We start from the raw sequence: 57,671 nt of genomic DNA, 5'->3' as shown, positions 1-57,671 counted from the left end.
GCGAACTACGCCAAGCGGATTGGGGATGCGGCGGAGGAGCTGCGGAACCGTCCCACGGCACCGAGCGATGCCGTAGACGGCCCGAACGTGCCCGGCGAAGGCGACGACACCGGCACCGTCACGCTCTCCCCCGACGAAGTGTCCGCACAGCTCGACCCTGTCCGGCCCGAAGGGTCGAAGGCCCCGTCGGCGATGACCAACTCGGAGATCAGCGCCGAGATGGTGGCGCTAGTGGAGCGGGAGATGGTCAACGGCGGCCTGTCCGGAGTCGACCGCACCCGGCTGCAGGTCCTCGAGGCAGAAGAAGCCCGCCGCGCCGGACGCGCCCCGAAGAGGGACGAGGCCAAGCCGAAGCCCCAGCCGGACGAGGCGGGCGGCCTGTTCGACGTCGACGGCCCGGCCACCCCGCAGCGCCAGGCCGCCGACTTCGCCAACCCCTACGACCGGCCGGCCGACGCCTTCGGCACCCCCGACATGTTCGCGGACGCCGAGGGACGCGACACCACCAGCCTGCGCGAACCGCAGATGCGCACACCCATGGACCTGCAAGCCGGGGACCGGTTCGTCGACGCCTCCGGCCGCACCCACACCGTCGCGAAGGCACCGGTGCGCACCGGCCGCGGCCGCGTACTCGTCACGTCCGACGACGGGCGAGAGCACCTCCTCGCCCCGGACACCGCACTGCGCGTGCTGTACCCGGATGAGACCGCACCCGAGACGGACACGGCCAACACCCCGGATGCCGACGCACCGGCGCCGGAAGAGGGCATGCCGTCCCCCGATGTCCCGGATGCCGGTGCGCCGAACGGTGACGACCTGATCGACAGCGCAGCCCAGACGGAAGGAGAGCCGCAGCAGTCCAGTGGGGACACCGTCGACGAGGCTTCCATCGCTCTTGCGGTCTCCGAAAGCCTCCCTGAACTCCCGAAACTGCCGAACCTCACCGGTCAGTCCCGCCAGAACAAGGACGACATCCGTCGCATCCGCGGGGACTACGCCCGGATCCGGCAGTCCATCGAGGGCATCCTCGCGGGGAACCCTCCGACCGGAGACGGACGCGAGGACCTGCGACGCATCCGCGAACAGCTCGACTACGTTGCCGGCCGCCTGACTCAGGACCTTGTGCGCGACTCCTACACAAGGGAGTCGGTACGGGGTCGCTTGGTTGACCTGTCCCGGTTCATGGACCAGAGGCTTGCCGCACTGCCCGACCGTAGTCCGCAACCCCTCGGGGACGGTCCCAACGGCGGCACGTTGTTCCATCCGTGGGATCTGCGTGACGGCGACCTGGTCCGCTTCGACGCGGAGAACCAGGCCGACCGTGACCGGAGCCTCGCCCCGTACTACGGAACATTCCGGGGACGCTCTTCCTCAGCAGCCGGGGAGCAAGGCCGGACCCTGGTGTCGTACGAGGGCCTTACCTGGAATGACGACCGGCAGCAGTGGGAGAACCAGGGGATGCGGCACACCGTCACCATGCCGCCCCGCGGCCTGGTGGAGCGGTTTACCCCTGAGCAGTGGGACACCTGGCGCCGCCCAGAGCAGTCCGACGGCGACCAGGAGACGACTGACAACACCACGGCACCCGAAGCGCCGATCCGCGACGTGCGGCCGGTGGATATGACCGATGAAGACATCGAGGCCGAGCTCGAGGAACTGCAGGCCTGGCAGAACCGGCACGTCCGTAGTTCCGGTGAGGGCCCGCGTATTCAGGGCAACGTCATGATCGCGCTCTCTCCTGTCGCCAGTCGTCGGGGGCACCTCCACGACGAGCAGCGCAACCGGAGCAACGCCCGCCGGGAGAAGGAGCGTCTCGAGGAGCAGAAGCGAGTGCGGGCCGCGGCGCTCGCCCGGGCGGAGATCGGCAAGCGGAACGCCGATGGAAGCTACCCGGTGGCCATCGACGGTCAGTCCGATGCCGGCACGGTCAGGCAGCTGGGGCGGCAGTGGATGTACGCCCACGCCAGCGGGACCGAGTCCGGTCTTGAGCACGGCAGCCGGGCCGAGGCAGTGGCGGGTCTCGTCAGGATCCACGACATTCGTCGGCAGGACGCAGACGACGCCGCCCGCCGCGACCAGGCGAGTCGGGAGACCCCGGATGGGTGGGTGTTCGGTGACCGCGACGACGTCGCCGAGAACGACATCATCCGCGTGCCCCGCACCAAGAATCTGCGGGGCGAGCAGGTCTTCGTCGGCTGGGGTAACCCGGTCCGCGTCACCGACGTGGAGCACCGGGCCGACGGGGCGACAGCCGTCCGCTACCGCAACGTGGACGGGTCCTACACGTGGGGCGGCCCGCTGGTCCTGCGCGGCCCCGAGGACACGTTCGCGTGGGCCGAGGACCGCACACGGCCGGAGCCCACACCAGAGTGGCACCACGAGCTGCGTCTCCGGATGGCAGACATCGGCGACGACATCGCCACCCTGAACCGGCTGGAAGGCTTCGAGGAGCCGGAGCGCATCCAGCGCCTGGCCGAGCTGATCCGCCGCGTCGAAGAGCACAAGAGCGATGACCTACAAGCCGACCTCGAGCGGATCCTCGACGAGACGGCATGGCTCGAGGGGCAGTTCGGCAACCCAGACCTTCCGTACGAGACGAGGAGCTGCAAGTCCTGGGCCGTGGCCGCGCGAATGAAGGCGGAATGGGCGCTGGACGAGTTCAAGGACAAGGGGTACGGGCCCTCTGCGCCGCCTTCCTATGATGACCCGGCCCGCACCGACGGCGACGACCGCAGTGCGCGCATGGCGGGTCTGCTGGGTGAGGCATCCAACGCGATTGGCGGTGACTCCCTTCCGGAGATCGGGGAACTGCGTGATCGCGTGGACGGCGCGGGTGACACCGACGACCCCGACTCCGAACTCCGTGACGTCGCCGACCGCCTGGACGCTCTCGCAGACCAGTACGCACTGGCCGGGCCGCAGGGAGAGCACGCAGCCGACCGGTTCCGGAGCGCGGCCCGTATCGGGCGCGGTGAGCGGGACGACGAGAACGGCAGTGGGGACACCGAGACCGGCGACAGACCGAGCAACGACGACAGCAGCAGCCCGGCTCAGGGAGAAGGCACCCCGAACGACGACGGTGACCAGCAGGAAGACACCGATGAAGAATCCCGTCAGCCCCGCAGTGGCAACGCAGACGGCGGGGCAGCAGACCCGGGCAGCGGTCCCGACGGTGAAAGCGCCGGGACCGCTGAGACTCCCCGCAACGGCGGAGGCTCGAGCGGCGGGGCCAACAACTCCGATGTCGAGCAGAACGGGCCCGACGACGAAGATCGTGAGGAGCAGCGTGGACGCCGGCGGCGGAACCGTGGCCGTGGCGCCGGTGGTGCAGGTGGAAGCGGCCTGGGTGGGCTCGGTGGGGGCGGCCTGGGTGGTCCCCGCCTGCCGCACCTGAACCTGCCGGACCTCGACAACGACGACAACGACCGGACCCGCCGGCACGCCGACGCCGACTCCCTGCGGCGCGCCTGGCGAGCCGGAGAGGGACTCGACCCGGCCGAGGACACCCCCGAGCGGCGTGCCCTCCTGGCCCAGGCCGCCGACCGTGAAGGCCTCGTTCTGTCGCCCAACGGCGGCCTGGTGGCGTGGCCGGAGCCGCAGGACGACGGCAGTACCCTGTGGCGCTTCGCCCAGTCCCGCAACGGAACGAACCTGCCCCGCATCACTCTGACCGCCGACAGCCCTGAGATGGCTCAGGAGCTTGCCGGCCGGTTCGAGGGGATTACCGACGGCAACGGTGACCCCTTCGACTGGCACCAGGCATGGGGGCCGAGCCGTGTCGCCCAGTGGCGTGACGGGGAAGGCCGCAACCTTCCGCGTGCCCTCCGCGCGGTACAAGACGACTACGAGCAGGAGCGCATCGGCGCCTTCACTCTGCCCGAGGATCTCACCGGCCTGGACGACACCGAGCTCGAGGCCGCCTTCCGTCGAGGGCTCGGCCCGGAGGACGAGCTCCGCATGATGGCGGAGATGGACCGCCGTGATGGACTCGTCGACGAGCGGATCCGCGCGGCCGTGCCCGACACCCCGCCGGCCGACGCAGACGAAGCCGAGCGCCGCGGCCGCGCCATGGACGAGGCCTTGGGCTTCGGTGGAGCGGACGTCACGCGCCCCGCCCCGGCCACCCCCGGGAGCCTGCGTCGGGAGTTCGACGCCCTGGACGAGGAGCGCTTCCAGGCCGCCATGGCAGCCACTGGTGGCCGTCTCTTCAACCCGGAGTCGGAGGACTCCGGTGTTGATCCTCGCGACCTGTTCTCCGGGCGTAAGGTCACGGCCGCACGAGCCCAGGAGCTGGCATCGGATGAACTTCGGTCCTGGTTCAAGGCCAATGGCGGACGAGTCACGTACTCCACGTACTCCGCACGGGAACGTGACCGCGTTCTGCGCGCGGAGTTCACCGACATCGACGAAGCCCGCTACCTGGCGGCCGTGGCTGCGACGAACGGGTACTTCTTCCGGCGGCAGCACGAGGGCAGCTCGATCGACGAGCGGGAGCTGTTCTCTGGCGGGAGCATGTCCCAGTTCGACCGGTGGAAGGACGTCGCAAGCGAAGAGCTGCAGGAGTGGTTCGACGCGAACGGCGGCCGCCTCACCTTCAACCAGTTCAAGCAGTCGCGCCGCGATAACGAACGCACCGCCCGCGACCTTCACGAGGAGGAGCAGCGCCGCGCGGCCGAAGCCGGAGGTCCCGACGACACGGCCCCCTTCACGGGCGACGATGTCTCCGCACCGTCCAGGGACGGCTTCACGGGCGACGGTGTCCCCGCACCGTCCAGGGATGGCTTCACGGCCGGCGATGTCGCCCCCGCACCGTCCAGGGACGTTGAGAGCACGGAAGACGCCACCTCCCGGTTTGGCAGCCACGACAAGATGCGGGAGTTCGCCGACCGGGCTGATCTGCGCCCAGTCGGAGACGGCGAAACCGTGTGGCTCGACGGCCGGAGGATCGGCCACATCTCCAACGTCTACCGGTCGAATCCCAACAGGCAACCGGTATGGAACGCCACACCGTTCATCGGGCTGGACAACGACCGGATCAGCCGGTCCCAGAGCCGTGATACAGCCATCGCCAACCTCGTCGTCCGCGCCCTGCAGGAAGGCCCTGTGGACCCCACGAATCCGAGTGAGGACGTCTGGCGTACGGTGACTGCGCACCTTGCAAGCAGGACGTGGGAGCTGCCGGAGCCGCCTCGCAACGACCCCGAGGCACGCGCCCGACACGACCGGCTGACCGCCTTGATAGACGCCTTCCGTAGCCATCGGTCCCCGAGCGGGGACCTACGGGACGACCTGGTGCAGGCCCGCGACGACTTTGCATGGCTGGGTGGTCTCCTGCCCAACACCATGCAAACAGAGCGTGATCGCAGCAGATTCACCAACCGCTCCTATTGGGCCGGGAAACTCCTCGACGGCCTCGGGGATCCGGAGAGCGACCACCAGCGACCCCACGGCAACGATTCGGATAGTGACCGGCAGCGGCCCCGCGGCGACGACAAACCGCTGGGCGAAAGCAACGCTCCGTCCCCCGCATTTCCGACGCCGGACGAGCCGGTGAACACCCCGGAGGACACCGCCCGTCCGCCGGAGGACACTGCCCGCCCGCCTGCGGAACCCGGCCCGGAGACGGCCCCAGAGTCGATCGGTGGCCAGCCCGCGCACTGGGCCCGGGTCGAGGACCTGAGTCCTGGCGACATGGTCCGTGTGGACGGCACCAAGAAGAGCGGCCGGCCGACGCAGCGAGCCGGATACGTCTACACCGGACCGGTGCGGGTGGAGGTGACCCGTGGCGGCCGCACGATGGAGATGTGGCGCACCAGGGTCACCGAGAACCCGGACGGCACCGGCGCGGCGCTGAACGTCTACACGTCGATCAACGCCACCGCGGCGCGGGCCGAGGCCCCGGACGACATCGTGCCCGGGTCACCGGTCAGCGGCGCTCAGGCCTCGCTCCACACGGGCGACCTTCCCGACGTGATCCCTGCGGACCGCGGCGGCAGTGGCCTGTTCCCGGGCAGCACCGTCAGGGGGTCCGACGACCGTGAGGGCACCATCACCGGCGCCACCAGCAGCACCGTGTCGGTGCACTGGTCCGGCGGCCGGGACGAGGACAGCGTCTCGCCGACCTCACTCACGGTCACTGACGGCCAGCGGCCCGACGGTTGGACCGCAGACGGCCAGCGGGTTACGCCGCAGCACATCGTCAGCGACAACGACGGGGCCCTCCTGGGCCCGGTCGACGAGGTCGACGGCGACAACGTGTCCATCACCACCACCTCCGGCGGCACGATCACGCGCAGCGCTGGAGACCTTCACGTCACCCGCGAAGTCCGCGACGACGTTCCCGCCGCCACCACCGTGACCGGCATCGACGACACGGCGGCCGCGGACCTGAAGGAGGGCGACGTCGTGGTCCTGGACCTCGACGGGACCGCGAGCACCGTGGTCATCTCCGAGATGCCCAGCCGGGACGGAGACCGTGTCACCCTGACCTACGCCGACACCACATCGGGCGAGATGGGCGAGCTCGACGTCGACGCCAGCATGGTTCTGCCGCACCTCCACGGCCCGGACGGCAACGCACCCGAACTCGGCCCGGACGACGCCCCGGACACCAGCGACGACCTGATCTTGCATGAACCGCCGCGCCGTATCGATCCCGTCACCGGCCCGACCATCGACCCCAGCCTCACCATGGGCGACCTGGATGTCATCGACGACCACGCAGTCGGCCCGGACGACGACCCGGACGCCCATCAGGCCGCGGTCCGAATCACGGATGACCTGCCCGTCACCCCGACACAGGCCGCGGCCCTGGCTGCACAACTGCGCGAGGCCGCCGACCCGGCAACGCCCGAAGGACGCGCCGCGCTCCGTGCAGCGGACCACCTTGACGAGGCAGCTGGCCGTACGCCGCCGGCAGGCCTCGACCGGCCGCGCCCGGCGACCTTGGCTCAGCTTGCCGCGGGCGACCTGGTGGCGCTGCCGAGCGAGCGGTCCGGCGGCGGAGCGGCGCGGGTCTACCGAGTCGTGGACGCCGCCGACGCACCGGGTGGTGTGCGTAGCTTGCACCTGACGGACGAGAACGGCCGAGGAGACAGCCGCCTCGAGCATGGAGCCATGCCCGTGTGGCTGCTTCCCGAGCCCGAGCCCACGCCTATCACCCCGCCCGACATCGACGACACCCCGGAGGCGCCCCGCACCCCGAGCACCCCGAGCGCCCCGGACACGCAGAGCACTCCGACGCTGCCGGTGGCCCAGGTCCGCCCGGGAGACCTGCGGGTCGGCGACGTCATCGACGCACCGGTGAGCCGCTCCGGCTACCAGTTCAACGCGCACCAGCGGCTGACGATTATCAGCGCACCGCAGCGCAACGGCTGGTGGATGCAGCTCACCGGCGTGGATGACAACGGCAACGTCCACGACTTCGGCCTGCACTCCAGCCGCGCCGTGGACATCTACGACCGGAACCGGCCCACGCCGGCGCTTCCGCCCCTCGGAATGCCCCGAGACCCGAACCCCACCCCGCGGAACACGACCGACGCGCTGCTCCGCGACAACGTTCGCAGCCTGCGAGTCCGCATCCGAGGGGAGGCCATCGCCGGTACGGATCCCGCCGGCGACATCCACGCGCTGCGGGAAGGGATCGCCGCACGCGTCGCACCCGAAGCCCTGCAGGAGATCCGCCAGGCCGCCCGGCGTGACGGCCTTACCGCCCTTGACGCCTCCGGGCTCACCGGGCAGGACCTCGCCGACGCGCGCCAAGAGCTCCGCACCATGAGCGACGGCGCGCACGAGGAGGAAGTACGCGCCATCCTGCGCACCATCAACGACCTCGAGCCGCTCCCCGACGAGTCCAACGAAGAACTTGCCGCACGAGCGCGGGACCTGCTGCGCCTGATCCCTCAGCCCGTTGGTCCCCAAGGAGACGGCGATGGGGACGCCGGCGTGACCCGCACTGTCAACGGACACGTGGGAGCCGCCGTGAACACGCTCATGCAGCAGCTCCAGGCCGCCGGAGTGGACCCGGGCGACGCTGAACACCTCGCCCGGACCCTGCTCCGGCAGCTCGACGGATCCCGGCAGGCCACCGCCCGCCGGATTGCCCGCCGAGTCACGGCAGCGTCCCCGGCCGCCGGACGGCAGCCGGGCCTCCTCGCCCGGATCGTCGCCCTGCTCCTCAACCTGGCCAAGCGCTTCGCGGAGCTCGTCAGGGTGGGAGCACAGAAGATCGCGGAGAAGTACCGCAGCGCACGGGAGCGCATGCAGCGCCTGCGTGCCTTCCTGCGTCGGCTGGCTCGACGCGTCCGGCAGTGGCCCGAGTCCCGCCGCCTGGCGCGCCTGCACCGCGCGGTGAACCTGCCCGACGCCGACGGCGAGTCCCTTGCCGCACGGATCTCGCACTGGGCCGGGCTCATGCCTGAGGGAGGGCGCTTCGGCCAGTCCCAGCGGCGCGTCACCTGGTGGCGCCCGACGACCTGGGGACGGCTCGCATCCGGCCGGCTCCCCGACCGTACGGACCGTATCCAGTGGACACCGGACACATTGGCCGACGGAGGGCCTGGCCTGACCGCCCTGCGGCACATGGCAGCACTGCGAGCAGCGGGCAACGACGTCGACCAGGACGTGACCCGACGCCTGTCCGCGGCGCTCGGCGACGACTTCGGCGACGACCCGCACGCCGCGCTGCAGCACGCAGACGACCACGTGGCCGCCAGCGAGCGGCGCCTGGTCAACCTGCAGGGCGCCCGCAGCGGGGCGACGATCCCGGACGACCCCGACCTCGAGATCGAGCTCACCACGGCCCGCGCCGAGCTCTCGGCCGCCCGCAGGGAGTACGCTGACATGCGCGCCCGGTACGCCGCGGCGGTGCCCGACGCCGTGGCCGCAGCTCTGGCCGACATCCGCGACATGGGGCCCGAGGGCAACGCCGCCCTCGCCTTCGGCCCGGACACTGACCCGGACGCGGAACGCGCCCTGCGGGGCGTACAGCGCCTCATCCCGCGGTCGTGGCTCAGTACCCCTGCCGTACGCCGCCTGACAGCCGTGGACGGGGATCATGGCCGCTACGAGCCCGACGGGCAGCGGATCACCGTGGCTGACTTCGCGGACGAGGGGATGGGTACCGCCGGTCACGCACTGGCGCAGCACCTGGCACGGCACATCGGCGACCTGGACGTCGCGCAGCGGGTGTTCTGGTTCACCAGCACCCACACCGGCCGGCCTGGTGCCCGCCGGATGCGGCGCAGCCCGCTGAGCCGTCTTCTGTCGCGGCAGCAGACGCAACGTGGCACAGGTGACACTCTCGCCCGATCTCTGCAGGCGATGTTCAACGGCGACTGGTACCTGGATGACGACCTGCGGGCGTTCCTCCTGGGCCTGATGGCCACCAGATAAGGAGGCGGCAAGTGATCACCGTCAGCGGCGCGTTCCATGACGGTTCGACCTACACAGTGCAGATCACCGGGCGGGCCGACCGCCCGGTGATCGGGTCGTACCGTGCTGCGGCCCTGGTGCAGCTCCACCAGGGCGAGACCATCAGCTTGTCCCCGACCGGCCCCAGGCGGGCCGTGGCCGGCGACGACGAGGAGTCCGTGCTCGCCGTTCTGCGGGAGTACACCGATGTGATCGAGGAGAGCGGGGGCGTACCGCGGCGTGCCAGCGTGCCCGGGAGCTGATCGCGGGGACTTGCCCAATTGGGCAAGAATGATCTTGGTCGGGGTGGAAGGGCGGTGTGACAGCGACACAAGGCGCAGGGCGCGCCATCCTCCGCCCGTGACCACATACGGATTCGCCATCAAGGCACTCCCCAAGGGCGGCAAGCCCTTCGGGGAGGAAGACGACGACGAGAACGAGGAGACGGTGGGCGCCGGGGGCGCCTCGCTCGAGGGCGCCGATCTCGGCGCACCCGACAGTGACCCCGCCGCGGGCGATCTCGACGACCTGCCCGAGGCCTCCACTGCCGGCTCCGACCCTGCGGCGCTCGAGGGCGACCCCGAGGCACCTGCGGCCGAGGACGCGGCCCCTGAGGAGAAGGAGGGCAGCGAACCGCCGGCAGACCTGATGCCTGCGGACGACGACGCCCGCCCCTGGTCCGGCGACCTCTACAACGAGGGCGACGAGACCGAACCGGACACCGCGTACTGCGCGTACACCGGGATCGACGGTGAACAGGCTTGGCTCGACCGGAGCCCGGACGGCACACTGACCGGGTGGGTGCGTGACTCCACGGGCCAGGTGTGGCGCTTCACCGACCCGGATGCGTGGGCCGTCGACGTTGACGGTGCGCAGATGACCAGGACTCACGGCCCCGAAGAGGAAGCCGACCCAGCCGCTCCTGCGGCGCCAGGCGAACCGGCCCAGCCCGGTGACCGCGGCGTCCAGGACCAGATGTTCGCGAACCAGTAAGGGAGCCGAGAGTGGAGCTCGACCGCCAGGCCTGTCTGGACCGGCTCACCGAAGGAAAGGCCGCGTACGCGAAGGGAGACCCCTCGGACGCCTGCCCGTACGACCGGAACGGCGACGTGGAGCAGCAGTTCGGACACCGCTACTGGTCCCGCGGCTGGGTCACGGCCCGCTCCGAGGCCGAGTCACGGCCGAAGCAGACGGCCACGGCAGGACAGTAGGCCGAGGCGAGAGGCACGGTGCCCGGCGGCCCACTGTCCACCGCCGGAGGTTCCCCGCCGTGCCGAGCGCTTCACCCACCAGACCCGCACCCCCGCGCACCGCCCAGCGAGGCACGAGCCGGGCAATCTATGCCGTCACCGGTGTGACCGACGAGGTCGACGACTTCATCGTGCCCGGCGCGTTCACCGCCACCCTGGTTGCCCGCCCCGTGAAAACGGTGTGGCATCACGGCTGGAAGGAACCCATCGGCGTCGTCCTCGAAGTCGAGGAATGGATGCCCGGCGACCCCAGGTTCGCCGACGTTCCCGGAGCGTGGCCCGCTGAGGCTGGCGCCCTCGTCGCCACCGTCGCCTACAACCTGCGCACCCGCGGCGGCCGAGATGCCTACGAGCAGGTCAAGCAGTGGCACGAGCACCAGCAGGCCGCGTTCTCGATCGGCTACCGCGTGCCGACCGAAGGCGCGACCCTTCGCGGTGACGGGGTCCGCGTCATCCACCGCCTGGACCTCTTCGAGGTCTCCCCGGTGCTCCACGGGGCGCACCCGCTGACGCGCAGCCTCGAAGTGAAGTCCTCTGCCGCGACCGGCGGGCACGACGGGCTCGAGTACAAGACCACGCCCTCCCACGTCGAGATCGATGTCGTCGCAGCGCCGAAGGGCGACACCGTCAAGGTCGCCGGCCTGGCGGTGAAGGCCGCCGACACCGGCCGCGTGCTGATGCTCCAGCGGGCCCTCGACGACGACGACCCGGCCGCGGGCACGTGGGAGTTCCCCGGGGGCCACATCGAGGGAAGCGAGGATCCACTGGCCGCCGCCCTGCGCGAGTGGCAGGAGGAGACCGGCTCGATACTGCCCGGCACCACGAGCATCGTCGGTTCCTGGACGGCCCCGAACGGCATCTACCGCGGCTACGTCGCAGTCATCCCGGCCGAAGCCTCCATGCCCATCAACGTGCCGCACAAGGACCGCCAGGTGACCAACCCGGACGACCCGAAGGGTGACGCCCTGGAGGTCACTTCGTGGTGGCCGCTCCCGGCCCTGCCCGACATGCCACTCCTGCGGCCCGAGTGCCGCGAGACCCCGTGGGCACTCCTGGTCGGCGCCGCCCTCCCGCAGGGCCCCCTGGTGAAGACGCAGACCGCGCTGTCGAAGGAGTTCACCGAAGGGGTGATGAACCGCCTTCGGGCATTCAGCGGGCACGAGAAGAAGTCCGCGCGGGCCGCGGTGTCCGCGGCCCGCGCGCTGCCGCGCATCGAGCACAAGTCCGCCCGCTCCATGGTCACCGAAGCCAAGAGCCATTTCCCCGCCCCGACGATGGAGAATTCCGTGACGTTCCCCCAGCCCCTGCCCGAGTCGCAGGAGCAGTTCCGCAACCGCCTGGGCGAAAAGGTCCGCGAGCTCCTCGATCAGGGCGGCGACTCGTGGACGTGCATCGAAGGCACCTACCCCGACCACGTCATCGTGTCGGTGCACACCGAGGACCCCGGCCGCAGCAGCAACTACGCGATCCCGTACGCGGTCACCCCCACGGGCGACATCACCCTGGACAAGCCGCAGCCTGTGGAGCTCGCCACGATCGTCGTCCCGGAGGGCACCACCTCCCACCGCGCCGCCACCGACGCGGAAGACGTCGACGCGCGAGTCGTGCAGCCCACCGTCGGGGCGCTCACCGATGCCACAGCCCGGGTCAGCAGCACCACCGCAGGACCCGGCCAGCTCGAGGACGTCCGGGACAAGGTGCAGGACCTGATCGCCGCTCTCTCCGCCAAGGGACTCAAGGGACTGAGTTCCGAAGGTGGAATCAGTCCCGGCGGCAAGCCGGCTACGGGCGCCCCGCCCGGCCTGGACCTGTGGGACGAGGACACCTTCGACACCGGCGAAGGCGACGCCGAGACCGACGATGAAGAGGACGACGAGGACGAAGACGAACCGGCCGCGCCCACGGACTCCGTGCACCTGGACCCCGACGAGGTGAAGGCAGCACTCGCTTCGATGCGGGGCTGAGTTGCACCCCACCGCCCACGGAACACCACTACCCATCACAACAAAACAGCAGGTCAACCCCTATGTGCTGCCCACTCTGCACGTCCTGAGCGGGCAGCACACGACGTTAACCCTCTCCTGCCTCTTCTATTCCGCCTCAGCGTTGAGGCGTCCCGGTGCTGGCCGGGCGAGCGACGCACACGTCCACCGCCCCCAGCATCAGGAGAGCAGCAGCAATGCCCGCCACCACCACACGAATCAAGGAACTGACCGGCCTCCTCGAGGCGAAGTCCCGAGAGGCTGAGCAGATCAGCCAGAGCTTCAAGGTCGAGGACGGCGGCAAGTTCGTCGTCTCCACCGACCAGGCCGCGGCCTTCAAGAAGGTCGCCGGTGAGGCGAAGGAAATCAAGGCACTCATCGACGCCGAGCAGGGCCTGACCGAGGTCAAGCAGTACCTGGCCGAGCCCGAGGGGCAGCCGGCCGCGGCCAGCCACTTCGGCCAGCGGCCGGGCCTCGAGGCGAAGTCCCTCGGTGACCTGTTCGTCGAGTCGGAGTCCTACCAGCACGCCACGCAGGCCGGGTTCCGCGACCGCCCGTACATCCGCGCCGACATCGAGGGAAAGAGCATCTTTTCCCTCTCCGCCGGCCAGGTCACCCACCAGGTCCTCGGCTCCGCGCAGAACCTCGGCATCACCGAACGTCCGTTCCGCAAGTTCCACATCCGGGACCTCTTCCCGAAGAGCTCGACCAAGCAGGCCGTGCTCTACGGCGCCCGTGAGACGGGCTGGACCAACAACGCCAAGCAGGTCAAGGAGCGGTACGCCGCCGACGGTACCTCCCCGGCCACCGGCGCCGACACCGACACCTGGGGTCGCGCCCCGCGGTCCAAGCTCTCGCTGACCCCGGTGATGTACCCGGTCGCCGAGGTAGCCCACCTCCTGGACGCCCACAAGAACATCCTGTCCGACGAGCCGCGCCTCAAGACCTTCATTAACTCGAGGATGGTCGAGGGCGTGAAGTACGCGGAGGACTGGGACCTCCTGCACTCCGTCGGCGACGGCCAGTCCCTCACCGGCATCTACAACACGCCGGGCGTCCAGCAGTACACCGGCCTCAACACCGACCAGTACAGCGTCCAGATCCGGCGCGCCATCACCAAGGCGCTGCTCGCCGAGTACGACCCGACCGGCATCGTCCTCTCGCCGTCGATGTGGGAGGAGGTGGAGGTCGAGGAGGACAAGAACGGTGCCTTCCGCGTCGCCATCGCCGTCGCGATCGGCGCCGAGAAGAAAGTGTGGAGGTTGAACGTGGTCGAAACGACCGCCATGGCGGACGACGACTTCCTCATCGGCGCCTTCGGTCTCGGCGCGCAGCTCCACGACCGCGAGAACGTCTCCGTCACCGTCTCCTCGGAGAACGGCGAGAACTTCGAGAAGGGCCTGATCACCTTCCGCGCCGACGAGCGCCTGGCCCTCGAGGTCCCGCGCCCCGAGTCGTTCGTCATCGGCTCCTGGACCCAGCCGACCGGCTGATCCGGACCGCGGCGAGGGGGTGCACCCGGGCCACGGGTGCACCCCCTCCCACATAGCACCACCACGATGACGGAGGACTCTGGTGATCGAGAAACAACACGTAGGCCTGGCTGACGAACTGGCTGCGCTCGCAAGCGCCCCGGCGGCCCACCGCGGCCCGCTCTGCAGCGTCGGCGTCCTCCTGGACTCCGCCGAGGCGAGCGTGGCGGAGTCGCTCCGAACGGTGCTGGACACTCCGAACGTCTCCGGTACGGCCATCGCCGAGACGCTCAGCCGATACGGCACCCCCATCACCGCCTACACCGTGGGCCGACACCGACGGCGCGGCAAGGCCAACGGATGCAGGTGCGTGCGATGACGCTGAACGGCGACCTGCAGGCCCTCCTCGAGCCCGCCTCCCAGGAGCAGAGCCAGCCCGCACAGACGCAGCGCCTGCAACCGCCCGCACCCCGCGGCTGGGAGTCCGGCATCCGGTACGAGCCCGGCGGCACGATGGTCGTCACGACCCCGCCCGCAGAACAGGCTCCGGCCGGCGAAGCCGACTGGCGCGCCCGCGTGGAGGAGATGGGCCTCGCCATCCCCGACGGCTTCCGCGTCCGCCTGGTCGAGGCCAAGCACGACCCGGCCGCCTGGCACCGCGACGCCCAGGGCGACGACGCCGTCACCCGCGCCGTCTGGCGCTGCCGCTACATCATCGAACCGGCCGCACCCACATGGATGGCCGCCGGCGAAGTCGACGCCCTGGTCCGCGACGCAATGCGCCGCCGCCGCAAGCCGCGCCCCGCACTCGACACCGCTGACCGCGCCCTGGTCGTCGTGTACGCCGACGCGCAGGCCGGGAAAGTCGGAAGAGACGGAGGGACCCCGGAACTCATCGCCCGGATCGCAGACCGCTTCGACCGGCTCGACGACCACATCCGCGACCTCAAGGCCGTAGGTCGCGGCCCGAGCGCCGCCTACTGGGCAGACGCCGGAGACTGCGTCGAGGGCTTCGAGAACACGACGCAGCAGGCATTCACGAACGACCTGACACTGACCGAGATGATCCGCGTGCACCGCCGGGTCACCTTCGAGGGCCTGGACCGCCTCGCCGGGAAGTTCGATCGCGTGGTCGCCGCGACCTGCGGCAGCAACCACGGCCGCGTACGCCGCGGGAAAGACAGCGTTGGCCCGCCCGTCGACGACTGGGGCATTGAGGTCATGTCCCAGGTCGCAGACGCCTACACCCGCAATCAGGACGCCTACGGACACGTGTCGTTCGTCATGCCGGAGCGGTGGCGCGACTCCGTGAGTCTCGACGTTGCCGGGCACATCGTCGGCCTGGCACACGGACACCAGTACGCGCGCCCGGACAAGGCCGTCGACTGGTGGCGTGGACAGACGTTCGGACGGCAGCCGATCGCCGACGCAGACATCCTCATCACCGGCCACTTCCACCACTGGCGCGCGCAGCAGGTCGGCAACGGCCGCCTCTGGCTCCAGGCGCCCACGCTCGACAACGGGTCCGACTGGTACACCGTCCGCAGCGGCGAGGTGTCCGCGTCCGGCCTCATGGTGTTCAGCGTCGGACCGGACGGCTGGGACGACCTGCGGATCCTCTGAACGCGACGCTAGGCCTGCCCGCGCCCCACGGTCGCGGGCATGACTGAGAAACCACGGTGGCTACTCACCCAGAACAGTGACATGCGGCGGCAGGGAATCTACAACTGGTCAATCCCGGCATGGGCCGGGACGCTGCCCGATGGCCGCACCTACAACACCTGCCCCTCGGCAGGGATCTGCGCCCCCCTCTGCTACGCACGACAGGGCGCCTACCGGTTTCCCGGAGTCAAGGCTCGCCACGAGGCGAACTTGATGATGGTGCTGGACGACCTGCCCGGCTGGGAAGCGCAGATGACCGCCGAACTCCAGCACAAGCGGTATCAGGGCCGGTGGATCCGCTGCCACGATGCCGGCGACTTCTTCTCCCGGGAGTACACCGAGGCGTGGCTGCGCATCATGCGGGCCTCGCCAGGCGCTCGCTTCTACGCGTACACCAAGAGCGTGACCTTGTTCCGCGAGGTTGTAGAGCCGGACCCGCCCGTGAATTTCAAGTGGGTGTACTCCCTCGGCGGCCGTGAGGACCAGCTGGTCGACGTGACCATCGAGCGGCACGTCGACATCTTCCCCGACGAGGAGTCCCTCGCCGAAGCGGGCTACACCTCCCGGGCCGCGGAGGGGTGCCTGGTGTCCGTGCTGGGGCCCCAGAAAGTCGGCATCGCAGCGAACGAGATCAGGCACCTGCAGAAGAAGCAAGGCGCCCATCGGTGGAGCGAGCTCCAGCAGGCCCAGGATTCACGTCGCCGCGGACCTGGCAAGCAGTACGGCAGCGGAAGGCCATAAGGACTGCGGAGCGATCAAGATCATTTTTGCCCAATTGGGCAAATGTCACCCGGCACCGGATCCGTGCCGGACGACACCAAGATCATTCTTGCCCAATTGGGCAAGAGCCGCGCGACCCAAGGCGACCCGGCACTGCATCCTTCCCCGGCTCATCCCTCCAGGCACCAACCTCAGAGAGGAACCCCCATCGTGGGCTACTACAAGGAAGACGGGACGCGCATCAAGAAGGCGGCGTTCCCCGCAGTTGCCGCCGCCGATGTCCCCATGCGCATCACCGAGGATGTCTACGAAACCCGGGCCTACGGGCCCGGCGACGGTCGCCCCGAGGGCTCCCGGCATCACCTGCTGTTCCAGGCCGGGACCCTCGTCCCCCAGTCCGAGATCGACCGGCTCTTCGCGCCAGCGGCCACGCTCGCGACCGTCACCCCGGCAACCGGCCCGGCCGCGGGCGGCACGACCGTCACGATCAAGGGAACACGGCTCGACGGGGTGTCCGGGGTCAACTTCGGCGCCACGCCCGGCACCGAGCTCAAGGTCATCTCCGCCACCGAGCTCCGGGTGAAGACCCCGGCAGGGACCGCCGGGGCCGTCAACGTCGTCGTCGCTGCCGACACCGGCAACGTCACCAAGACCGGTGGTTTCACCTACGCCTGACCCCTGTGGCCGGGTGGCCTCTTCGCTCCGGCGAGGGGCCACCCGGCCGTTTCACTCCCACGGCGCGACACAAGCGCCGGCCGGTGGGCAGGGTGCGCGCCGACCGGTCCACCAGCCGACAGGGAGCCACACCCATGGCAAGCACCAGCCCCACCGCCCGAACCCGCAAGGCCGCCGCAGCGAAGACACCGGCCGCCGAGCCCACCACCGAGGCGACCGCCCCGGCGGCCGCCGATGTCCAGGACGAGACCGCCGGAGGTGACACCACCACCGCGGCGACCGCGGACGAGAGTGCCGCGCCGACGCCGGATCCTGCCGACAACACCCCCAAGGCACCCGACGCCGCGCCTCTCGAGCCGCCGGCCACCGTGGAACCGCCGGAGGCGCCGAACGAGCTCAAGTACGCGACGCCGACCGAGGTCATCCCCGACGACGAGAATCTCTCCGAAGTCATCATCGACGACGCGACGAAGGAGCCCCCGACGGATCCCGCCGCGGTCTTCGTCCCGCTCACGCCGTACGGCTCGACTCTCGTGTGCACCGTGCGCCTGGTCGAGAAGACGTTCCTCGGCCCGCACCGCAACCCTGTCCACCGCCTCCTCCAGCCCCAGGGAGCCCAGGTGTCGGAGGGCGTGGCCGCGCGCATCCTGCAACGACTGGAGGCCCAGGCCGAGCGCCTGGCGACCCAGGCCACCACCGGCGCGGACAAGTAGAGGAGCCAGGGGTGTCGAGCTTCGAGTACCGGCCCACGCGCGGCGGGGCGTACTACGACCCGGATCCTGCCGGCGGGAGGGTCACCAGCCTGTCCCTGTACGGGGAACCGGACCGCACGACCCTTGTGGTCGCGGCGGGGCCGGGCCTCCGGCTGCGCGCCGGGGCGTACCGGTTCGAGCTCCCCGACGTGCCGCCCGGACGCTACTGGGCCACCGTCACCTTCACCCCGAGCGAGGGGGCCCAGCCCGTCAAGGACGAGTCCGTGAGAATGGACCTGCCCCTCGGGCTGGGCCTCGTCACCTCACCCGAAGCCGTGGCCAAGCAGCTCGGCGTGCCACTGCCGCTCAGCGCCGAGGACCGCGACGACCTGCTGACGGCCATCGGCGATGCGCAGGACGACGTCGTCGGCTACCTCGGCAAGCCCGTCATCCCCCAGCTCGTCACCCGCACCGCCCTCACGCCCTTCTCGCTGCGCCAGGAGGAGGAGCTGAACGACGCCTCGTCCTGGCCGTTCGAGCCCGACGACGAGTGCACGGTCCACTCGTACCGCGAGCGCGGTGACGGCACCTACGACGTCGACTTCCTCGTGGGTTTCGACGGCGCCTCGAAGAAGCCCGTCGTCCGGTACGTGACCAGCCACGCGGCGGAGGCCGAACGGCTCCGCCCAGGAGGAGTCAGCTCCCAGGGCCGCCGTGTGTCCTCCGTCAGCGCGGAAGGCCAGTCCATCAGCTACGAGTCGGCGCCCGAAGCCGGCCAGGCCGGTGCAGTGCCGAACATCAGCAGCCTGTCGCGGTACAAGCGGCGCCTCTTCCAGCCGTTCAACCGGCCCGCACGCCCCCCGTGGCCCTACTCCTCCAGCCGCGGCCGCGGCCGCTGACACAAAGGAGCTGCCGACTGTGGCCGTCGTCCTGCCGAACGCCTCACTGCGCGTATACGTACTCGCCCACCCATGGGCGCGCGACGCCAACGGTGTGCCCGTCCCTCCGAACCCGAACCAGCGTCCCGCCCCGCGCGGGCCGTGGCCCGGGTCGGTACGGGAGCAGCCCGACGGCACATGGACCGTGCGCCTGGACCCGCAGGCCTGGCCGGTCAAGGAGAGCGACACCATCGCCGACGAGACCGGCCGGGTCTGGACCCTGACCAGCACCCGCAACCACAAGGTCACCGGGTGCCCGGACGTCGACTACGTCGAGGCCGCCGCCACTCTCAACCCGCCCGAGGTTCCGTGATGCCGAAGTTCAAGCCCGCCCCGGGCCTCGAGGAGAAGCTGGCGCTCATGCTGGCCCCGGCGGTGCAGCGCATCGCCCGGCAGGTGGAAATCGAGGCGAAGCGCCTGGCCCCGCCGACCAAGACGTGGGTGACCGTCGGCGACGACAAGGTCCGCCCCACCCACGTGAACGCTCAGGGCCAGGTCGTCCCGGGCAACCTGCGCTTCGAGCTGGACTCCATGCAGTGGGACATCGAACACCGCGGCGTCGGCGCGCACACCTACATGACGCAGCCCGGCGACCGGTCCTCCCGGGCCATCGCCAACCTCAAGAACTGCCGGTGCTCCATGCACAGGGACCCGGACGGCATCGCCCGGCACATCAACACCGGCCAGCCCGTCGTCACAGGCAAAAAGGTCACCGTCACCGTGTCCGTCCAAGCCCCCAAGGTGATCGAAGCAGAAGTCGGAACCGTCTACCCCGGCGGGCTGGTGGCCGACGGGACGTTCTTCATGTCACGCGCGGTCGCGCTCGTCGCAGCCCGCGCCTGACGACCGCGCGACACAAGCAGGCCCCGGCCCCACAGTTCCCGTCATGACTACGAACCCCGCCCCCAAGAAGCCCGCCGCCGCGAAGGAAGAGTCCGCCGACGTCGCCACCGAGACGCCCACCGGTGTGGCCACCGACACCGCGCCTCTGGCGAGTCCCGCCGCCGGCAAGGTCACCGTCACCCTGGCGCACCACCACACCCTCGACGGTGCCGCCTACCCGCCGGGCGCTCGTATCCAGGTGACCCCGGACACCGCGCACAGCCTGCGCACGCAGGGCTACGCCACCCACGGCTGATGACAGAACCGACACTCGCCGAAGTGGATCCGGTCTCCGAGATCCTCGCCTGGCTGCAGGAGCACCCAGGGGCCGCCGACGCGCTCGGCGGCCCCGGACGTGTCTCCGGAATCTCCGAAGCCCCCTGGCCGCATCTCAGCGTCGGGCACGGCCCCGGCGGCGACCTGCGCGGCCTCAGATGGGCCATCGCACCCGAGGTGACGCTCGAGGTCTACGGTGACCCGGGCGGCTGGCCGGGCAAGGCCGAACTCCGGCGGATCCTCCTGCGGTGCGCGAAGGCCGCCCAGGAGCGCGTGGAAGCTCCCCATGTGCCGGGGCACCCGGTGATCAGCGACGTCGCACCGTCCGGTGTCCTGCTGTGGTCACCGCTCGTCGACGGGCAACCACGGTGGCTGATGAACCTGTCCGTGACCCTGCACCCGTGACGACGCGACGTTAACCACCTCCGCTCCCCAAGGTGTCCGCGCCCCAGTACCGGACACCAAGGAGAACCCCGCCATGGCCGGCGAGACCACGAACAACACGCAGATCGTCATTCCTCAGCTCAGCCGCCTGTGGCTGTCACCCGTCGGAACCACGGCACCCGCCGACGCCACCGCGGCGTGGCCCGAGGGGTGGTTCACCGTCGGCCTGTTCACCGAGGACAGCCTCAAGTTCAACACCGAGCCGAACTTCGAACAGGTCCGGTCCGCTCAGTCCTCCTACCCCACGCGCACCTTCCAGACGACGGACGCCGCGACCGTCGAGGTGGACCTTCAGCAGTGGTCCGGCCGCAACTTCCGGGCCGTGTACGGCGGTGGCAGCATCACCGCCGTCACCCCGAGCGGAGGCGGGAAGCACTTCCGGTTCGCACCGCCGCGCATCGGCGGCCGCGGCGAGGTCGCCGCAGGCATCGAGATCATCGACGGCGGCAAGCACTACCGCTACGTCCTGCCGCGCACCATGCAGATGGAAGGCGTCTCCAAGGACCTGTCCAAGGCCAAGGAGTCCGTGCTGCCCTTGCGCCTTGCGGTCCAGGGCGGCGACGACATGGATGCCTGGTACCTGCTGACGGACGACCCGGCCTTCCAGCCCGCAGCACCGACGATCACCACGGTCACCCCCTCCACCGGCCCGGCCGCGGGCGGTACCACCGTCACGATCGCGGGCACCGACCTGGACAGCGTCACCGCCGTCAACTTCGGCAGCACGGCCGGCACGGGACTGCTCGTCGAGAGCAGCACCAAGCTGACCGTCATCAGCCCGGTAGGCACGACCGGCGCGAAGGACATCGTCCTCACGTCCGCCGGCGGCAACGTCACCAAGACCGGCGGCTTCACCTACGCCTAACCCGGCCCCGCGGCCGCCCCCGCGCGCCTCAGCGCAGCCGGGCGGCCGCACGCCGCGACACAAAGCCCCGCGCACTGCCACTGTCCGCGCGCTGCCACCCCGCCGCCCCGTACTTGAGAGGTCTCACCATGTCTGCCAAGACGTTCGTTCTCGACCTGGACGCTCCCCGCCGCGAACTCGCCCACCCGCACGGCATCGCGGTCAAGCTCCACGGCCTCCAGCACATCTTTCCTGCCGAGCTGCCCGCCGACGCCCTGGACCCGATCCTCTCCGACGAGCTCGGCCTCGTCGAGCTCCTCGGTGAGGTCCTCCAGTCGTCCAGCGGCGACCTCGACACCAGCGAGGTGCTGGCAGCGCTGTTCCGGCGGCCTTCGCTGCCCCGCAAGTTCCTCGCGGCTATCAAGGAGATGTACGGCATCCTCCTGGACGCCGAATACGACACGGTGGACGACCAGAAGGTCCTGCGCGACGGACCGTTCAAGGACTTCCTCGACTCCAAGCCCTCCCTCCCCGACTACGTGCGACTGACCGCGGGCCTCGCCCGGGTCTACGGAGTCGAGATGGGAAAACTCTTCAGCTTTGCCGACTCCTCCGAGAGCGATTCGCAGACGTCGAATCCGATCTCTCCCGCTACCACCGAGTCGACGCACGGCGTGCCTGGCTTCGTCCCGGACAACCCGGATTCCTTGGAGTCCGACGGCTGATCTCGTACGTCGACGGCCTGCCGGACGAATCGCGGGTCAAGTCCTTCACCACCGACGGGTGGACGACGCACCTGGAGCTCCTCGCGCAGATCGTCGAGGAGATCAGCCTCCTGGCGGCGGACCGCCGCCGCCCGGATCCGATCTTGATCCCCCGACCGCACAACTCCGGCGACAGGGTCGCGAAGCGCACCGACGGCCCGACCAGGCCGTCACCGCACTCAGCGACCGCCCCGGAGCCGGCGGACCAGCCTCTGACCGGTCACCGGCAGATGCTCATGGCCGCCATGCAGAGAGGAATGGTCCGCAGTGGCTGAGGGCCTGCAGGCCGGACGCCTTGAGGTGCCGGTCGTCGCCGACCTTGCCGGTTTCGCCGCGAAGCTGAGAACCGAGATCGAGACGGCGGCCGAGGGCCTGGCCGTACAGGTCAAGGTCAAGATCGACCACAAAGGCCTCCGCGAGAGGCTCGAGAAGGCGGTCAAGAAGGCATCCAAGGGCGTCACCGCGAAGATCCGCGTCAAGGTCGACGAGAACCGCTTCCGTACGGAGCTCGACGGCATCCGGCGCAGCATCGCCGACGCCGACCTCAACCTGCCTGTCCGGCCGAACGGTGACGGCGACGGCCGCGGCGGAGGTCTCCTCGGCGGTGTGCGCACCCTGATCACCACTGCGCAGGGTGAGGCGGACCGCAACCCGGTCAACGTGCCCGTACGGATGCGGATCCCGCGCGGCCGCGGCGGCATGCGGATGCTCGGCATCGGCGCCCTGGTGTCCCTGGCACAGCCAGCCGTCGCACTGATCGGCCAGTACGCACTCGGCCTCACCGCCCTGGTATCAGCGGCGGCGCCTGCCGTCGGCGTGCTCGGGGCGATCCCCGGCCTGATCGTCGCAGCGGGCACGGCAGCCATCGGCACGAAGGTCGCGTTCTCCGGTTTCGGCGAGGCCGTCACCGAGGCGATGAAGGCACACCAGCAGCTTGCCGAGGGCGAGAAGCTCACGGCAGACCAGCAGGCCAAGCTCGACCAGTCCATGGGCAAGCTGTCGACGTCGGCCCGCAAGACCGTGACCAGTGTCGTGTCGCTATCGGGCGCTTGGTCGAAGATGAAGACGTCGGTGCAGGAGCGGTTCTTTTCGCGGGTCGCTGACGACATCAAGCCCCTGTCGACGGCCGCGCTTCCCCTGCTCAGGAACATGCTGGGGGACAGCGCCGACCAGATGGGCGCCATGGCGCAACGCGGCGCGAAGTTCATGCAGTCCGGCATCTTCCGCAAGGACTTCAGGACGATCGCCGGATCGAACAGCCGCGTTCTCGGCAGCCTCACCGGCAGCGTCGGAAACCTGGGCCGGGCCACCCTCGACTACCTTGTGGCCTCCGGGCCGTTCGTGGAACGGGTCGGCAGGGCCGGAGAGCGGGCCACTCAGTGGATGCGCGCATCCGCCGCCGCCGGGCGGGAGACGGGGTCGCTCGCGCGTTTCCTGGACCACGCGGGGGACAAGGCTGCACAGCTCGGCCGGTCGACCGGGAGCCTCATCAAGGGCATCGGCGGTGTCGGCCGGGCGGCACAGGACTCCGGGAACGCCCTTCTCGACAGCTTCGAGGGAACCTTGAAGCGGTTCGAGCGCTGGGCGAACAGCAGTGTCGGCCAGAAGGTCATGGAGCAGTTCTTTTCCGACGCTGCTCCGATGTTCCACGAGCTCAACATGCTCGTCGGGGATGCTATGCGGGGCATCGGCGGCGCGATGAGGAACAACGGGGTCACAGACCTCGTCCGGCAGATCCGTACCGAGATGATGCCCGCTCTCGGCACGTTTTTCAGCTCCATCGGTCAGACCGTTGGCCCTGCCGTCGTCAGCGTCATCTCGAACATCGCCACCGCCATCGGTGACCTTTCGGCCGCCGGCAGTGGGCTGGGCGTCCTCCTCGTCGCGTTCAACGGTCTGCTGCAGATGTTCAACATGATCATGCACGTGGTGCCCGGTGCGAGCACCGTCCTGGCCACGCTGCTCGGCACGCTCCTGGCCCTCAAGGTCATCACAGCCGTATCCGGCATGCTCCGCGGCTTCGGGACGTCCGTCGTCGCCGCACGCACGCAGGCAACGGCCCTCGGTGCCACGATGCGCGGCACCCTGGGTCCCGGGGTGATCGGACCCCAGGCCACCATGTGGCAGCGCATGGGCGCCGCCTACGGCAGTGCCGCCGCATCCGGGAACCGGCTCACCGGCACGATGCGCGGCCTCGGTGCAGCGAACCGTGTCGTGTCCACCACGATGGGCGGCATGGTGTCAGCGATGGGCGGACCGATCGGTATCGCCATCGCCGCCCTTACGATCGGGCTGGGACTCCTCGCCTCGAGCCAGGAGAAGGCCGCCCGCACTGCGAAGGCCCACGAGGACCGGGTCCGGTCCCTCTCCGAGGCTCTGGCCGCCTCCGGAGGCGTCATCGACGCCAACGTGCGCGCCCAGGCCGCGCAGCTCCTGCAGGACACGAAGCTGGCCGACGGCAAGGGCAAGCTCGTTGACGTCATGCGGAAGGCAGACATCAAGCTCGGTGAGCTGACGAGTGCCTACCTCGGCCAGGGCAAAACGCTCGGCGACCTCGAGAAGGAGCTGCAGGCGACCGCGGACGCCGGCACTAGGGGTGTCATCGTCGGCGGGCAACTGGTTCAGAAGACCGACGACCAAGGCCTCGCTGCGATGCGCGCGAAGGACGCCCTGGGCCTGGTCCGCGGTGAGCTCGAGAGTGGCCAGAAGAAGCAGAAGGAGCTCGCCGACGCGGTCAACTCGTCCGGGACTACCGGCACGAACGCGTACGGGCGGCTCTCCTCCGCGGTGCAGGGCTTCGGGGACAAGACGAAGTCGGCCGACGAGCGAGTGGACTCGCTCAAGCGGGCCCTGGACGCTCTGAACGGGAACACCGAGTCCTTTCACGACGCGACCGCCCGGCTGAACGCGCAGATGCTCGCCATCGACGACACGATGGCCGGCAACATTGAGAAGGCCGACGGATGGGGCAAGGCCCTCATCGACGCCGACGGAATGGTGGACACCAGCACCCGCAACGGCCAGACGCTGAACACCCAGCTCACCGAACTGCGGGACAACATGCTCGGCGTTGCCACCCGAGCGAAGGAGGCCGCGGAGCAGGGCCTCATGCCCATGTCCGAGGCCATGTCCAAGAGCAAGGCCGCCATGGAGGAAGGCCGCGCCAAGGCGCTCGAGTACGCGGCGAGCATGGACATTCCGAAGGCCCAGGCGGCGGCTCTGATTGATCAGTTGGGTATGGTGCCCGACACGGTCACGATGCTCATCCAGACCGATGGCCTGTCTCAGGTCAACGCCGAACTGGTCGGGCTGACCACGCAACTGTCCACCCTGGGCAAGGGCCAGTCGATCCAGGTCACGGCGCCCACGGACGCGGCGGCGTCCGCGCTGCGGAAACTCGGGTTCATCGTCACGGGCATCCCAGGGTCGAAGAACGTCAAGGTCACCGCACCCACGGGCGAAGCGACCGGAAACCTGAAAGCCCTCGCCTCGGACATCACGAACGCCCCCGACTCCAAGACGGTCACCGTCCAGGCGATCGTGGCCAAGGCGATCGGGGAACTCGAGGTCATCCGGACGAAGGTCGCCGGTCTCAAGGGCAGGAAGCTGACCGTGGACGCCCCGACGGCCACGGCACAGAAGCAGCTCACAGACCTCGGGTTCAAGATCAAGAAGTTGCCAGGCAGCAAGAAGGTCTCGATCACCGCGCCGACCGGCTCGGCTGTCTCGGCCGTGAACTCCCTGAACTCGAGCATCCAGGCCCTGAAAGACCGCAACGTCACCGTCACGACGACATACGTACAGAAGGGCTATGGCGGGGCGCTCAAGTACGAGAACGGCGGAATCCTGCGCTTCGCCAACGGCGGTTTCAACCGAGCGATGGGGAAGGTCAAGGCCTTCGCGAAGGGCGGCGTCGAAAAGCACATTGCGCAGATCGCACGAGGCGGCCCGACCCGCATCTGGAATGAGCCGAGCACAGGCGGAGAGGCATACATCCCTTTGTCACCCGCCAAGCGCTCACGGTCCATGGCCATCCTCGACCAGGTCGCCCGCGAGTTCGGCGGCCGCGTCCTGTACTTCGCCAACGGCGGCTTCGCCACACAGTCCGGCGGCAGTGCCAGTCCGCGCCGCACCGGAGGCACCTTGGCCGCCCCGCGGGCCTCCACAGCGCAGACTTCCAGCCCCCTGGTGGGCGGCGACCTGAATCTGAACATCGGTGCGGTGGGCACCACCAAGAACGCACTGGAGGACGCGATGTTCCAACTGCGGCTGATGCGCATGGGAGGCGGTGGGTGATGCCTGACGGAGACCTCAGGCTGGTCTACTCCAGCTACGAGAGCCTTCCCGGCGCGGCACTGACGTTCGGCAGGGTCAGTTCCGGGATCTACACCCTGAAACAGCCGGTCGTCACGTTCGCCGACCCCGAGATCGGTGACCAGCCGATGCCGGGCGAGGACGGAGTACGCCAGGGGCGCGACTACCAGCGGGCAGCCTCTGTAACGCTGGAGCTGGGCGTCGACACGGTCGACGCTCCCGCTGTACGGAAGTATCCGGCGGGCCTGGTGGCAGCCCCGGGACAGATCATCGGCGACTGGCCCGACAGTCCGCTGCAGCTCGCCATCCTCAAACGGCAGGGCACACCGGAGAGCTGGAACAGGGAGGCGGTGGACATGCTGCGCCAGGTGTGGCGCGCGGACTCCCTGCGCGGCGGCCCGGGGCGGCTCGGCTATCTGTCCCGCACGGCCGGCGGCCGGACCCGTCGCCTGTACGGTCGACCACGCGACTTCGGAGTCGGCTCCGAAGACCTCACCTCCCAGGGCTACACGCCCGTCGTGGCCAAGTTCACGGCGGTCGACGACCGGTTCTACGACGGGACCCTCAAGACCGAAGAGCTGTGGGACTACTACCTCGGCAGCGCCCCGCCGCGCCCCGGCCGGCCGTCGTGGGGGGACAACCCGCCGTGGTCGACGTCGAAGCGCACGGCCGAACTGGTTGTCGCCGGAAAGCTTCCGACGCACCCGGCGATCACGATCTACGGCCCGTGCATCAACCCGAAGGTCACCATCAACGGCCTGTGGGCCGTGCAGCTGGCGCTCACGCTCGGGACCGGCGAGTACGTCACGATCAACGCCTATCCGTGGTCCCGGACCGTGACGAAGTGGGCTGCGAACGGATCCACGATGTCCGTCGCGGACAAGCTGACCCGGGCCAGCCCGCGGCTCGCGAACATGACGCTTGTGCCGGGCCGCCTCCAGGCGCAACTGTCGTACAGCCCGGTGACGACCCAGCGGTTCCAGGGACCACGGGTGAAAATCCAGTGGCGTGACGCCTACGCCTACTGGTGAGCCCAGGACGCAAGGGTCCCCGGTGGGCGAGCCTCCCCAGTCTGATCCGGACGGAAGAGGTGCGTCATGGCATGGGACGGAATCCCGTGGTTCGTCGAGAACACCGCGGCGAGCGAGGAGACACTCAGGCTGATCGTGGAGGCCGCAGCAGGCGGCGGTGAGGGCATTGTCGCGCCGGCCGACCTGCGCGTCACCGCGCTGGATCTTCCTGCCGCCGCGGTGCAGATCGGTACGGGTGCCATGATCGCCCGCCGCAGGGCGGCGGGGGGTTCGCAGTCCTACGCAGCGCGCATGGCCACCACGGAGCTGGTGAACGTCGAGCCGACCGGTGCCGACGGCCCGCGCAGCGACCTGATTGTCGCCCGCGTCGAGGATCCCTACGGCGGGGAGTCCTGGCCGGAGCCCACGGACCCGCTGATCGGCCCCTACGTCTTCACCAGAGTCATCCCCGACGTGCTGCCGGGCACGACGAGCATCCAGGACGTCGATCCCGACTCCACCGCCATCACCCTTGCGCGGATCGACCTGCCGGCCTCGACGGCGTCGATCACCGCCGCGCGCATCGTCGACCTGCGGCAGATGGCGCGGCCGCGCAGCGAGACCCGCCGCGTCTACCTGTACGCGGCGTGGACCACCGCCGACGAGCTCGGCCCGGTCACCGACTGGGAGGAATTCCCGCTGGGGGCCCGCTGGACGAACACGGTCCCGGAGTGGGCCACCCACTGCGGCGTCCATACGCAGATCACGGGTGTGCGGCACCCCGATGCGGTCCTCGCGAAAGGAGAGCTGCGTACCTATCTCGGTGACGAGAAGGGGCCCGGCATGCAGTACCTCGCCGAGACCGCGGCCCGTATGACGCTGCAGGCCGGCCACACTTTCCTCATCCCGCCGGAGGACCGGGGCACCGTCGTTCCCCTTGGTGTGGAAGGCAAGGGCGCTGTCGGGGCAACCGGCCTCCTGCAGGCCGACCTGGGGACCGTGCTGGCCGTGGACATCGTGTTCTCCCAGGCACCGGTGGCGGCCTGATGTCCTGGCGGTACATCGCGATGCGCACCACGAGCGGCGACTTCCTGGACTGGGACGTCCCGTTCGAGGCGTCCGGCGTGCCCAAGCGCGAGCTCAACGGGCCCGGAGCGATGCAGGGCACGATCGGCCCGGAGTACATGCGGCTGATGGCCAAACCCGACGGGCTGCCCATCATCACCGAGTGGGGCACCACCCTGTTCGCGGAGTTCGCCGGCGTCATCCGATGGGGCGGCATCGTCACGCGGGCGAAGTACGAGGGGCAGGCGATGAACATCGAGTGCGCCGGATATACCGCCTACCCCAACGGAATGCCGTACTTCGGGTCGGAGATCCAGTCTGGGGCCAAAGTGCCACAGAAGTGGGCGTACGAGGGGAAGGACAAGAACCACGACGGATACATCGACGGCTCCAAGCCGAAAAGGAAGATGCCGCCGAAACCGAAGGACAAGCTCACCGGCAGATGGGACGCCTACGACGTCGTACGACACATCTGGGCCCACCTGCAGGACTACCAGCGGGGAAACATCGGCGTCACCCTCGACAGGCACGACTCCGGCTTCCTCCTCGGGGCGAGCAGCGGTGAGGACCCCTGGAAGCTGCAGTGGTGGGAGAACCCGGACTGCGGCTCCACGATCACCGACGTCATGAACCTCGCCAAGGCGGACTTCTGTGAGACGCACCGGTGGGACGGGACCAAGGAGCGGATGATCCACCACATCACCCTCGGCAAACGCCGCCTGGGCCGCACCCGTACGGACCTCCGCTTCGCCCAGGGCGAGAACGTCATCGAGACCGCGACCCCACAGGGCCAGGGCGACTACTACGCGAACAACGTCTACGTCGTCGGTAAGGGCTCCGGCAAGAAGACCGCCCGCGTCCGCGTGGTCGTCGACGACAAGCGGGTGCGGCGGGCCCGAACGATCACCTACAAGTCCAGTGCGAACGTCAAGACCCTGACGAGCAAGGGACAGGCGGAGCGCGCCCGGCACTCGGACATGCTGACCGTGCCGTCCATCGCGATCCGCCACCACCCCAACGCCCCACTCGGAAGCTGGGCTCTCGGCGACCGGATCCTCCTGCAGATCGAAGTGCCGTGGATCGGGGAGCTCGCACTGTGGCACCGCGTCGTCGCGGAGGAGATCGACCCCGCCACCGGCACCGCCATCCTGTCCCTGACCCGCGCCGACTACTACGGATGACCAGCACAGGACACTAAGCGCCACGGCCCCGCACTCTGCCGCCCCTGACCACAAGGAGCAGCAAGGAGCGGGACCGTGGGGTTCAACCTGGACGAGCGGGAGACGTCGAAGGCCTTCGCGTCCTACCTGCGGGACCTGGAAGCCCGGGTCGCCGCCCTGGAAGGCTCCAACCCCCTCACGAACGCGTCCATCGAGTCCGGAAGCCTGGACGTCTTCGACGACGAGGGGAACCTGCGCGCGTCCCTCGGCATGCAGAGCGACGGCACCGTCGCCCTGGTCGCCGTGAACTCCGACCCCCCGCCCACCCCCACCGCCCCCACAGTCGAGCCCACACTCGCCGGCCTCGTCGTGACGTGGGACGGAAAATGGGCGGACTCCGACATCACCCCCGCCGACTACGCCACCATCCAGATCCACGTCAGCGGAGCAGGGGCGGACTTCACCCCCGACCTGAGCAGCCTCGCGTCGACGATCAGCGCCCCGCTCGGCGGATCCGCGACGGTCGCCGTCGACGGGTACACCCAGGTCTGGGTGCGCTTGGTCGCGACGAACACCGCGGCGATCGAGGGTCCGCCCAGCGCCGCCACCCAGAGCGCCGCCCGCCAGGCCGTCTCACCGGACCTGATCGACGGCATCATCACCGAGATCAAGCTCGCCCAGGACGCTGTCACTGCGGCGAAGATCGCCCTCGGCGCCGTCGGCAAGTCGGCTCTCGCCCAGGGTGCCGTGACGATGAACGCCCTCGGCGGCGCCCTGGCCGACGGCGTCACCCAGCGATACGTCGACGCGATGGGAGACGCTGCCACCTGGTCGGTCATCACGAAGCCGGCCGGGGCGCAATGGCAGCACCTGAGCGACATCCCGGACGCACCCACGGGCAAGACAGTGGCACGAGCAACCGGATACGCCACGGTGCGCGGCACGGTGCAGGTTCCGTACGACCCGGACGTCCTCTACCGGATCGCGGCCCGGGTCAGGACCACCGTCGCCTCATCAGCAGGGACAGACACCCTCTACATCGGCGCGCTCGGCATCGCGGCCGACGGTGTCACGCTCGTCAGCCGCACCGGCGCGAACACCGCCAGCAGCGGGCACTACGTGGCTGCGTCCGCCACACCGCAGCCCGTTGCCAGCGGGTGGGTGACGTACGTCGGCTATCTCCGCGGCCGCGCGGCCGCGGGCGTGAACGGCACCGCCGTACCGGCACCGGACCCGCGGGCGCCGGGCGTCATGCACGCCAACACCCGGTTCATCAGCCCGCTCCTCTACCTGAACTTCGGCAGCGGATCGGCTGGCGTCACCGGCGTCATGGAAGTGGACGCGGTGACGATCGAGGTCCTGAAAACCGGGATCGTCGACTCAACGAACTTCGTCGCAGGTTCCGTCACCACCGCGGCGCTTGCCACCGACTCTGTCACTGCGGGAAAGATCGCTGCGGACGCGATCGGCGCCCGCGAGTTGAAGGCCGACTCCGTCACGGCCGTGGAGATTCTGGCCGGCGCGGTCACCACCGAGAAACTGCTCGCCTTGGCCGTCACCGCCGAGAAGATCGCTTCGCTCGCCATCACGACGGACAAGCTGTCGGCCCTGTCGGTGACAGCCGAGAAGCTCGCGGTCAACTCCGTGACAGCCACGAAGGTCGCGGCGGGGGCGATCGAAGCCACGCACATCAAGGCCGGAGCGATCACGGCGGAGAAGATCGATGCCGACGCCCTCAACGGAAAGACGATCACCGGCGCAATCGTGCAGACCGCCGCTCTCGGCGACCGCGTCGTCGTCACGAACTCGGGCTCGACCGGCCTGCTGCGCTTCTTCAACGCAGCGAACAAGCTGTCGGCCGAGATCTCATCCAACGTCGACGACGAAGGCATGCAGGCCTTCGTCATTCAGGGCCCCGACCCGGCCGGCACGAACTGGGGCGGCCGCCCCCGCCTGTCGCTCTCTGCCGACGGCGCCAAGTCCACGGCCAACCTTGCCGCCGACAAGATCGTCATCGGATCCGCCAACCCTGCCTTCGGCGGCCGGGGAACCGTCAGGATCGGCGGCTACCTGAATGCGGAAAACATCTCGACGGGGCGCGTCCGCATCACCCCCGTGGCGAACGTCCCTACCTCCATGACCGTCACCGGTCTGGGTCTCCCGCCCAGTGCGGCGGACATCTACGCGGTGGCCACGCCGTTCACGACCGTGCCCGGAACCAGCGTGAAGGGCGTCGGGATCACCGACCCCACCCCCAGGACCCTGACCGTGTGGCTCACCAGAGACAACAGCGCCCTCACCAGTGTCGACTACATAGCGATTGCGACGGGATAACCACCATGAGTACCGAAATTGAACCGACGTCCGCCCTGATGATCGTCACCTGCCGTACACCGGACTGCCTCTACGAAAACGAACCGTTCCAGGTGCGGATGTACCCCAACGCCGGCGAGCCCGTGTGGGCAGCCACCTGCGCCGGCTGCTCCTCCCTGGTCAGCGACATCGTCCCGGCCACGCCGTGACGTAAACCCCCCGGCTCCTGCATGGTCCGTGCTGCGGGGAGCCGCGGGTTTCGGCCCCGGCTCCCGCGCACCCACTGACTACCGAGAACCCGAGGAGGCGCCCCGTGGAGTGGCTCACCTCTCTGGCGCCTGCCTTCACCCCCCTCTTCGGCATGTTCGGCGTGCTGGGCGGGGCGTGGCTGGTGTACCGAGGAACCAACCGCAAGACCGAGGCCGACGCCCAGGGCCAAGAGGCCACCACGTTCGTCGCCAGCGTGCAGACCGTCACCGACGGGTTCACCAAGCTCCTCGAGCAGTCGCGGGCCACGAACGCCCAGACCCTCGAGCGGGTCACCACCCTCGAGAGCAGGGTCGAGCGCCTTGAGGAGGAGCAACGGCAGTGGCGCCGGTGGAAGGCCGCCGCGGTCGACTACATCCACCAGCTCCGCACCCTGGTCGCCAAGCTGTACGACCGCCCGGTCCCCGCACCGCCGCGCGAGATCGCCGAGGACCTGGCCGAGGGCCCCGGCCACTGAGCTCCAGTGCGCGACGCAAGCCGCGGCCGCCGCGCACAGTCCGCCCGTCACGCAACCTCGCATGAAGGGCAGGACCTCATGACCACGCTCGTCGACTCCCTCTCAACCGGTGCCCAGGTAGGCACCGTGCTCCCGCTGCTCACCGCAGTCGTACAGCGGCCCGCCTGGTCCGCGAAGTACAAGAAGGTCGTCGCGGTGCTCGCCGCATTGTTCGCCGGCGTCGTCGCCGTGGCGGCGGACGGCGGCTGGGCCCAGTTCCAGCACGGTCAGCTCACCACCGCCACGATCCTCGGCGTCCTGGTGGCTTCGCAGACGAGCTACGACCTCGTGTGGAAGCCGTCCAAGCTGGCCCCGTGGCTCGAGGCCATCACGACGCGGAAGACGCCTCAGCAGGCCGAATAGGACCAGGGGCGCCCAGTCGGTCCTCCGCCGGCGGGTACCATCTCCAGCGAGGTGGCCGTATCGCGGCCGCGACAAGTGCGTTGAGATTTCGGTCCGGGTCTAGTGGCGTAGACACCACCCTCGCAAGAGGGGAGTCCTCCGCCCGTGGTGGCCCTGGCCAGATGGAATCGAGTAACCGGGTGCGTAGAGGGCGCGTAGCGCGCCGAGCACTCGGGGCCGGGGAGTGGTTGCTCCTGCGATGATCCGGCACACGTTGTTCGCGGCCCGTACGGTCACCTCACCCTGTTTCAGCAGGCACCGCACCATGCCCTGGCCCGAGAGCACGGGTCACGCCCGCACCGGAGGTACACCCATGGCTGACGCTCAGCGCGTCACGGCCGAGATCAAACGTCTGTCCCAGGTCGGCGACGACGCGTTCGTGAAGACAGTTGTTGCGTACGTCATGGGAGCTAGCGACAACCGTGTACCGCGGGACGTCCAGGGAGCGGCACTCGAAGACCCTCGCCTCGCCGCACGCACGCTCGAGGCCCTAGAGACGGCCATCAAGCAAGCGAAGTCCTTCAATCCCCGCCGGGACGGGGAGAGCAAGAGGGAGCAGCAAGCCCGCATCGTGCCGTGGCGAGAGCGAATCAAGGCAGCCACCGGGCCGTTCCAGGACGTCGTCGACGACCTGGCCCACGAACACGCGAAGAAACTGGCCGCGCTCGACGACGAGGCGTTCACCGGCCGGTGGGCGGCCTTCATCCTCGACGAACCCGTCCCCGCGCCCACGGCCCCGCGGGTCGAAGCCCTCGCACTTCGCTCACCGAGAGTAGCCGCCCGGGGGGCGGAGCTGTGCAAGCTGATGTTCGAGGAACCATCCCGCTTCCTGCCCACGGATCCCGGCGAGAGCCGTACGGCTCGAGAGCGGCGCGTTGACCTCTTCCGCCGGCGGGTGCAGTCCGAGGCCCGGTTCCTCCGCTACGCCCTCCAGTACGCCGAAGCGCGTCAGGGGCGTATGCCGAGCGAGCCGAACATCCGGCTCCAGGCGCTCCGTCTGCTGGGACAGGCCCACCCCGAGGAGCTGTCCAAACTGCGGCACCAGGTCCGGGGCGAGGGCCGCGCGGCGGGCGCGGCAGTTCGTCGGGACCGGCGCGATCTCCGCCGGGCCGGGCAGGGCGCGCGGTAAGGCGCGCTCCACACGGATCGCGGATCGCTCGAGGGCGCGCCTGATGGCGCGCCCTTCGTCATGTCAGGGCGCGCTGCCGATCGGAGCGATCCACGGCGCGCGGAGCGATCCGCAGATCGCCCCGTGGACATCAGTGCGCGCCGTTCCCGCGCGGTCGGGCGCGTGCCACCGATCCGTTGACGGCGCGCCCCCAGCAGCGCGCCGAGCAGGACTTCCCGCGCCGATCCGATCAGGCGCGCGACCGATCCACGCGGGGCGCGCCGACCCTGCGCGCGCGGCGCGCCCAATAGAAACCAGCAGGTCAGGGGCAGGGTGCGCCGTCGGACGGCGCGCGCGCCAGGCGAGGCGCGCCTGCCTGGGCGCGGCGGCGCGCGCCGCGCCATGGGATCGCTCCGATCAGGCGCGCGATCCGAGCGCGCGCGCCGCGACACCGATCCGGGCGCGCCCACGGATCGCTCCAATCGTGTGGCGCGGCGCGGTGAAAGGGCGCGCCTGGATCGGCGCACGGCGCGGTCCGTTGAGGCGCGCCCCGGATCGGATCGCGCCTGGGCGCGCTTGCGAAGGCGCGCCTTGGCCCTGGGGCGCGCCTGGACGGATCAGTGGATCGGGCGCGCTCCGCGGATCGGCGTGCTCTTCGGATGCTGGCGGACGACCGCGCCGGCGCGCTGTCAAGGTGAGGTGACGTGATCCACGCGGGGAAGGCGCGCCTACCGAGAGCGCGCCCGACGGAGCCGGGCGCGCGCCGCCTCACGTCACGTCAGCTCCCGCTCGGCACGCTGTTGAAGTACGGCTCGAACATCCGCCGGATCTGCGTTTGCACTGCCGGAGCCTTCCGGTACTCGGCAGCGAGCTCCGTGTGCCCTTCCGCTTCAAGCTGCGCAATGAGTGCCGGCCGCTGTTTCACGAGGTAGTCCCGGAGCCGTGTCATGGGCGGATCTCCGTCCTCGGAGATTGACTTGAGGTGCTCACTCTTTGTGAGCATCAGCAGTCGGGCCTGAACGTCCGCCTCCTCGTTCAGTGCCTTCGTGGCGATGGCCTTCTTCCGGTCTGCGGCGCTCGGCCGAGGCTTGGCGGCCGCGGCCGTGGGAATGTCCTGCGGCTCCTCGGCGGCGCTGGTGTCCTCCGGCGTTTCGCCGGGCGGCGGCGGGGTGTCGGCTTCGGGGTCCGGCGGCGGGGGCTCCTCAGTTTCCTGGCTCTCGTCGGCCTGGTCCTCGTGGTGCTGTTGTGCCTGATCCTGCTCGGCCTGGTGGGTCGGGGCGATGCCGTTCTCGGGAACCGGGATCTTCGGCTGGCCGTCTCCGGCATCCTCCTTCAACTTCTTCTTGGCGAGCTCCTTGGTGGTCTGGAGGGACCGGGTGATCGCAGCGTCCGCGTTCATCCTTCCCCAGGGGGTGTTGATGACCAGGCCCTGCAGATTGCGCGAGCCCCACTCCTCACGGATGGCGCGAAGGCAGGACTCGGGGTTGTGCTCGTCCTCCAGAGCCTTCCTGATCAGCGCAGCAGCGTCGTCATCAGTCAGCGCCGGGTGCTGCGGCGCCTGAGAGGCGGGGGCCTGCTGCTGTTGCTGCGGGCTGGACGGTTGGGCGATGAGGGGCCGCTCACCCAGGTAGGCGCAGGGTCGGGCCTCGGTGACCGCGCGGCTCTCGGCCGCGTCCTCGTAGCCGAGCTGCCGCAGCAGCGTGTCGACACCCTCGTACCGGTAGGTCCACCCAGGCTGAATTTTGAAGTGGGTGGGCATGGCGTGCATGCCGGTCACGTAGGCCTCGCCCACCGCGTGGAACTCGACCACCGCGTCGACGGCCGCCCGGATGTTCTTCTCCGCCTTGATCCGGCGGGTGTGGTGCCGTGTGGGCTTGTCGCTCTCGTACGCGGTGATGATCTCCTGGCGGGCGATCAGCAGCGTGGGCCCGTTGTGCCGGCGCAGAAGCCACAGCATCTCGCCCCATCGGTCCTTGGCGTGGCCCCACAGGTCGCGCTCCTCGTCGACGTACGGGTCGTCAAGGCGGGCGGTGCGCTGGCCGTTGGACTGGGCACGGCGCTCAGCGCGCTTGCGGCTGATGTGTGCCACCTCGTCGCCCAGCAGGTCCCAGACGGAGGAGACGTCGTCGATGACGACCATGTTCCTCCTGCCGTCTTCGGCGGGGGGCTGCGAGATAGCCCAGCGGAGCGCATCCAGGATGTCGTCGAAGGATCCGTCGTGGTCGACGATTTCGTACCGGGCGCCGTCGATCTGGCCGTAGTAGTCGGCCGTGCCGGAGATGCCGCCGACCTGCACCCAGTACGTCGTCGCGACGAGGTCGGACGCGGTGCCCACGGCGGCCTCGTGCCCCTTCCCGGTCATCTCCGGCCCGGCGAGGAGAACGATGGGTGGGTTGGGGCGGCCGGTGGGCTTACGGGATCTGCGCTCGCGCATGGGCGTAGTGGGGCCAGGCATGGGCGTTCCTTCGTTCGTGGTTCCCCGGGTTGCTCTCCCGCGGAGGATGCGACAGCGGAGGCCTTAACCTCTCGCCTTTGACATCGGTGTACTATTCTACCCCGCTGGTGGGGCAGTTCAACGCCTGTTGCGCAGATCCCCGACGGGGCGTTCCACGGCCGGGTCGATGTCCTCGCGGTGCCGGGCGTACCAGGCGTCGAGGTATTCGGCTCCCTCGGCTGCTGCCTGCCGTTCGTCCTCGGGCATGGCCTGCCACTCGGCGACTGCGTCTTCGTACTCCCCCGCCACTGATCCGGGATCTCGACGGTTCAGGGCCTGAGTGATCTCCTCCCACGACGCGCCGCCCAAGGCCTCGCCGAGGACGACCAGGTCGACGATGGCGTTGGCCATCTGCCGGAGCTCGCGGGCCTGCTCGATCCGCTCGGCCGGGCTGATGGTGTCCGACGTCTTCGCGAGAGCGTTCCGGGCGGCGTCGGAGAGGTCGCGCATACCGCGGGCGGTGACGATCCGGGCCAGGATCTCCGGTGTCATGGTGAGGGTCCGATCATGGGGGCGGCGGGCACCCCATGGAGGGGGCCCGCCGCGTCGTGCGGGTAGGGGCAATATGCCTTACGGGCTGACTGGCGTCAGCGGATGAGCGAACGCGGCGAAGACGTCGTCGATGCTCGCCCTCGCAGGCAGCGCAACGCCGCGCTCGGCCGCGTACGTCTTGATGAGGCGCTGACGAACCTTGCGCCCGTTGCCGTCGGTTTGGCCGAGCACGCTGGCAATCTCAGCGCCAGTCAGCCCACCGCCCGGTTCGAACACTTCACGGTGCCCGTTGTCGAGAATGTCCTTGATGATGACGTACAGCTCACTCTCGGTACTCCACGGCGGGATGATCCGCTGTCCCTGCGGCCGCGGCTGCGCCCGGGCGGGCACAGTGGCTGTGACCGGGCGCGCCTTGGCGACGGCCGCGGGAACCGACGGCGCCGACAGAGGGACGGCGGCCGGCGGCTGCGGAGACGGGGCAGGAGGCAGAGCGGGGGCAGGGGTCGGAGCGGAAGCCGGGAGGGCTGACAGCTCGGCGGCGGGCGGGCCCGCCGGAAATTCGAAGATGCCCGCGGGGTTGATGCCCGCAGCAGTCAGACCGGATGCGCCCGTCTCCTTCAACGGGATGCCGGTACGCGCGAGACGTAGCGGGATCAGCGAGGCGACGGGCGCCTTCCGCCGCCAGTTCCGCCCGAACTTCCCGCGGAGCTGCGCCATGTAGACGATCCGGTCCTGCTCGAGCCCCAGGACCTGCTCGTACGACGTCAGCTCCCACAGCTTCATGCGACGCCACAGCAGGAACGTGGGCGCCGGCGAGAGCAGCCAGCGGGACCAACGCACCTTCTCCATGCGCTTGCGGCCGGTGGCGGCGCCGATCCGGACGGCGTAGATGTGAGCGGCGATCTCGGAGACCGCGACCCAGAGCAGCGACATGGAGCCGTGGGCGACCTTCGCCCACAGCGTGTCGCCGGCCGCCACGTTCAGGGCGCAGGTGATCAGGCTCAGCACCCAGGGCACGAACCGAACCCAGCCGAGCGGCATGCCCATCCGGATCAGGAAGAGGTTGGCGCCGGTGAAGACGGGGATCGCCGAGTCGATGGCTGCGGGCAGGACCCAGGGGTCGTCGAACCCCCAGGTCTCAGCCTTGGCGGACACGGCGTCGAACGACGCGTAGAAACCGAGCCCTCCGACGCCGACTCCGCCGAGCGCGGTAACGGCAGCTCCGCGCCCCTCCCACTTGCTCAGCGGAGGGACGCCGGAGTCGTGGACGGTCACCGGGTCGCGGCCCCCGCGGGTCAGATTCAACGACGGCTTCAAGACACCTTTCCTCTCGTTCGGGTTCACTGGTCGGCTTATGCTCGTGGCCTTCCAGGTCGACCAAACGATATAGCGTCTTCCGCCTCCTGTGCCTGAACCGGCCCCTTACGTCCCGTCAGCCACTGCACATACGGGACGTTTCGGCACCGCGGTCACCAGTCGAGAGGCTTGGCGGGCTTCCGCCGGTCCTCGCCCAGGATCTTCACCAGGTGCGCGCGGGCCTCGAGCCGGGACAGCAGCCGCTCGCCGAGGACGTCGACCACGCCGATGGTGCCGCTGCCCGGTTCGCTTCGGCTTTTCAGGTTGGTGGAGAAGGCGGTCGGTCGGCCGGCTGCGAGGCGGGAGTCGATCAGGTCCACGGTCTCCCTGCGGGCTGCTTCGGTGGCCGTCGTGTCCATCTCGCCACAAAGCTCGTCGAGGATCAGCAGCTCGCACGACACGAACATCCTCCGGACGTCGTGGACGCTCAGGTTGTGTGGCGCCGAGTTGGGCCGCCGGTACGTCAGGTAGGTCGCGTGCTTGACGTACAGGGTGGAGAGCCCTGCGGCGGCCGCCTCGTTGCCCAGGGCGCAGATGGCGGCCGTCTTCCCCGTCCCGATGTTGCCCGGCACGATCATGTTCAAGACCTCGGGCCGGGCCTTCTGCTTCTTCGCCTCGAGCAGGGAGCCAAGCCAGTTCCTCATGGTGTTCGGCTTCTGGTTCGGCTCAAGCCACCGCTCTCCGGCCGGGGCAATCGCACCCGGTACGAGACTCGGGAACCTGAAATCCAGGTACTCGTCGTGCGCCGCATCGAGCATGCTGTTCCGCCAGGCGTTGCGTGCTGCGCGAGCCTTCGGCACCGCCAGGTCCTCCCACAGCCCGTCTTCCGAAGCCGGTTGGGCGGGTACTCCGAGCTGTGCGATGTCGGCGCCGCCTCGCTCCATGACGGCAACGACGTGGGCACTGAGGTCGCTGAGCGCGTTCAGTCCTCGCGCCGGGGGCCTGCTGGGTGTGGTCACTGACATGGGTCGCGCTCCTTACAGATCAGTTGGGGAGGACGCCGAACGTGGCGTCGTCGGCGTCGTCGTCGACGCTGGGCGTGGTCTGGGAAGCACCCGGCAGGGACGATGAGCCCTTGTCGGGGACACCCCAGGTGGCGGCGTCGCTGTACGCGACGCGGCCGAAGGGCTGCGACGGCTGAATGTTCTTGGTGACGACCCCAAGGGCGTGCTGCCATTGCTGAGCGCTGGGCCAGTGCTTCTCAGCCGTCTGCAGCGCCCGACCACAGTCCTTCTGTGTGTAGCCCGCCTCAAGGGCTGAACGGACCTGAGAGCGCATGGCGACGTAGCCCTTCTTCTGGCCCACGTACGCCCCAAGGTGCCTATCTGCGTGCGCCCACCACCATTTGGCGACTTCCTCAGCAGCGTCGTCCAGGGCCTTCTTCATCGCGGCCTTCTTCTCAGCCTCGGCCGCCTTCGCCTCGTCGTCGGCCCGCTTCTGCTCCGCCGTCCGGCGGGTGCGGGGCTTCGGCGCGGGCTTCGCCGGGGCCGGCGGCTCCGGCTTCGACGGGGCGGTCACAGGCTCCGGCTCCTCCTCCGGCTCGGGGCCGAGGTCCGCGGAGGGCTCCTCGTCTGCGGGGTCGGCCGTGAAACCGTCGCTGCCGAAGGTCCCGTCGGGGTACTCCACCAGGAACGAACCGTCCTCCTGCTCGACCACGGGGACGGCAGGGTTCTTGCCGGTGCCGAACACCTCGTAGTCCTTCACCCACTGCTCGATGGGGATGACGGAGACGGCGGTGCCCATGGCGCACTGCCCGCTTCGGAAGCGGCGGCGCTCCAGGCGGTAGTAGCCGCGTCGCGCCAGTTCACGCAGCGCGGTGCGGATGGCTTCGCGTCCCTCCCGGCCCTCCCCCTTGGAGAGTTGGTCGGAACGGACCTGCCACCCCTCCTTCTGGTCCAGGAGGTACGTCAGCAGGCCCAGCGCCCGGTAGGTGAGGCTGGTGTCGCGGACGGTCCGGGAGTCCACGGGCACGAAGTACGGCCTGTTGACCCTGACTCCGCTGGGGCTGGACAGGCGGCTCATGCGGAGGCCTCACTGGGGGTGTCGTCACGGAGTCTGAACAGCGTGCTTTTCTCGCGGCCGCCGCCCTGTTTGGTGCTGTACTTGCAACGCTTCTCCAGCAGGCCGGCCGCGTGGAGCTCGGCGACAGGCTGGCGGGCCTGGTACGGCCTGAGCCCGCACTGGGCCGCCAGCACGGAGATGCTGGTCCACTCGCTCCTACTGCGCAGGACGGCGGCACAGTAAAGCCGGAAGGCGCGATCGGATATGCCACTGGCAAGCTCTTGGTCGAGCGTGTCACTCGCGGAGTTCATAGGTGCAGTCCCTGGAGAGGGGCCCAGCCGTGACCGGCCGGACTCGGGCGGTCGACTCAGGCGTCTTCGGTCGCGGACTTCATCCCTGCCGCCGAGTCCTGCGTGGCCTGCATCAGAGCGTCCAGGTCGCCGCGGTAGTACGCGCGCAGAAGCGCACCCTCACCGGCCAGTTCCTCATCGGCGCTGCTCCACACCCAGCGCACCACACCGGTCGGCAGTCCCCCGGATACGAACCTGAGCCCGGGGACGCTCTGGCCGCTTCGAGTGTCGAAGATGTCGCCCGTCGTCGGGTTCACGCCGGCGTACTTCAAGATCGCTTGCGTCCACTCAGGATCGGGCGCGAGAACCACTTCGAGTTTGCCCTGGTCCTCAGCGAAGGACTCGAACGCCGACATGTCGTCGATTTCGAACCGGTCGCCACTGGCGCTGAACTCGAACCGGCCTACCTCTTGGTCGGCGACCTCAAGGACAAGGTGGGACAGACGAGACGCAACGTAACCGTCGGCCGCGGGAGCTTTCCCGACGCCGCCCCGCAGAGTGATCGGCGCGTTCGGGAGTGACTGCGGTGGCTTCGACAGCTGCTCGTTCGACATCTGAGTGTCCCTCTCTTCCCCGGACGCCAGTGCCCAGGTTCGTGGTTGTCCCGGGCGGGGTGTCTCGGGGCGTCGTATGGAGTACGTCAGCCGCCGAAATTTGTTACACCTAGGCCCAGGTAGCTGAGTTGCTCTCCCAGCCAGTAAGAACAGTACACCAATGTAAATCCCCTGGGAGGGGGCGACGTTAGGCGTGTTTCGACCTACGTTCCGCTCCGGTTCCGCAGCATCCGGCGACGTCGCCGGGAGCCACGGAATCCCGGCCCCGCCTCATCCGGAAAGCGGGCAGGGCCGGACCGGCGGCGGGTGAGGGACGGCCATGACGGCATGCCCTGCTTGCGAGGCGGGGTGCCGCGGTTCGAGTCCGCGGGCTCGCAGCCCTGACCCGTCGCCGGACACCGACGCATGGGAGAGGACCGCACCAGCCGTGACCGAAACGATCGCCAGGCCCCCGCGCTTCATCGGCTACGTGCCGCTCACCGACCTCCAGCCGGCGGACCGCAACCCCAAGCGCCACGCTCTCGAGCTCATCATCGCGTCGATCGACATGCACGGCCTGGTGGAGATCCCGGTCGTCGACGAACGCACTCAGAAGACGCTTCACGGCCACGGCCGCAGGGAGGCCCTCATCGAGATGCAGGTCCGCGGGATGCGCGCCCCCAGTGGCATCGTCATCGACGAGGACGGCGGCTGGCTCGTCCCCGTGCTGCGCGGCGGGTCGTCGAAGAGCGACGCCGAAGCCGAAGCCCTGGCCATCAAGCTCAACAGGCTCCCCGGAGAGGGCGGGTGGGATCCGCGCGAGTTCGCTGCGATCCTCGAGGACCTCGCCACGGGCGACGCGGACCTGTTCGACTCCCTGGCCATCCCTCACGACGAGATCGACCGCATGCTCGGCCAGGTCGATCCCGAGACACTGCCCGGCGGCATCCGCGAGAACGAACCGCCTCTCCTGCACCTGCCCGACGACGGCAACTCCGGTGACGGCCTCAGCGCCGACGACGAGGGCCGCTCCGCCCACACCACTTGCCCGGCCTGCGGACACATGTTCAGCGGCCGCTGACCGAGCCGCAGAGGTACGTCCATGTCGACCCGACGCAAGGCACGCCGGCCGCAGAACACCGGCCGCGGACGCCCACGCCTGCTCTCCGAAGAGATCGAGGCGCGCCTCGTCACGGCCTCCCGTACGGGGGTTGCCGTCGAGCTGGCCGCCGAGATGGCCGGGGTGTCCCGCTCCAGCTTCCTGTCATGGATGGCCCGCGGCCGCGCCGAGGTGGAGGCCCGCGAGGACGGCGAAGCCCCCGACCCCGAAGAGGAGGAGTACGCCGCCCTCTACGCACGGGTGCGCACCGCGCGTGCCACCGCGGCCGCACGTGCCATGGCGAACATCCGCCGGGTCGCGGACGGCGGGATCGTCACCAAGGTCACCACCCGAAAGTTCCGCGACCCTGTCACCGGCGAAATCGTCGAGGAGACGACAGAGGACCGCACTCCGCCGGACTGGAGGGCCGATGCCTGGTACCTCGAGCGCCAGCACCGGGAGCACTACGGCAAGGACGCGACCATCGCGGTGGAGATCACCGGACTCGATGGTGGGCGCGCAGCCCAGGAAGACGAGAGCGTCGACATGTCCGCGCTCGCGGAGCGTCTCGACCGAACCCTGAACTCGGTTGAGTACCCGCCGCTGGAGCTCGAGGACGGCAACGTCGTAGACGCCGAGGTCGTGGGCTGACTGGCTACAACCGGCACATCGCAGGACGTACACGCCAGGCCGCTGAGGCCCTCCGACGGCCCCAGGCATTACGGGCCCACGTAGACGGCCCCGACCACCGCCGGGGCCGTCGCCCGTTTTCACGGCGCGACGTTAGCCCTCCCTGCCCTGCACGGTGCCCCTCCCTGACCACCTGCAGCGGAGGGCAACACCCCTATGAAGATCATCTCTCGCGCCGCCTGGGGCGCTACGCCCTGGAACGGCGACCCGGACACTGTCGCGCTGAGCCAGCGCACCGAGTTCTTCGTCCACTACGACGGCGGCACCCCGATCTCGCGCACCGGGTACGCCATCATGCGCGCGATCGAGGCCGAGCACCTGGGGCAAGGATGGTCCGGCGTTGGCTACAACTTCGTCGTCGACCAGGCGGGCAATATCTACGAGGGCCGCGGGTGGGGCCTGCAGGGCGCCCACTGCCCGAACCACAACATCACCGGCATCGCCGTTCAGATCGCCGTCGGCGGCGGCCAGCAGCCCAGTGCGAAGGCCCTGGCCGCGTGCCGCGCTCTGTATGACGAGGCCTGCAGGAAGACCGGCCGGAACCTGTCGAAGAAGGGCCACAAGGACGGGTTCGCCACCGCGTGCCCCGGCGCAAAGCTGTACGCGTGGGTCCAGGCGGGCATGCCCGCCGGCGACTACGCGGAAGCCCCGGACCCGGGCGGCTCCGTTCCGAGCGCCGGCTCCGGGTTCGGCGTCGCCCGCTACCAGGTCACCATCAACGGCCTGACGTACGGGTACGGCGCCAAGGGCAGCCACATCACCAGGGTTGGCAAGGCGCTGGTGGAGGCCGGGTTCGGCAAGCACTACACCAGCGGTCCGGGCCCGACGTGGACGGACGCCGACACGCGCAACATGACCGACTACCAGAAGTCCCTCGGCTTCAGCGGCAAGGACGCCGACGGCGTACCCGGGGAGACCTCGCTCAAGAAGCTGCTCGGCACCCTGCCCAGCAAGGCGAAGCCCGCCCCGCCGTTCCCGGGCGAGAACAAGTTCGGCCCCGGCAAGACCAACTCGGCCGTCACCCTGCTCGGCCAGCAGCTCGTCCGCAAGGGCTACGGAAAGCACTACACCAGCGGTCCGGGCCCGATGTGGTCGGACGCGGACCGTAAGAACGTCCGCGCCTTCCAGCTCGCGCACAAGTCGCTCGCAGGTGACGCCGACGGCATCCCCGGGCCGAAGACCTGGGCGCTCCTGTTCTCCTGACCCCCCGGCCGGCCTGCGCACGCGGGCCGGCCCCTCCTCGAAAGGCCTTCCCGTGGCAGGCGAGACCGTCATCACCGTCGTCGGCAACCTGGTCGACGACCCCGAGCTCCGCTTCACCCCCTCCGGTGCGGCGGTCGCGAAGTTCCGCGTTGCCTCCACGCCGCGCATCTTCGACCGGCAGACCAACGAGTGGAAGGACGGCGACGGTCTGTTCCTCACCTGCTCGGTCTGGCGCCAGGCGGCGGAGAACGTCGCGGAGTCCCTCCAGCGAGGCATGCGCGTCATCGTCCAGGGCCGCCTCAAGCAGCGGTCCTACGAGGACCGTGACGGCGTCAAGCGCACCGTGTACGAACTGGACGTCGAGGAAGTCGGCCCGAGCCTGCGCAACGCCACGGCGAAGGTGACGAAGACCAACGGCGGGGCGCGGCGTCCCGCCGGCGGGCAGCGTCCCACCGCCGACGACACGTGGGCAACGACTCCCCCGGCGGACGAACCGCCGTTCTGATCGCCTCCGCACGCGTAGGGCCCCGGACCGAAGTCCGGGGCCCTACGCGTTGTTCAGGCGGCCACTGTCCAGGCCGAGTCCAGGATGAGCAGCTCGTCGCCCTGGTCCTGGCCCCCGGTGTCGGTCGAGGAATCTCCCACGGGGGGCGCGGAAGACTCCTCGACCGGCGAGTCGACCGGCGCCGGGGTCTCCTCGAGAGGTGGTTCGACCGGCGGCGGTTCCTCGGTTGGGGGGTTGGTCGGCGCCGGGGTCTCCTCGACGGGCGGGTCGACCGGCGCCGGGGTCTCCTCGACGGGCGGCGGTTCCTCGGCTGGGGGGTCGGTCGGCGTCGGCGTCTCCTCGACGGGCGGGGTGACGGTGCCCGGTGTCTGCGGCTCGCTCGGTGGCGAGGTCACCGGATCGACAACCGGGGGCGTGACCACGGGAGGCGGGGCCGTCGGGGTGGGCGAAGGCGTGGGTGCCTTCGTGTCCGTCGACGGTGTGGTGGCGGGAGGTGTCGGCGTCGTGCTGCCGCCATCCGCTGGAGTGGAGCCCGTGCCGGCCGGAACCGTCGTGGTCCCCACCTCGACCGCGTTGGTGCCGTTCTGCGGGAAGTTCGGCTCTATCCCCGCTGCGAGCGCCACGATGTCGTCGCCGGCATGCCCGGCCGACGCTGGAGCACTGTCCAGGCCCAGCACAAGGCGTGCGGCAAGGACGGCGGGAGCGTCGGTCGTCGCCATGGCTGGGCGCGCCATGATCTGGGTTACTTCGGCGTCGTTCAGCCCGAGCGTCCCCAGGGTGAGGGCGGCCAGCCGCGGAGGAAGAGGCTTGGCCCCCAGCGCTGTCGTTGTCGGCCCGGCCTGGTCCGCGTCCTGCAGCAGGCTCATGTACTCCTGGATCCGCGACGGGTCGGTGCCCCACAGGATGTACCGGCCGTGCTGCCGCAGGTTCGGGTAGAGCTCCTGGGTCCCGTCCTGCCGCGCCCATGTGGTGGCGTACTCGGTGTCGTAGAAGATCCGCAGGCCGATGCGCTCGGGCCCGTAGGAGAAAGTGAAGATGGTGCTGTCCGGCCCGGTCGCGGCCTTGGTGGACATCACCATGCCGTCGGAGTCGGTGCACTCCGCCTCGAGCGTGCTCGTCGGGGAGCACTCGATCTGGCTGGATCCGGAGAAGTACTCGAACTTGGAGTCGTTGAACGGGGCCGCGGCGGTGCCGGTCGCGTCGTGCGCCGCGGTGTCCGGGGCGCTGGCCTTCGGTGTGGGTGCCTCGGCGTCGGACCCGTTCATGTACCAGCCGGCGCCCCAGCTCACGGCAAGCGCGGGGATCAGGGCGGCGACGAGGGCGGCGTTGCGGCGCCAATTGCGCTGAGCGCCGCTCCTGGCGACGTCGCGGGGCGGCTCCACGGGAGGCCGTTCCACGCTCGGCGGTGCGGGGTTGCTCAGCCCGAGCAGGTCGTCGAAGTCCTTGAACTCCGGGAACGCACGGATCATCTCCTGCGCGGCGTCGAAGGGGATACCGGGCAGCACGTTCTGGACGTGGCGTACCGCGCTGCTGAACGACTGCGGCCGCATGAAGAGCGTGCGGACTCCGTTGTGGTTCATGAGCGAGGCGTCGGCGGGGAAGTTGCCGACGACGATGTCGAGCTCGTCGGGTTTGCGGTTGCTCAACTCTGTAGGTCCCTTGCCCGGCGGGCCAGTATCTCGGCCATCATCTGGGTGGTCGCTTCCAGGCGCTCGGGCGTGATCTCCTCGAGGTCGGAGATCACGATCTGACCGCCTCCGGGGAGTGCGACCTCCTCGCGATGGAGCTCGGTCTCCTCCAGGCCGTCGTCGCTGCCGGCGTTGTCGCGGCTCTCCAGCGGATTCAAGGTCCGTCGGAAGGCCTGCATCATCGCGTCGTGCGTGCTCTGGACCCGGGCCGGGTTGCGGGCGTGGCCGGACATCAAGGCGCCGGCGGCCGCCAGGGCAAGGCGGGTGTCGTTGTCGTGGGGGATCGGGCCGCCTTCGAGTGCCCGCTCGATGCGCTCGGATGCCTGGTCAGCGCGTCGTCGCAGCATGAGAGGCCCTTTCCTGTGTGGTTTCGACCCGTACACCGACAACTCTTCCCTTGCCCACTGCGATGGTCAGCAGCTCCTCAACCAGGTCGGCGGAGGAATCCCCGACCGGAAGCACCTCGGCAAGGCGGCGCAGTGACCGTACCGTCAGGGTGCGCACGGCCCCCTGAGTCTTGCCCATGAGCTCAGCAGTATGCGCCGGATCCAGCCCGTCGAAGAAACGCAGGCGCAGGCACGTGCGCTGATCCGGCTTCAGCTTGCTCATGTGCAGGGCGACGGCTTCGGCGAGCTGCCGGCGTTCGGTCTGCTGGTGGACGCTGAGCCCCGGACGGGGCCGGTCGAGCTGCAGGTCGTCGGGTTCGAGGATCTCGGTGGGGCGCCGCTGGACGGTGCGCAGGTAGTCCAGGGCGGTGTTGCGGGTGATGGTCATCAGCCAGCCCACGGGGTTGGTCCCCGGCCGGTAACGCGCCACGTTCTGCGCGACCTTGACCCAGACCTCCTGGGCGAGGTCCTCGGCGATGTGCTGGTCTCGTACGTACTGGCGGACCCAGCTGTAGACGACCCCGTTCAGACGCGCGTAGAGCGCGCTGAGCGCTTCCTCGTCGCCCCCTGCTGCGCGTGCGATGAGCTGGTCGATCGTTGCGGTGCTGTCGATCACGGCGTGGTGCCCCCCATGTGCCGTCTGCGCGCCCGGCGTGCGGTTCGGAGGCCAGGAAAGGAGGATCGTCTTCCGCTATGGCGCGAACGAAGCATATCCGGCCATCTTCCGCCAGTCACTGCCCATCTCCGGTCAGGCTTCGCACGTATGACCGATAGAAGATTCATATCGGTCTACTGTAATCTGCCGACTTCAGGCGACCGTCGGTGGAGCATCCGGCGGGCGCCCCACCACGAATGAGGAGTTCCCGGTGCCGTTCTCGCCCGCGTCCGCCGCGCCTGTTTCCGCTGTAGGTATCGACGCGGCCCTGATGAGCTTCCCGTACGAGCAGTGGATCCCGGCGGCGGCCGCGGCCGCGCATGTGGAAGATGTGGGGCTGCCTCGTGAAACCCTGCGGCTGGTCATCCGCACAGGCAAGCGCCGTGGTCTCCTGCGTACGAGGCGAGAGCCCGATCGGCTCGGGTTCTACGTGATGCGGGTCGTCGAGGAGCTGCGCGCGCCGGCCGCAGCCCCGCCCGTCAGATCATTTGGATAACGGGCCAGGGCACCCCTTCCTCCTTATCAGCCGCGCCGCCAGGCGCATGGGCTGTGCGCGCGAAAAGCACCAAGAAGAGGGGCTCGCCCTGGCCCGTTATCCGCAATGGTCTCGATGGGGAGTAGCGTGGCCGATCCTGACGTTCGACGTGGGTAGGAGCCCCCCGTGTCCGACTCATTTGCCGCGACGTACGCCCCACTGGTGGAACAGATCCGCGCGGCCCGGCAGCAAGGCGACAAGCACGCCGAGGAGCTGGCCCTCGAGGTCCTGCTCCAGGGCTACGTCCGCCTGGGCCACAGGGAACTCGGCACCGTCGAGGAGCAGAACCAGTACATCGTCTCCCGGCACATGTGCATCATGCCCAAGACCCTGCAGGAACTCGGCGTGACCCCCGCTGACCTGCCCCCACCCCCCACCGGCCGACGCCCCACTCCCCCACCGCCGGCCACCGAGGCGAACACCGCCCACCTCGCCGAACTCTTCGCACACATCGGCAGCGACGACATCCCCGAAGACCGCTTCACCGTCGCCTACCGCCCAGAGGACGGCATGGTCTACAAGGGCAAACCCGCCCCCTTCGCCGTCGTCGACGGCCACGACGGACTGCCCGTCGGCTGGTACACGGACCGCGACTGGGCCGAGACCACAGCCGGCACAGCAAGCCGCCTACGCAGCGCTTAGCGGCCCGCCCTGGCATCGCCAGGACAGGCCGTCAGCTACATCAGGGCACTGAGCACTGATAGCACCCAGTGCCTTTGATGAACCGGTCCCCGTGCTGCTCGCAGACTTCGAACTGAATCTGCGACGGGACCTTGAAGCACCTGCTGCAGGGCTCTCCGGGAGCGACCCGCCGGTTGCAGTCCTCGCACAGCGGCCAGCCAAGGCACTTGGCACAGATGTCCGTGGCGGTTGGCGTGAAGATCGGCAGATCACAGTCGGCACAGTTCTCCCAGCGCGCGGCCGCGGAACCGTGGAACGCGCCCGAAGCCAGGTGAGGCTCACGGTCGGGCACGGCCGGAAACTGCTGAGCCTTCGACTGCTCGTACTGCTCCCAGTCCGCAGTGCCGTTCCCCCCGCCCCGCGGAGTCGGCATCTGCACGTCCCGCGGCACAGGAGTCGCGACCAGGTCGCGCACCCGGCTTGCCATTACTGCACCCACCGACCTGGTGTCCTCAGGCAGCGGCCGCAGAAGAGCCGTCACCAGATGGTCAGGATCCCAGCCCGAGGCCAGCAAACCGTCGATCATGAGCCCCTGGTCGGCAAGGACTTTCCCCGTCAGCAACAGCTCCTGCCGGCGTTGCCCGATGCACAGAAGGAGATCCACGCCTTCCGTCCGCTGGACGACGTACTGCTGCTTCTTCTCGACGGAGGGATCGGCTTCCTTGCCGTCCGTGCCGTCCTCCGCTCTATGGCCTGCGGACTTGGAACCTACGGAGGGATGGACGGTTCTCTGAGGGTTCTCTGGTGGGTGGCTGAGGGTTAGGGGATCAACCTGATCCGGGGCTGGGCTCAACTTGACCCCACTCCCCGGCTCAACTTGATCCGGGGCTGGGCTCAAGTTGAGCCCAGCCCCGGGCTCAACTTGAGCCCTCACCTGGTCAGAGCCCTGTTCGGTGTTGTCCACAGGGTCGGGCTCATCTTGAGCCTTCACCTGGTCAGAGCCCTCTTTCGGTGTCTTGGGGGCCTTCTTCTTCTTGGTCGGCCTGGGGACGTCTGCGGCAAACGTGATCTGCTCGATGACGTTGTCGTCGTAGCTCCGCGGCGGTCGCCGCATGGACTCGAGGAGCTCAATGTTCACGCGCGTGAGGTTGGTGATGGGCTCGCCCGTTTTCGGGTCGAGGCGCCGTTGAGACGCGATCAGCTTCTTCTCGACCAGCTTCTTCTTGACCCGCTTGACCGTTGCAATAGACGTGCCGCAGTCGTCGGCCAGGCGCTGCTGGCCGGGCCAGCAGTACCCGTGATCGTCGGTCCGGTTGCAGTAGGCGATGAGCAGCAGCTTCTCCGCCCCGTCGAGCCCTTCGGCCTCAAGCACCATCGCGATGTGCTTGATGGTCACGCCCGCGCCTCCGGGCCACCGTCTCCGACCGACGTGCCCAGGGTCAGGTTCCAGACGCTGGGCGCAGAGGCGCCGGAAGGGGTCCGGGACTGGTGCCGCTGAATCAGGCCGAGCTCTCCCAGACGGCTCATCGAGGACGTCACGGTCGAGGTGCTGATGTTCGCCCGGCTCGCGAGACGGCTGATGCTTGGGTACGCGACGCCATCGGGGTCCGCATCGTCGGCGAGGAAGACCAGAAGCAGGCGCTCGGTGGGCCGGAGATCGGCGGACGCGTTGAGCGCGCGGATCGTGAGTGTGGAGCTCATGGCATCTCTCTCTGTCGTACAGAGAGGCAGGAACTGGACATCTCGAATATCACAGACTCGCGCGGAACCAATGGTCCGCGCCGAGCAGCCTGTATGCTCGGTGCCAAGCAGTCCCTACCCCCTTTGGTGAGGAACCGGGTAGGAAGATGGGGCGTCAACCGGGCCAGGTTGATGCCCCTTCTGCATGTCTGCCGCTACTTTCAGTGTCGGCGATCACACCTTACACCTGCGTCATCCGAACGGTAGGATGGTTGTCATGACGACACCCCGGACGCCCGCGAGGAGCAAGGTCAGCATCACGCTGCCCCGTGACCTTGAAGCTCGGGCGAAGCTCGCCAGTGGTGAGAACTTCTCCGCTTTCGTGGAGCAGGCCCTGGAAGAGAAGCTCATCAAGGACGCCATGCTGGAGTACGCGCGCCTTCGGCGTCAGGACGTTGCTGACGACGCGTTCGCGGCTGCCGAAGCAGACATCGAGGCCGCGGCGTGAGCGAAATCCAGCGGGGGGCGGTGTGGCGTGTGCCCACCGTGGGCCGGGAGCGGACCGTTGTGGTCCTCGAGAACAACGCCGTGATCCGGCTGCACCCGGGCGGCATTGTCTGTGCGCTCGTCCAGGAGAGCCAGGACGCCCTGGACACCCTCGTCACAGTGCCGATCGACGAGCCAGTTCGCGGTGTGGTCATGGCCCCTGACATCCACCAGTTCCGGCCGCAGCGGTTCGAAGAGGGCAAGTGCTTGGGCTACCTCTCCCGCACCGACATGGAGCGAGTGGAGCGCGCCGTCCGCGCCGTTCTCGACCTGTAGCCGGCAGTACCCGGGGGTTGAGGAACATCGGAACGAAAACCGGCGCTAAGCCTCGACCTCATGCCGCACGCCTCCGCCCGAGTCCGGGCCGGGGCGTTGTTACGTTTCAGGCTGCGGTGACCGCGGCCCAGGTGACCCGGCCGCCGTTGTCGCCTGCGTACTGGCCGACGTCTGACGCCATGCGGTGCACCAGGTACAGGCCCGGCTCTTCCTCCGGGGCGGGCAGTGGGCAGTCCATGTCTCCCACCGACACGGTGACGTGCGTGCCGTCGAACACCAGGCGGGCGACCAGGTCGAGCCCGGCCTTGTGCCGGGCGGTGACGTCCACCAACTCCGTGAGAACCGCCTGCACCGCTCCGCTCGTCTCCTCGGCTCCGGCCACGCCCGCGAGGAACGTGGGCAGAGACAGGGCTGCCATCGCGCCGGCGCGCTCCATCGCCTCTATCGGGGAGGCCTCGGGGCCGATCGCGAAGTCGACGCTGCTCTCGACGCCGAGCAGGTAGGGCGCAGCGTCGCTCTCGCCGGTGAAGGGCGGGCGCGGCGGCCAGTTGTGCGGTGTGGCGTCGGAGATGGTCACGGGGGTCCGTTCCGTTGGAACACGTTTTCGAATACTAGTTCGAGACGCGTAGCGTATGCGGGGAGTCAGGTCAGGGGAACCGTCCGCGTGGCTACGCGTACGGCGTCGGCATGGAGGCGGGGTGGCACGGATGTCCTCTCCGGGGGCGCTGACCAGCAGGTGTGTGCGGCTTCTGAACACACGTGCCGTGATCGCTTGGCATCGGAGCGTGTTGTTCCACGGTCCATCAAAGATGGTCAACAGGCCTATCGTCAAACTATTCGCGGGTGAAACCTGGGCATCATCCAACAATCCGTGGGCGCCAGTTAAGGTGGAGGTCTCACCACCCGCCAAGAGAGATCACCCCACAGTGACCGCTGACCCCCATGCCCGGCCGAAGGTGCCTTCGTTCCACGAAGCCCTGAACTTGATCATCAAGTCCCAAGCCCGCGAAGACCCCGAGGATCCCGACCAGTTCATCGAGCCCACCAACCGTGAGATTGCCGACGCGATCAACGCGAAGTACGGGGAAGGCTCGATCACAGAGGAGTACCTCCGCAAGCTGCGGAAGGGTCGCATCAAGAGCCCCGGTCTGGACAAGGTCTCGCGTATTGCCGGGGTGTTTGAGCTGCCCCTCGACGCCTTCAATACGGGCAAGTTGGAGAAGGTTGTCGATGAGGTGCAACGATTCCTGGACGAGAAACGTCAGAAGTTGAGTGATGAACAAGAGCCGTTGCCGCCTCCCGTTCGCGTTCTGGCCCGAACGGTTCGGAAACTGACCCCTGCCGGCGTGGCCCGCGTGCAGCGGTTCGCCACTCGCATCGAGGAGACCGAGGCGATGGAGGCCGAGACAGGTGCCCACGAGTAGACCAGTGCCCTCTCAGCAAGGTGTTCGAATTCGGTGATTCAGCGCGCCCATGACCGCAAGATCCGTACAGCTCTCGCGGCGTTCCCGGTACCTAACCCGCTCACGGTCGAAAGCCTGTTCGCGGCGATGCAAGAGCGGTACGGGCGCCCCCTGGAACTGTGGCGCGGCCCTTCGCCGCTCCCTGAACTCCACGCCAATGCCCTGTGGCTGACACGTCCGGGCGCCAGCGTGGATGTGGTGTGGCTCGACGACGCTCTGACCGGGGCCGCGGCCGTCCACAGCCTGGCGCACGAGGGCGGACACATGGAGCTCGGTCACAAACCGTTCTCCCTGCCGGCAAGACCCTCGACGCTCTCAGCAAACCGTCCGGACGGTCCGCTTGAAGCTGCGAAGTCCTACGAATTTCTGAGTCCTGACTTCCTCGGCGGATGCCTTCTGGGACGTGCCCGCTCACACGACGGCCCCCAGGACCCTGAGTACCAGCAGATCGAGGACGAGGCCGAACGGTTCGCTTTCCTCCTGCGTCGCACCGCGGCCGACCATGCGCGCGACACCCGCCACGCCGACCCCCTGGTCGACCGGCTGCACCACAGCCTGTAACCCTCCCCCTCCCCCTCCTCCTGCGGGAACACTGTGCCCTTCGACGACGTGATCGACCTGTTCACCACCATCCCCCTGTGGGTGGTGGTCGGCGTCCGCGCCTACTACTGGCCGAAGACCCCCGGTCAGATGTCCATCCTGGCGACGTTCTTCGCCCTCGCGATCGGCGCGACACTGCGTCTGTCGTACCTGGAGGACGTCCTCGCCGACCTCACCGGGATGAAGGATGCCGCGGTTCTGCCGAAGCACTTGATGGTGATGCTGGCCTGCACCCTCCTGGTGGGCTGGGTCGAATCCGTCGTGCCACCCCGGGAACACGAACCGGCCTGGCGCCGCTGGTTCTCCCTCAAGCCGCGCCTCGTCCTGGTCACCGCGGCCGGGATCGCCGCATCCGTCGCGTTTCCCTTTGCCGCGCCCTCGGTCACTGCGGCCGACGGCTCCCTCGACTTCGCCTCCGCCCAGTACGGCGACGTCGCCGGCAGCATCCACCTGGTCCTGTACCTGCTGAGCATGGGTGCCGCACTGCTGCCCTCCGCGCTGCTCTGCCTCACTGTCGCCAGGCGCACCGACGACCGGCTCCTCAAGCTCTGCATGCGCCTGATGGCCGTAGGCGCCGGAGCGGGCGCTCTCTACCCCGTCTACCGGATGTCGTTCCTGCTCTGCGGATTCACCGGCTGGACCTACCCCCTCAGCGAGGGCGAGTTCCACCGCGGCGGGTCGCTCATCCAGCTCGTGACGATCCTCTTTGTCCTCATCGGGAGCTCCGTACGCGGCGTCGAACTGTGCCTGCGCGCCTACCGCATGCGCCGCGGCGTGATCGCGCTCCGGCCGCTGTGGGTGGAACTGGTCTCCGTCCTGCCGCCCGACGTCATCCGGCGCCACCTCCAGGCCGGGAGCTGCCCCCAGGGAGACCGCCGCCGCGTCCGGGACCTGTACGGCCGGCTCGACCAACGCGTCGTCGACATCTCCGACGCTTGCTTCGCACTCCTCCCCTGGGTCGACGAGGACCTCCCCCGTCGCGCTCTGGCCGCAGCCGAAGCCGCAGGCCTGCAGAGCACTGACGCCCTCGCGGCACGGGAAGCGCTCTGCCTCCGCGTGGCTCGGCTGCGTGCCGTCGACGGCGAGCCCTACGCACCCAGGCCCGCCCTGTCCGTACTCCCCCTGAGCAACGACCTGCTGTCCAACGCCGTGTGGCTCGCCCGGGTCGCCCGTCAGTACACATCGCCCCAGCTTGCCGACGCGTTCACCACGCTCGCCGACGGCCAGCCCACCCCCCAGGAAGTCACAGCATGACCAGCACCACCAGCACCCCGCCCGCCCCGGCCGCCGCGGAGAACCGCACAGCCCGCCTCATCACCGACGGGATGGAGCCGCGCAACGTCATCATCCTGGTGAGCGCCGGCGTCGGCCTGGCCCAGGACAACCCGCTCACCGGCCTGCTGTGGGCGCTCGAGGCGATCGTCTTCGCCGCGGCGATACCGATGGCCTACATCAAGTGGGGCATGCGCACCGGCATGTGGGCCGACCGGCACATCGGCCAGGTCCAGCGCCGGAAGCTGCTGATCCCCGTCATCATGGCGTCCGTCGCCACCGGCATCGGCGGCATGCTCGCCTTCGACGCGCCCCGGCCGATGCTCGCCCTCGTCCTCGCGATGCTCGCCACCCTCGCCGTCCTCCTGGTCCCCACCGCCCTGTGGAAGTGGAAGATCTCGGTGCACACCGCGGTTGCCGGCGGGGCTCTGGCGATGCTCGCCCTCACCTGGGGGCCCCTGGTCTGGCTGGCTTACCCGCTGGTCGCTGTGATCGCCTGGTCCCGAATCTCCCTGCGGGACCACACCCTTGCCCAGACGGTCGCGGGCGCGGCCGCGGGCACCGTCACGGCCGGCGTGGTCTTCGCCGCGCTCACCGCATGACGTAAGGGTGGCCCGGTCTGTACTCCTCCCGGCATGCTGACGCTTCCGGCCACCGCCGCTCCCGCCGAACACCCCCTCACCGCCCTCGACGTTCCCCGCCACATCGGTGTCATCGCCGACGGCAACCGCCGCTGGGCGCAGCTCCGCGGCGCCACCGTCGAAGAGGGATTCCGGCAGGGCGCGGCCGCCGTCCACCAGGTCCTCGCGCAGTGCCGCACCCTCGGTGTCGAGTGCGTGTCTGTGTTCCTGATGTCCGACCGGAACTTCGGCCGAGCCGAAGCGGAGGTCGAGACCCTCTCCGACGTCCTGGTCGACCTGCTCGATACGGAGGCTGCCGCGTCCACCGGCCCGATCCGCATCCTGTCCCACTTCTCCGGCAACTACCTGGTGCCCGCCCGGCTCCTGGCCGCCATGGATCGGGCGGAGGGCAGCACGCGCAAGCGGTCCGGGATGACCGTCTGCCTGGGCATCGGCTACGACGGCCGCGCCGACGTCCGCCAGGCCGTCGCCCGCGCCCTGGACGCCCCCGACTACGACGGCCGGCGGACACTGCCCGTGGACTACTTCCTGTCTACCTGGGGCCTGCCCAACCCAGACCTGATCATCCGCAGCAGCGGGGAGCGCCGCTTGTCCGGCTTCCTCCTCTACCAGTCCGCGGACGCCACGCTGCACTTCGATGACCGGTACTGGCCCGACTACGACGGCCAGGCCCTCGAGGAGGCGCTCGCCGTGCACGCCGAGCAGCGCCGGACCTTCGGCCGCTGATCAAGATCATTCTTGCCCAATTGGGCAACTCCGCAGGGGCCCCGTACGGATGACGTACGGGGCCCTACCATGCGCCCCGCGCAGTACCGATAGGGGCTCGCTGCCCGAAACGGGGCGTCAGTCTGACTATCGTCCCTCCCATGACAGAAACCACCGCGGCGCTCACCATCGGCGCCCAGGCCTCCAGCGGCGCCAATCCGCCCGAGGAGACAGAGCAGGAACGACGAGACCGCGTCCGCGCGATTCTTGAGCAGTACCGCCCCGAACAGTGCCGCGTCGTCGCGATGTGCAATCAGAAGGGCGGCGTCGGCAAGACGACGACGACCATAAACCTCGGCGGCTCCCTCGCCGAGCACGGCCGCCGCGTCCTCCTCCTCGACGGCGATCCTCAGTGCAACCTGACGGAGGCTTTCCGAATCAAGCCTCCCGGCCCCAACGACCTCACGCAGGCCCAGGTGGTCATCGACGCTCTCGACCCCCTCCCGCTCGTCCGTGAGACGCAGGTGCCCGGCATCTACGTACTTCCGGCGAGCCTCGACATGGCCGGCCTGTCCAGCGACCTCCGCGACACGGGTACCGGCCTGACGCTGTACCGGATCATGATCGACAAACTGCGCCCCTACTTCGACGAGATCCTCCTCGACCAGCGGCCCGCCCTGGACCTGGACACGGACTCGCAGCTCGCCGGAACCGATGCCGCGATCATCATGACCGACGTCGACGAGTGGGCCATGAAGGGGCTCACCCGCCAGCTCGCTCAGCACACGAAGGTGATGGCGCGCGTCCAACGCGACGACTACGAGGTCCTGGGCCTGGTCATCGGACGTGTCCAGAAGCCCATGGGCAACTTCGATACCGCGGTCTACAAGATGCTGCAGAACCACAAGCGGGTGCGGTGCCTCGGAGAGGTACCCGTTCGCGCGGCCGACCTCAAGGAGGCCCGGAACAAGGGGCTGCCCGTGACCCACTACAAGAAGACGATGCGCAGCGACACCGCCGGCTTCTTCCGTGGGATCGCCGCGAACGCAGGGCTGGTGAAGGCGGCATGAGCGACACGGATTACGACCTCGGGTGGGGCGAAGACGACGAGCCGCAGCAGACCGCGGACACCCTCACCGCCGTGGACACCGGCCGGGACCAGAAGCAGAAGCAGACCCAGGCCAAGCTCATTGCCGACCAGGTCGCCGCCGCGGTCGAGGAGGCCAAGCCCGGACTGCACAAGATCCCGGATCCCGTCGAGCCCGCCGGGGAGGGCGCGCTCACCAAGGAGGAAGAGGAGACCTTTCGGACCTGCAACGAAGGCGTCGACCTGGGCAACCTCGGCTGGTTCATCCAGGCCAAGAGCCTCGACACCATCGCCGTCGGCCGCCTCTTCCGGAACACGCCGCACAGAATCGAGCCGCACCGCAACTACGAGACGATCGAGGAATGGGCGCCGGTGGAGAAAGGCATCTCCGTCGGCCAGTGCAGCAAGCTGCGCGCGGCCTGGCGGATCGGCTGGGAGCTCGCCACCCTCGACTACAAGTCGAACCCGGGCCAGGTCCGCGAGCTCGTCCCGGTGAAGAACGCGTTCGGCCTCAAGGCCGCCATCGCCGTGTTCGTCCTGGTCGTCGAGGCTGTCGGAGCGGAGAAGGTCACGGCCGAGCGGATCCGCGACACCGTCAAGCTGCTGCCGGGCGACCTCAAGCTCGACGAGGAAGACGACGTCGACG

At 69.2% G+C, this 57,671-nt stretch carries 55 protein-coding genes (2 of these 55 only partly in view); 42 read left to right on the top strand and 13 right to left on the bottom strand.

The window, feature by feature from the left end:
• From ACFC51_RS32935 to ACFC51_RS32805, 27 genes are all read left to right on the top strand, one after another.
• On the top strand, positions 1–9,393 hold the 3' portion of the coding sequence (locus tag ACFC51_RS32935; RefSeq protein WP_376532420.1) for a hypothetical protein. The gene continues 3,069 nt to the left of window position 1, outside the view; 9,393 of the gene's 12,462 nt are visible here — the last part of the coding sequence; the start codon falls outside the window, past its left edge; it ends in the stop codon at positions 9,391–9,393.
• Between the two features lie 11 nt (positions 9,394–9,404).
• Positions 9,405–9,674 (top strand): hypothetical protein, encoded by a 270-nt coding sequence (locus ACFC51_RS32930; protein WP_376532418.1) that lies wholly within the window; start codon positions 9,405–9,407, stop codon positions 9,672–9,674.
• 97 nt (positions 9,675–9,771) lie between these two features.
• A complete protein-coding gene (locus ACFC51_RS32925) occupies positions 9,772–10,404 on the top strand; it encodes a hypothetical protein (RefSeq protein ID WP_376532416.1) in 633 nt (210 codons plus the stop codon).
• A gap of 11 nt (positions 10,405–10,415) precedes the next feature.
• On the top strand, positions 10,416–10,622 hold the full coding sequence (locus ACFC51_RS32920) for a hypothetical protein (protein WP_376532414.1): 207 nt from the start codon (positions 10,416–10,418) through the stop codon (positions 10,620–10,622).
• A gap of 143 nt (positions 10,623–10,765) precedes the next feature.
• Positions 10,766–12,625 (top strand): NUDIX domain-containing protein, encoded by a 1,860-nt coding sequence (locus ACFC51_RS32915; RefSeq protein WP_376532412.1) that lies wholly within the window; start codon positions 10,766–10,768, stop codon positions 12,623–12,625.
• Between the two features lie 215 nt (positions 12,626–12,840).
• Entirely contained in the window at positions 12,841–14,136 is a 1,296-nt protein-coding gene (locus ACFC51_RS32910; protein ID WP_376532410.1) for a phage major capsid protein, read from the top strand.
• Positions 14,137–14,218: 82 nt separating this feature from the next.
• Positions 14,219–14,494 carry a hypothetical protein gene (locus ACFC51_RS32905; RefSeq protein WP_376532408.1) on the top strand — a complete coding sequence of 92 codons (276 nt, stop codon included), beginning with the start codon at positions 14,219–14,221 and terminating at the stop codon, positions 14,492–14,494.
• Complete coding sequence (locus ACFC51_RS32900; RefSeq protein WP_376532406.1) at positions 14,491–15,738, top strand: hypothetical protein; 1,248 nt, start codon at positions 14,491–14,493, stop codon at positions 15,736–15,738. The genes ACFC51_RS32905 and ACFC51_RS32900 overlap by 4 nt, the downstream gene beginning before the upstream one ends.
• A gap of 39 nt (positions 15,739–15,777) precedes the next feature.
• Positions 15,778–16,518: a hypothetical protein gene (locus tag ACFC51_RS32895; RefSeq protein WP_376532404.1), complete on the top strand. Its 741-nt coding sequence runs from the start codon at positions 15,778–15,780 to the stop codon at positions 16,516–16,518.
• A gap of 189 nt (positions 16,519–16,707) precedes the next feature.
• Positions 16,708–17,172 carry an IPT/TIG domain-containing protein gene (locus tag ACFC51_RS32890; RefSeq protein WP_376532402.1) on the top strand — a complete coding sequence of 155 codons (465 nt, stop codon included), beginning with the start codon at positions 16,708–16,710 and terminating at the stop codon, positions 17,170–17,172.
• 134 nt (positions 17,173–17,306) lie between these two features.
• A complete protein-coding gene (locus ACFC51_RS32885; RefSeq protein WP_376532400.1) occupies positions 17,307–17,885 on the top strand; it encodes a hypothetical protein in 579 nt (192 codons plus the stop codon).
• Between the two features lie 11 nt (positions 17,886–17,896).
• Entirely contained in the window at positions 17,897–18,763 is an 867-nt protein-coding gene (locus ACFC51_RS32880; protein WP_376532398.1) for a hypothetical protein, read from the top strand.
• Positions 18,764–18,782: 19 nt separating this feature from the next.
• The gene (locus ACFC51_RS32875; RefSeq protein WP_376532396.1) at positions 18,783–19,115 is read left to right on the top strand and encodes a hypothetical protein; all 333 of its coding nucleotides are present in this window, start codon (positions 18,783–18,785) and stop codon (positions 19,113–19,115) included.
• Positions 19,115–19,645 (top strand): hypothetical protein, encoded by a 531-nt coding sequence (locus ACFC51_RS32870; protein ID WP_376532394.1) that lies wholly within the window; start codon positions 19,115–19,117, stop codon positions 19,643–19,645. The genes ACFC51_RS32875 and ACFC51_RS32870 overlap by 1 nt, the downstream gene beginning before the upstream one ends.
• Before the next feature lie 43 nt (positions 19,646–19,688).
• Positions 19,689–19,940: a hypothetical protein gene (locus ACFC51_RS32865; protein WP_376532393.1), complete on the top strand. Its 252-nt coding sequence runs from the start codon at positions 19,689–19,691 to the stop codon at positions 19,938–19,940.
• Complete coding sequence (locus tag ACFC51_RS32860; protein WP_376532391.1) at positions 19,940–20,365, top strand: hypothetical protein; 426 nt, start codon at positions 19,940–19,942, stop codon at positions 20,363–20,365. The genes ACFC51_RS32865 and ACFC51_RS32860 overlap by 1 nt, the downstream gene beginning before the upstream one ends.
• Before the next feature lie 73 nt (positions 20,366–20,438).
• Positions 20,439–21,269, top strand: coding sequence for an IPT/TIG domain-containing protein (locus ACFC51_RS32855; protein WP_376532389.1), 831 nt, complete (start codon positions 20,439–20,441; stop codon positions 21,267–21,269).
• 128 nt (positions 21,270–21,397) lie between these two features.
• Positions 21,398–21,973, top strand: coding sequence for a hypothetical protein (locus tag ACFC51_RS32850; RefSeq protein WP_376532387.1), 576 nt, complete (start codon positions 21,398–21,400; stop codon positions 21,971–21,973).
• A gap of 306 nt (positions 21,974–22,279) precedes the next feature.
• The gene (locus ACFC51_RS32845; protein ID WP_376532386.1) at positions 22,280–26,308 is read left to right on the top strand and encodes a hypothetical protein; all 4,029 of its coding nucleotides are present in this window, start codon (positions 22,280–22,282) and stop codon (positions 26,306–26,308) included.
• The gene (locus tag ACFC51_RS32840; protein WP_376532384.1) at positions 26,308–27,357 is read left to right on the top strand and encodes a hypothetical protein; all 1,050 of its coding nucleotides are present in this window, start codon (positions 26,308–26,310) and stop codon (positions 27,355–27,357) included. The genes ACFC51_RS32845 and ACFC51_RS32840 overlap by 1 nt, the downstream gene beginning before the upstream one ends.
• 66 nt (positions 27,358–27,423) lie before the next feature.
• Positions 27,424–28,383 carry a hypothetical protein gene (locus tag ACFC51_RS32835; RefSeq protein WP_376532382.1) on the top strand — a complete coding sequence of 320 codons (960 nt, stop codon included), beginning with the start codon at positions 27,424–27,426 and terminating at the stop codon, positions 28,381–28,383.
• On the top strand, positions 28,383–29,582 hold the full coding sequence (locus ACFC51_RS32830; protein ID WP_376532380.1) for a hypothetical protein: 1,200 nt from the start codon (positions 28,383–28,385) through the stop codon (positions 29,580–29,582). The genes ACFC51_RS32835 and ACFC51_RS32830 overlap by 1 nt, the downstream gene beginning before the upstream one ends.
• Positions 29,583–29,657: 75 nt before the next feature.
• Positions 29,658–31,895, top strand: a complete 2,238-nt coding sequence (locus ACFC51_RS32825) for a hypothetical protein (RefSeq protein WP_376532378.1) — start codon at positions 29,658–29,660, stop codon at positions 31,893–31,895.
• A 5-nt stretch (positions 31,896–31,900) separates the two neighbouring features.
• A complete protein-coding gene (locus tag ACFC51_RS32820; RefSeq protein WP_376532376.1) occupies positions 31,901–32,083 on the top strand; it encodes a hypothetical protein in 183 nt (60 codons plus the stop codon).
• Positions 32,084–32,187: 104 nt separating this feature from the next.
• On the top strand, positions 32,188–32,598 hold the full coding sequence (locus ACFC51_RS32815) for a hypothetical protein (RefSeq protein WP_376532375.1): 411 nt from the start codon (positions 32,188–32,190) through the stop codon (positions 32,596–32,598).
• 78 nt (positions 32,599–32,676) lie between these two features.
• Complete coding sequence (locus tag ACFC51_RS32810; RefSeq protein ID WP_376532373.1) at positions 32,677–33,000, top strand: hypothetical protein; 324 nt, start codon at positions 32,677–32,679, stop codon at positions 32,998–33,000.
• Positions 33,001–33,352: 352 nt separating this feature from the next.
• The gene (locus tag ACFC51_RS32805; RefSeq protein ID WP_376532371.1) at positions 33,353–34,168 is read left to right on the top strand and encodes a hypothetical protein; all 816 of its coding nucleotides are present in this window, start codon (positions 33,353–33,355) and stop codon (positions 34,166–34,168) included.
• Positions 34,169–34,925: 757 nt separating this feature from the next.
• On the opposite strand, the gene ACFC51_RS32800 is transcribed toward ACFC51_RS32805, so the two are convergent.
• The 7 genes from ACFC51_RS32800 to ACFC51_RS32770 form a co-directional block, all read right to left on the bottom strand.
• Positions 34,926–36,602 carry a hypothetical protein gene (locus tag ACFC51_RS32800; protein WP_376532370.1) on the bottom strand — a complete coding sequence of 559 codons (1,677 nt, stop codon included), beginning with the start codon at positions 36,600–36,602 and terminating at the stop codon, positions 34,926–34,928.
• Between the two features lie 117 nt (positions 36,603–36,719).
• A complete protein-coding gene (locus ACFC51_RS32795; RefSeq protein ID WP_376532368.1) occupies positions 36,720–37,133 on the bottom strand; it encodes a hypothetical protein in 414 nt (137 codons plus the stop codon).
• A gap of 78 nt (positions 37,134–37,211) precedes the next feature.
• Positions 37,212–38,450 carry a DUF2637 domain-containing protein gene (locus ACFC51_RS32790; protein WP_376532366.1) on the bottom strand — a complete coding sequence of 413 codons (1,239 nt, stop codon included), beginning with the start codon at positions 38,448–38,450 and terminating at the stop codon, positions 37,212–37,214.
• 152 nt (positions 38,451–38,602) lie between these two features.
• Positions 38,603–39,454: an ATP-binding protein gene (locus ACFC51_RS32785; RefSeq protein ID WP_376532364.1), complete on the bottom strand. Its 852-nt coding sequence runs from the start codon at positions 39,452–39,454 to the stop codon at positions 38,603–38,605.
• A 19-nt stretch (positions 39,455–39,473) separates the two neighbouring features.
• On the bottom strand, positions 39,474–40,511 hold the full coding sequence (locus ACFC51_RS32780; protein ID WP_376532362.1) for a hypothetical protein: 1,038 nt from the start codon (positions 40,509–40,511) through the stop codon (positions 39,474–39,476).
• Positions 40,508–40,801 (bottom strand): hypothetical protein, encoded by a 294-nt coding sequence (locus tag ACFC51_RS32775; RefSeq protein ID WP_376532360.1) that lies wholly within the window; start codon positions 40,799–40,801, stop codon positions 40,508–40,510. The genes ACFC51_RS32780 and ACFC51_RS32775 overlap by 4 nt, the downstream gene beginning before the upstream one ends.
• 56 nt (positions 40,802–40,857) lie before the next feature.
• Entirely contained in the window at positions 40,858–41,394 is a 537-nt protein-coding gene (locus ACFC51_RS32770) for a hypothetical protein (protein ID WP_376532358.1), read from the bottom strand.
• Positions 41,395–41,821: 427 nt separating this feature from the next.
• Here ACFC51_RS32770 and ACFC51_RS32765 point away from each other — a divergent pair, with 427 nt between their 5' ends.
• From ACFC51_RS32765 to ACFC51_RS32750, 4 genes are all read left to right on the top strand, one after another.
• Positions 41,822–42,454, top strand: a complete 633-nt coding sequence (locus ACFC51_RS32765; protein ID WP_376532356.1) for a hypothetical protein — start codon at positions 41,822–41,824, stop codon at positions 42,452–42,454.
• Between the two features lie 21 nt (positions 42,455–42,475).
• Positions 42,476–43,123, top strand: a complete 648-nt coding sequence (locus tag ACFC51_RS32760) for a hypothetical protein (RefSeq protein ID WP_376532354.1) — start codon at positions 42,476–42,478, stop codon at positions 43,121–43,123.
• Positions 43,124–43,318: 195 nt separating this feature from the next.
• A complete protein-coding gene (locus ACFC51_RS32755) occupies positions 43,319–44,365 on the top strand; it encodes a peptidoglycan-binding protein (protein WP_376532352.1) in 1,047 nt (348 codons plus the stop codon).
• A gap of 52 nt (positions 44,366–44,417) precedes the next feature.
• The gene (locus ACFC51_RS32750) at positions 44,418–44,870 is read left to right on the top strand and encodes a single-stranded DNA-binding protein (protein WP_376532350.1); all 453 of its coding nucleotides are present in this window, start codon (positions 44,418–44,420) and stop codon (positions 44,868–44,870) included.
• A 53-nt stretch (positions 44,871–44,923) separates the two neighbouring features.
• Here the strand turns inward: ACFC51_RS32750 and ACFC51_RS32745 are convergent, their stop codons facing one another.
• Genes ACFC51_RS32745 through ACFC51_RS32735 form a run of 3 tightly spaced genes read right to left on the bottom strand, consistent with a single transcriptional unit; the run spans position 44,924 to position 47,560 of the window.
• Positions 44,924–46,516, bottom strand: coding sequence for a hypothetical protein (locus ACFC51_RS32745; protein ID WP_376532348.1), 1,593 nt, complete (start codon positions 46,514–46,516; stop codon positions 44,924–44,926).
• Positions 46,513–46,905, bottom strand: coding sequence for a hypothetical protein (locus tag ACFC51_RS32740; RefSeq protein WP_376532346.1), 393 nt, complete (start codon positions 46,903–46,905; stop codon positions 46,513–46,515). The genes ACFC51_RS32745 and ACFC51_RS32740 overlap by 4 nt, the downstream gene beginning before the upstream one ends.
• Positions 46,886–47,560: an RNA polymerase sigma factor gene (locus ACFC51_RS32735; protein ID WP_376532344.1), complete on the bottom strand. Its 675-nt coding sequence runs from the start codon at positions 47,558–47,560 to the stop codon at positions 46,886–46,888. The genes ACFC51_RS32740 and ACFC51_RS32735 overlap by 20 nt, the downstream gene beginning before the upstream one ends.
• 250 nt (positions 47,561–47,810) lie before the next feature.
• Here ACFC51_RS32735 and ACFC51_RS32730 point away from each other — a divergent pair, with 250 nt between their 5' ends.
• Positions 47,811–48,095, top strand: coding sequence for a hypothetical protein (locus tag ACFC51_RS32730; RefSeq protein WP_376532342.1), 285 nt, complete (start codon positions 47,811–47,813; stop codon positions 48,093–48,095).
• Between the two features lie 165 nt (positions 48,096–48,260).
• Positions 48,261–48,776 (top strand): hypothetical protein, encoded by a 516-nt coding sequence (locus ACFC51_RS32725; RefSeq protein ID WP_376532340.1) that lies wholly within the window; start codon positions 48,261–48,263, stop codon positions 48,774–48,776.
• Between the two features lie 40 nt (positions 48,777–48,816).
• Here ACFC51_RS32725 and ACFC51_RS32720 read toward each other — a convergent pair whose 3' ends face one another.
• Together ACFC51_RS32720 and ACFC51_RS32715 are read right to left on the bottom strand one after the other, a co-directional pair.
• Positions 48,817–50,151, bottom strand: a complete 1,335-nt coding sequence (locus ACFC51_RS32720) for a helix-turn-helix domain-containing protein (RefSeq protein ID WP_376532338.1) — start codon at positions 50,149–50,151, stop codon at positions 48,817–48,819.
• On the bottom strand, positions 50,148–50,456 hold the full coding sequence (locus ACFC51_RS32715) for a helix-turn-helix domain-containing protein (RefSeq protein WP_376532336.1): 309 nt from the start codon (positions 50,454–50,456) through the stop codon (positions 50,148–50,150). The genes ACFC51_RS32720 and ACFC51_RS32715 overlap by 4 nt, the downstream gene beginning before the upstream one ends.
• Positions 50,457–50,712: 256 nt before the next feature.
• On the opposite strand from ACFC51_RS32715, the gene ACFC51_RS32710 reads away from it, so the two are divergent.
• Both ACFC51_RS32710 and ACFC51_RS32705 read left to right on the top strand, forming a co-directional pair.
• Positions 50,713–50,943: a hypothetical protein gene (locus tag ACFC51_RS32710; RefSeq protein ID WP_376532335.1), complete on the top strand. Its 231-nt coding sequence runs from the start codon at positions 50,713–50,715 to the stop codon at positions 50,941–50,943.
• Positions 50,940–51,257: a type II toxin-antitoxin system PemK/MazF family toxin gene (locus ACFC51_RS32705; protein WP_376532333.1), complete on the top strand. Its 318-nt coding sequence runs from the start codon at positions 50,940–50,942 to the stop codon at positions 51,255–51,257. The genes ACFC51_RS32710 and ACFC51_RS32705 overlap by 4 nt, the downstream gene beginning before the upstream one ends.
• A 106-nt stretch (positions 51,258–51,363) precedes the next feature.
• On the opposite strand, the gene ACFC51_RS32700 is transcribed toward ACFC51_RS32705, so the two are convergent.
• Positions 51,364–51,834 (bottom strand): hypothetical protein, encoded by a 471-nt coding sequence (locus tag ACFC51_RS32700; RefSeq protein WP_376532331.1) that lies wholly within the window; start codon positions 51,832–51,834, stop codon positions 51,364–51,366.
• A gap of 349 nt (positions 51,835–52,183) precedes the next feature.
• Between ACFC51_RS32700 and ACFC51_RS32695 the strand changes: the two genes are divergently transcribed.
• The 7 genes from ACFC51_RS32695 to ACFC51_RS32665 form a co-directional block, all read left to right on the top strand.
• Positions 52,184–52,681 carry a hypothetical protein gene (locus ACFC51_RS32695; protein ID WP_376532329.1) on the top strand — a complete coding sequence of 166 codons (498 nt, stop codon included), beginning with the start codon at positions 52,184–52,186 and terminating at the stop codon, positions 52,679–52,681.
• Positions 52,682–52,714: 33 nt separating this feature from the next.
• The gene (locus tag ACFC51_RS32690; RefSeq protein WP_376532327.1) at positions 52,715–53,281 is read left to right on the top strand and encodes a hypothetical protein; all 567 of its coding nucleotides are present in this window, start codon (positions 52,715–52,717) and stop codon (positions 53,279–53,281) included.
• A gap of 33 nt (positions 53,282–53,314) precedes the next feature.
• Positions 53,315–54,574: an MAB_1171c family putative transporter gene (locus tag ACFC51_RS32685; protein ID WP_376532325.1), complete on the top strand. Its 1,260-nt coding sequence runs from the start codon at positions 53,315–53,317 to the stop codon at positions 54,572–54,574.
• Entirely contained in the window at positions 54,571–55,194 is a 624-nt protein-coding gene (locus ACFC51_RS32680) for a hypothetical protein (RefSeq protein WP_376532323.1), read from the top strand. Before ACFC51_RS32685 ends, ACFC51_RS32680 begins: the two co-directional genes overlap by 4 nt.
• A 33-nt stretch (positions 55,195–55,227) precedes the next feature.
• A complete protein-coding gene (gene uppS / locus ACFC51_RS32675; protein ID WP_376532321.1) occupies positions 55,228–55,959 on the top strand; it encodes a polyprenyl diphosphate synthase in 732 nt (243 codons plus the stop codon).
• A gap of 140 nt (positions 55,960–56,099) precedes the next feature.
• Positions 56,100–57,008, top strand: coding sequence for a ParA family protein (locus ACFC51_RS32670; protein WP_376532319.1), 909 nt, complete (start codon positions 56,100–56,102; stop codon positions 57,006–57,008).
• Positions 57,005–57,671, top strand: the 5' portion of a protein-coding gene (locus tag ACFC51_RS32665; protein WP_376532317.1) for a hypothetical protein. It continues 275 nt past the right edge of the window; only the first 667 of its 942 coding nucleotides appear in the window; the start codon lies at positions 57,005–57,007; the stop codon falls past the right edge of the window. The genes ACFC51_RS32670 and ACFC51_RS32665 overlap by 4 nt, the downstream gene beginning before the upstream one ends.

Origin of the sequence: Streptomyces sp. NPDC055962, assembly GCF_042270185.1 — a bacterium.
Classification (GTDB): domain Bacteria; phylum Actinomycetota; class Actinomycetes; order Streptomycetales; family Streptomycetaceae; genus Streptomyces.
Note: the sequence above shows the minus strand (reverse complement) of the source record. Positions and strands in the feature narration are given on the sequence as shown.

Bases quoted from the DNA above. Each gene is read 5' to 3' on its own strand.
- ACFC51_RS32910 (WP_376532410.1), top strand. From the start codon at position 12,841: ATGCCCGCCACCACCACACGAATCAAGGAACTGACCGGCCTCCTCGAG.
- ACFC51_RS32900 (WP_376532406.1), top strand. From the start codon at position 14,491: ATGACGCTGAACGGCGACCTGCAGGCCCTCCTCGAGCCCGCCTCCCAG.
- ACFC51_RS32895 (WP_376532404.1), top strand. From the start codon at position 15,778: ATGACTGAGAAACCACGGTGGCTACTCACCCAGAACAGTGACATGCGG.
- ACFC51_RS32885 (WP_376532400.1), top strand. From the start codon at position 17,307: ATGGCAAGCACCAGCCCCACCGCCCGAACCCGCAAGGCCGCCGCAGCG.
- ACFC51_RS32870 (WP_376532394.1), top strand. From the start codon at position 19,115: ATGCCGAAGTTCAAGCCCGCCCCGGGCCTCGAGGAGAAGCTGGCGCTC.
- ACFC51_RS32865 (WP_376532393.1), top strand. From the start codon at position 19,689: ATGACTACGAACCCCGCCCCCAAGAAGCCCGCCGCCGCGAAGGAAGAG.
- ACFC51_RS32860 (WP_376532391.1), top strand. From the start codon at position 19,940: ATGACAGAACCGACACTCGCCGAAGTGGATCCGGTCTCCGAGATCCTC.
- ACFC51_RS32855 (WP_376532389.1), top strand. From the start codon at position 20,439: ATGGCCGGCGAGACCACGAACAACACGCAGATCGTCATTCCTCAGCTC.
- ACFC51_RS32850 (WP_376532387.1), top strand. From the start codon at position 21,398: ATGTCTGCCAAGACGTTCGTTCTCGACCTGGACGCTCCCCGCCGCGAA.
- ACFC51_RS32840 (WP_376532384.1), top strand. From the start codon at position 26,308: ATGCCTGACGGAGACCTCAGGCTGGTCTACTCCAGCTACGAGAGCCTT.
- ACFC51_RS32835 (WP_376532382.1), top strand. From the start codon at position 27,424: ATGGCATGGGACGGAATCCCGTGGTTCGTCGAGAACACCGCGGCGAGC.
- ACFC51_RS32830 (WP_376532380.1), top strand. From the start codon at position 28,383: ATGTCCTGGCGGTACATCGCGATGCGCACCACGAGCGGCGACTTCCTG.
- ACFC51_RS32820 (WP_376532376.1), top strand. From the start codon at position 31,901: ATGAGTACCGAAATTGAACCGACGTCCGCCCTGATGATCGTCACCTGC.
- ACFC51_RS32810 (WP_376532373.1), top strand. From the start codon at position 32,677: ATGACCACGCTCGTCGACTCCCTCTCAACCGGTGCCCAGGTAGGCACC.
- ACFC51_RS32805 (WP_376532371.1), top strand. From the start codon at position 33,353: ATGGCTGACGCTCAGCGCGTCACGGCCGAGATCAAACGTCTGTCCCAG.
- ACFC51_RS32800 (WP_376532370.1), bottom strand. From the start codon at position 36,602: ATGCCTGGCCCCACTACGCCCATGCGCGAGCGCAGATCCCGTAAGCCC.
- ACFC51_RS32795 (WP_376532368.1), bottom strand. From the start codon at position 37,133: ATGACACCGGAGATCCTGGCCCGGATCGTCACCGCCCGCGGTATGCGC.
- ACFC51_RS32785 (WP_376532364.1), bottom strand. From the start codon at position 39,454: ATGTCAGTGACCACACCCAGCAGGCCCCCGGCGCGAGGACTGAACGCG.
- ACFC51_RS32780 (WP_376532362.1), bottom strand. From the start codon at position 40,511: ATGAGCCGCCTGTCCAGCCCCAGCGGAGTCAGGGTCAACAGGCCGTAC.
- ACFC51_RS32775 (WP_376532360.1), bottom strand. From the start codon at position 40,801: ATGAACTCCGCGAGTGACACGCTCGACCAAGAGCTTGCCAGTGGCATA.
- ACFC51_RS32770 (WP_376532358.1), bottom strand. From the start codon at position 41,394: ATGTCGAACGAGCAGCTGTCGAAGCCACCGCAGTCACTCCCGAACGCG.
- ACFC51_RS32760 (WP_376532354.1), top strand. From the start codon at position 42,476: ATGTCGACCCGACGCAAGGCACGCCGGCCGCAGAACACCGGCCGCGGA.
- ACFC51_RS32755 (WP_376532352.1), top strand. From the start codon at position 43,319: ATGAAGATCATCTCTCGCGCCGCCTGGGGCGCTACGCCCTGGAACGGC.
- ACFC51_RS32740 (WP_376532346.1), bottom strand. From the start codon at position 46,905: ATGCTGCGACGACGCGCTGACCAGGCATCCGAGCGCATCGAGCGGGCA.
- ACFC51_RS32715 (WP_376532336.1), bottom strand. From the start codon at position 50,456: ATGAGCTCCACACTCACGATCCGCGCGCTCAACGCGTCCGCCGATCTC.
- ACFC51_RS32710 (WP_376532335.1), top strand. From the start codon at position 50,713: ATGACGACACCCCGGACGCCCGCGAGGAGCAAGGTCAGCATCACGCTG.
- ACFC51_RS32680 (WP_376532323.1), top strand. From the start codon at position 54,571: ATGACCAGCACCACCAGCACCCCGCCCGCCCCGGCCGCCGCGGAGAAC.
- uppS (WP_376532321.1), top strand. From the start codon at position 55,228: ATGCTGACGCTTCCGGCCACCGCCGCTCCCGCCGAACACCCCCTCACC.
- ACFC51_RS32670 (WP_376532319.1), top strand. From the start codon at position 56,100: ATGACAGAAACCACCGCGGCGCTCACCATCGGCGCCCAGGCCTCCAGC.